This window comes from Halobacillus sp. Cin3, assembly GCF_947311855.1.
Lineage (GTDB): Bacteria > Bacillota > Bacilli > Bacillales > Halobacillaceae > Halobacillus > Halobacillus kuroshimensis.
In genome coordinates this window covers 55,864-111,319 of record NZ_CAMZMV010000002.1, presented here as the reverse complement: position 1 = coordinate 111,319, position 55,456 = coordinate 55,864, and the positions used below count along the sequence as shown (strand labels likewise).

General features: G+C 45.9%; 63 protein-coding genes and 3 riboswitches (2 of these 66 running past the window's edge). Of the genes, 48 read left to right on the top strand and 15 right to left on the bottom strand.

Annotation, left to right across the window (positions count from 1 at the left end):
• From QMA39_RS08720 to QMA39_RS08710, 3 genes are all read right to left on the bottom strand, one after another.
• Positions 1–176 carry the 5' end (the start) of a DUF2812 domain-containing protein gene (locus tag QMA39_RS08720; protein ID WP_206933537.1) on the bottom strand. Its footprint begins 352 nt before the window's first position, so 176 of the gene's 528 nt are visible here — the first part of the coding sequence; the start codon lies at positions 174–176; its stop codon lies off the left edge, out of view.
• Positions 173–514 carry a PadR family transcriptional regulator gene (locus QMA39_RS08715; protein WP_206933538.1) on the bottom strand — a complete coding sequence of 114 codons (342 nt, stop codon included), beginning with the start codon at positions 512–514 and terminating at the stop codon, positions 173–175. The genes QMA39_RS08720 and QMA39_RS08715 overlap by 4 nt, the downstream gene beginning before the upstream one ends.
• Positions 515–685: 171 nt before the next feature.
• A complete protein-coding gene (locus tag QMA39_RS08710) occupies positions 686–1,396 on the bottom strand; it encodes a GntR family transcriptional regulator (protein WP_206933539.1) in 711 nt (236 codons plus the stop codon).
• A gap of 150 nt (positions 1,397–1,546) precedes the next feature.
• Between QMA39_RS08710 and QMA39_RS08705 the strand changes: the two genes are divergently transcribed.
• Together QMA39_RS08705 and QMA39_RS08700 are read left to right on the top strand one after the other, a co-directional pair.
• Positions 1,547–2,899 (top strand): 6-phospho-alpha-glucosidase, encoded by a 1,353-nt coding sequence (locus QMA39_RS08705; RefSeq protein ID WP_027956378.1) that lies wholly within the window; start codon positions 1,547–1,549, stop codon positions 2,897–2,899.
• Positions 2,900–2,974: 75 nt separating this feature from the next.
• Positions 2,975–4,543 (top strand): PTS transporter subunit EIIC, encoded by a 1,569-nt coding sequence (locus tag QMA39_RS08700; protein ID WP_281658432.1) that lies wholly within the window; start codon positions 2,975–2,977, stop codon positions 4,541–4,543.
• Between the two features lie 84 nt (positions 4,544–4,627).
• On the opposite strand, the gene murB is transcribed toward QMA39_RS08700, so the two are convergent.
• Positions 4,628–5,548, bottom strand: coding sequence for a UDP-N-acetylmuramate dehydrogenase (murB, locus tag QMA39_RS08695; RefSeq protein WP_027956380.1), 921 nt, complete (start codon positions 5,546–5,548; stop codon positions 4,628–4,630).
• Positions 5,549–5,795: 247 nt separating this feature from the next.
• Here murB and QMA39_RS08690 point away from each other — a divergent pair, with 247 nt between their 5' ends.
• The 3 genes from QMA39_RS08690 to QMA39_RS08680 all read left to right on the top strand — a co-directional run bounded on the left by QMA39_RS08690 (position 5,796) and on the right by QMA39_RS08680 (position 8,531).
• A complete protein-coding gene (locus QMA39_RS08690) occupies positions 5,796–5,954 on the top strand; it encodes a DUF1540 domain-containing protein (protein ID WP_084163208.1) in 159 nt (52 codons plus the stop codon).
• A 192-nt stretch (positions 5,955–6,146) separates the two neighbouring features.
• Positions 6,147–7,847, top strand: coding sequence for a dihydroxy-acid dehydratase (gene ilvD / locus QMA39_RS08685; protein ID WP_281658431.1), 1,701 nt, complete (start codon positions 6,147–6,149; stop codon positions 7,845–7,847).
• A 111-nt stretch (positions 7,848–7,958) separates the two neighbouring features.
• Positions 7,959–8,531, top strand: coding sequence for a histidine phosphatase family protein (locus QMA39_RS08680; RefSeq protein ID WP_281658430.1), 573 nt, complete (start codon positions 7,959–7,961; stop codon positions 8,529–8,531).
• 77 nt (positions 8,532–8,608) lie between these two features.
• On the opposite strand, the gene QMA39_RS08675 is transcribed toward QMA39_RS08680, so the two are convergent.
• Positions 8,609–9,019, bottom strand: a complete 411-nt coding sequence (locus QMA39_RS08675; protein ID WP_206933545.1) for a VOC family protein — start codon at positions 9,017–9,019, stop codon at positions 8,609–8,611.
• A gap of 337 nt (positions 9,020–9,356) precedes the next feature.
• On the opposite strand from QMA39_RS08675, the gene QMA39_RS08670 reads away from it, so the two are divergent.
• The 3 genes from QMA39_RS08670 (at position 9,357) to hpaB (ending at position 12,400) form a co-directional block, all read left to right on the top strand.
• Positions 9,357–9,473 (top strand): YhfH family protein, encoded by a 117-nt coding sequence (locus tag QMA39_RS08670; RefSeq protein WP_156896523.1) that lies wholly within the window; start codon positions 9,357–9,359, stop codon positions 9,471–9,473.
• An 82-nt stretch (positions 9,474–9,555) separates the two neighbouring features.
• Entirely contained in the window at positions 9,556–10,842 is a 1,287-nt protein-coding gene (aceA, locus tag QMA39_RS08665; RefSeq protein ID WP_281658429.1) for an isocitrate lyase, read from the top strand.
• A gap of 118 nt (positions 10,843–10,960) precedes the next feature.
• Positions 10,961–12,400 carry a 4-hydroxyphenylacetate 3-monooxygenase, oxygenase component gene (gene hpaB / locus QMA39_RS08660; protein WP_281658428.1) on the top strand — a complete coding sequence of 480 codons (1,440 nt, stop codon included), beginning with the start codon at positions 10,961–10,963 and terminating at the stop codon, positions 12,398–12,400.
• Between the two features lie 474 nt (positions 12,401–12,874).
• Here hpaB and QMA39_RS08655 read toward each other — a convergent pair whose 3' ends face one another.
• Positions 12,875–13,012: a hypothetical protein gene (locus tag QMA39_RS08655; protein ID WP_169516223.1), complete on the bottom strand. Its 138-nt coding sequence runs from the start codon at positions 13,010–13,012 to the stop codon at positions 12,875–12,877.
• Between the two features lie 117 nt (positions 13,013–13,129).
• On the opposite strand from QMA39_RS08655, the gene QMA39_RS08650 reads away from it, so the two are divergent.
• The gene (locus tag QMA39_RS08650; RefSeq protein ID WP_035532629.1) at positions 13,130–13,327 is read left to right on the top strand and encodes a YozQ family protein; all 198 of its coding nucleotides are present in this window, start codon (positions 13,130–13,132) and stop codon (positions 13,325–13,327) included.
• Positions 13,328–13,378: 51 nt separating this feature from the next.
• Here QMA39_RS08650 and QMA39_RS08645 read toward each other — a convergent pair whose 3' ends face one another.
• Positions 13,379–13,756: a hypothetical protein gene (locus tag QMA39_RS08645; RefSeq protein ID WP_027956387.1), complete on the bottom strand. Its 378-nt coding sequence runs from the start codon at positions 13,754–13,756 to the stop codon at positions 13,379–13,381.
• A 143-nt stretch (positions 13,757–13,899) separates the two neighbouring features.
• Here QMA39_RS08645 and QMA39_RS08640 point away from each other — a divergent pair, with 143 nt between their 5' ends.
• The gene (locus tag QMA39_RS08640) at positions 13,900–14,493 is read left to right on the top strand and encodes a serine/threonine protein kinase (RefSeq protein WP_281658427.1); all 594 of its coding nucleotides are present in this window, start codon (positions 13,900–13,902) and stop codon (positions 14,491–14,493) included.
• Positions 14,494–14,565: 72 nt separating this feature from the next.
• Positions 14,566–14,805, top strand: a complete 240-nt coding sequence (locus tag QMA39_RS08635; protein ID WP_206933550.1) for a hypothetical protein — start codon at positions 14,566–14,568, stop codon at positions 14,803–14,805.
• An 88-nt stretch (positions 14,806–14,893) separates the two neighbouring features.
• On the opposite strand, the gene QMA39_RS08630 is transcribed toward QMA39_RS08635, so the two are convergent.
• Positions 14,894–15,652, bottom strand: coding sequence for a helix-turn-helix domain-containing protein (locus tag QMA39_RS08630; RefSeq protein WP_281658426.1), 759 nt, complete (start codon positions 15,650–15,652; stop codon positions 14,894–14,896).
• Between the two features lie 132 nt (positions 15,653–15,784).
• Between QMA39_RS08630 and QMA39_RS08625 the strand changes: the two genes are divergently transcribed.
• Positions 15,785–16,948, top strand: a complete 1,164-nt coding sequence (locus tag QMA39_RS08625; protein WP_281658425.1) for an MFS transporter — start codon at positions 15,785–15,787, stop codon at positions 16,946–16,948.
• A gap of 52 nt (positions 16,949–17,000) precedes the next feature.
• On the opposite strand, the gene wrbA is transcribed toward QMA39_RS08625, so the two are convergent.
• Complete coding sequence (gene wrbA / locus QMA39_RS08620; RefSeq protein ID WP_027956392.1) at positions 17,001–17,612, bottom strand: NAD(P)H:quinone oxidoreductase; 612 nt, start codon at positions 17,610–17,612, stop codon at positions 17,001–17,003.
• A gap of 297 nt (positions 17,613–17,909) precedes the next feature.
• Between wrbA and QMA39_RS08615 the strand changes: the two genes are divergently transcribed.
• The 11 genes from QMA39_RS08615 to QMA39_RS08565 all read left to right on the top strand — a co-directional run bounded on the left by QMA39_RS08615 (position 17,910) and on the right by QMA39_RS08565 (position 26,148).
• Entirely contained in the window at positions 17,910–18,092 is a 183-nt protein-coding gene (locus QMA39_RS08615) for a YfhD family protein (RefSeq protein WP_027956393.1), read from the top strand.
• A 151-nt stretch (positions 18,093–18,243) separates the two neighbouring features.
• On the top strand, positions 18,244–19,131 hold the full coding sequence (locus QMA39_RS08610; protein WP_206933556.1) for a glycine betaine ABC transporter substrate-binding protein: 888 nt from the start codon (positions 18,244–18,246) through the stop codon (positions 19,129–19,131).
• A 224-nt stretch (positions 19,132–19,355) separates the two neighbouring features.
• Positions 19,356–20,306 carry a MoxR family ATPase gene (locus QMA39_RS08605; protein WP_206933557.1) on the top strand — a complete coding sequence of 317 codons (951 nt, stop codon included), beginning with the start codon at positions 19,356–19,358 and terminating at the stop codon, positions 20,304–20,306.
• Positions 20,303–21,502, top strand: coding sequence for a DUF58 domain-containing protein (locus tag QMA39_RS08600; RefSeq protein WP_281658424.1), 1,200 nt, complete (start codon positions 20,303–20,305; stop codon positions 21,500–21,502). The genes QMA39_RS08605 and QMA39_RS08600 overlap by 4 nt, the downstream gene beginning before the upstream one ends.
• Positions 21,503–21,506: 4 nt before the next feature.
• The gene (locus QMA39_RS08595; protein WP_281658714.1) at positions 21,507–22,721 is read left to right on the top strand and encodes a DUF4129 domain-containing protein; all 1,215 of its coding nucleotides are present in this window, start codon (positions 21,507–21,509) and stop codon (positions 22,719–22,721) included.
• A 65-nt stretch (positions 22,722–22,786) separates the two neighbouring features.
• Positions 22,787–23,593 carry a VLRF1 family aeRF1-type release factor gene (locus tag QMA39_RS08590; protein ID WP_027956395.1) on the top strand — a complete coding sequence of 269 codons (807 nt, stop codon included), beginning with the start codon at positions 22,787–22,789 and terminating at the stop codon, positions 23,591–23,593.
• 172 nt (positions 23,594–23,765) lie between these two features.
• Positions 23,766–24,071 carry an antibiotic biosynthesis monooxygenase gene (locus QMA39_RS08585; RefSeq protein ID WP_206933560.1) on the top strand — a complete coding sequence of 102 codons (306 nt, stop codon included), beginning with the start codon at positions 23,766–23,768 and terminating at the stop codon, positions 24,069–24,071.
• Entirely contained in the window at positions 24,068–24,436 is a 369-nt protein-coding gene (locus tag QMA39_RS08580; protein ID WP_206933561.1) for a hypothetical protein, read from the top strand. Before QMA39_RS08585 ends, QMA39_RS08580 begins: the two co-directional genes overlap by 4 nt.
• A gap of 5 nt (positions 24,437–24,441) precedes the next feature.
• Positions 24,442–25,101 (top strand): cobalamin-dependent protein, encoded by a 660-nt coding sequence (locus QMA39_RS08575; RefSeq protein ID WP_281658423.1) that lies wholly within the window; start codon positions 24,442–24,444, stop codon positions 25,099–25,101.
• Complete coding sequence (locus QMA39_RS08570; protein ID WP_281658422.1) at positions 25,088–25,852, top strand: STAS domain-containing protein; 765 nt, start codon at positions 25,088–25,090, stop codon at positions 25,850–25,852. Before QMA39_RS08575 ends, QMA39_RS08570 begins: the two co-directional genes overlap by 14 nt.
• Positions 25,853–25,941: 89 nt before the next feature.
• Positions 25,942–26,148, top strand: a complete 207-nt coding sequence (locus tag QMA39_RS08565) for a cation transporter (protein ID WP_027956400.1) — start codon at positions 25,942–25,944, stop codon at positions 26,146–26,148.
• Between the two features lie 160 nt (positions 26,149–26,308).
• Here the strand turns inward: QMA39_RS08565 and QMA39_RS08560 are convergent, their stop codons facing one another.
• Complete coding sequence (locus QMA39_RS08560; protein ID WP_027956401.1) at positions 26,309–26,644, bottom strand: spore coat protein; 336 nt, start codon at positions 26,642–26,644, stop codon at positions 26,309–26,311.
• An 11-nt stretch (positions 26,645–26,655) separates the two neighbouring features.
• On the bottom strand, positions 26,656–26,919 hold the full coding sequence (locus QMA39_RS08555; protein ID WP_281658421.1) for a hypothetical protein: 264 nt from the start codon (positions 26,917–26,919) through the stop codon (positions 26,656–26,658).
• Positions 26,920–27,116: 197 nt separating this feature from the next.
• On the opposite strand from QMA39_RS08555, the gene QMA39_RS08550 reads away from it, so the two are divergent.
• The 8 genes from QMA39_RS08550 to QMA39_RS08515 all read left to right on the top strand — a co-directional run bounded on the left by QMA39_RS08550 (position 27,117) and on the right by QMA39_RS08515 (position 35,534).
• Positions 27,117–28,034: a proline dehydrogenase gene (locus QMA39_RS08550; RefSeq protein ID WP_206933563.1), complete on the top strand. Its 918-nt coding sequence runs from the start codon at positions 27,117–27,119 to the stop codon at positions 28,032–28,034.
• Between the two features lie 225 nt (positions 28,035–28,259).
• Entirely contained in the window at positions 28,260–30,662 is a 2,403-nt protein-coding gene (locus tag QMA39_RS08545; protein ID WP_281658420.1) for a 3-hydroxyacyl-CoA dehydrogenase/enoyl-CoA hydratase family protein, read from the top strand.
• A 30-nt stretch (positions 30,663–30,692) separates the two neighbouring features.
• Positions 30,693–31,868 (top strand): acetyl-CoA C-acetyltransferase, encoded by a 1,176-nt coding sequence (locus tag QMA39_RS08540; RefSeq protein ID WP_281658419.1) that lies wholly within the window; start codon positions 30,693–30,695, stop codon positions 31,866–31,868.
• Between the two features lie 16 nt (positions 31,869–31,884).
• Positions 31,885–33,666 (top strand): acyl-CoA dehydrogenase family protein, encoded by a 1,782-nt coding sequence (locus QMA39_RS08535; protein WP_027956406.1) that lies wholly within the window; start codon positions 31,885–31,887, stop codon positions 33,664–33,666.
• A 246-nt stretch (positions 33,667–33,912) separates the two neighbouring features.
• Positions 33,913–34,272, top strand: a complete 360-nt coding sequence (locus QMA39_RS08530) for an arsenate reductase family protein (RefSeq protein WP_206933568.1) — start codon at positions 33,913–33,915, stop codon at positions 34,270–34,272.
• 84 nt (positions 34,273–34,356) lie between these two features.
• A complete protein-coding gene (gene gcvH, locus QMA39_RS08525) occupies positions 34,357–34,740 on the top strand; it encodes a glycine cleavage system protein GcvH (protein ID WP_027956409.1) in 384 nt (127 codons plus the stop codon).
• A gap of 128 nt (positions 34,741–34,868) precedes the next feature.
• Positions 34,869–35,216, top strand: coding sequence for a topoisomerase (locus QMA39_RS08520; RefSeq protein ID WP_027956410.1), 348 nt, complete (start codon positions 34,869–34,871; stop codon positions 35,214–35,216).
• Positions 35,217–35,225: 9 nt separating this feature from the next.
• Positions 35,226–35,534: a thioredoxin family protein gene (locus tag QMA39_RS08515; RefSeq protein WP_027956411.1), complete on the top strand. Its 309-nt coding sequence runs from the start codon at positions 35,226–35,228 to the stop codon at positions 35,532–35,534.
• Between the two features lie 134 nt (positions 35,535–35,668).
• Here QMA39_RS08515 and QMA39_RS08510 read toward each other — a convergent pair whose 3' ends face one another.
• Complete coding sequence (locus QMA39_RS08510) at positions 35,669–36,088, bottom strand: TlpA disulfide reductase family protein (protein WP_281658418.1); 420 nt, start codon at positions 36,086–36,088, stop codon at positions 35,669–35,671.
• A gap of 99 nt (positions 36,089–36,187) precedes the next feature.
• Positions 36,188–36,290: riboswitch (SAM riboswitch) on the top strand.
• 164 nt (positions 36,291–36,454) lie between these two features.
• A riboswitch (SAM riboswitch) is annotated at positions 36,455–36,568 on the top strand.
• A 78-nt stretch (positions 36,569–36,646) separates the two neighbouring features.
• Here QMA39_RS08510 and QMA39_RS08505 point away from each other — a divergent pair.
• From QMA39_RS08505 to QMA39_RS08430, 16 genes are all read left to right on the top strand, one after another.
• The gene (locus QMA39_RS08505) at positions 36,647–37,672 is read left to right on the top strand and encodes a methionine ABC transporter ATP-binding protein (protein ID WP_027956413.1); all 1,026 of its coding nucleotides are present in this window, start codon (positions 36,647–36,649) and stop codon (positions 37,670–37,672) included.
• Positions 37,665–38,333: a methionine ABC transporter permease gene (locus QMA39_RS08500; RefSeq protein WP_027956414.1), complete on the top strand. Its 669-nt coding sequence runs from the start codon at positions 37,665–37,667 to the stop codon at positions 38,331–38,333. Before QMA39_RS08505 ends, QMA39_RS08500 begins: the two co-directional genes overlap by 8 nt.
• Positions 38,334–38,356: 23 nt before the next feature.
• Complete coding sequence (locus QMA39_RS08495) at positions 38,357–39,214, top strand: MetQ/NlpA family ABC transporter substrate-binding protein (RefSeq protein ID WP_027956415.1); 858 nt, start codon at positions 38,357–38,359, stop codon at positions 39,212–39,214.
• A 66-nt stretch (positions 39,215–39,280) separates the two neighbouring features.
• Entirely contained in the window at positions 39,281–39,646 is a 366-nt protein-coding gene (locus QMA39_RS08490) for a carboxymuconolactone decarboxylase family protein (RefSeq protein ID WP_027956416.1), read from the top strand.
• 226 nt (positions 39,647–39,872) lie between these two features.
• On the top strand, positions 39,873–40,013 hold the full coding sequence (locus tag QMA39_RS08485) for a hypothetical protein (RefSeq protein WP_169516222.1): 141 nt from the start codon (positions 39,873–39,875) through the stop codon (positions 40,011–40,013).
• A 239-nt stretch (positions 40,014–40,252) separates the two neighbouring features.
• On the top strand, positions 40,253–41,032 hold the full coding sequence (sufC, locus tag QMA39_RS08480) for a Fe-S cluster assembly ATPase SufC (RefSeq protein WP_027956417.1): 780 nt from the start codon (positions 40,253–40,255) through the stop codon (positions 41,030–41,032).
• 18 nt (positions 41,033–41,050) lie between these two features.
• Positions 41,051–42,358, top strand: a complete 1,308-nt coding sequence (gene sufD / locus QMA39_RS08475; RefSeq protein WP_281658417.1) for a Fe-S cluster assembly protein SufD — start codon at positions 41,051–41,053, stop codon at positions 42,356–42,358.
• Positions 42,358–43,578 (top strand): cysteine desulfurase, encoded by a 1,221-nt coding sequence (locus tag QMA39_RS08470; protein WP_281658416.1) that lies wholly within the window; start codon positions 42,358–42,360, stop codon positions 43,576–43,578. Before sufD ends, QMA39_RS08470 begins: the two co-directional genes overlap by 1 nt.
• Positions 43,568–44,011, top strand: coding sequence for a Fe-S cluster assembly sulfur transfer protein SufU (sufU, locus tag QMA39_RS08465; protein WP_206933576.1), 444 nt, complete (start codon positions 43,568–43,570; stop codon positions 44,009–44,011). Before QMA39_RS08470 ends, sufU begins: the two co-directional genes overlap by 11 nt.
• Before the next feature lie 33 nt (positions 44,012–44,044).
• Complete coding sequence (gene sufB, locus QMA39_RS08460) at positions 44,045–45,442, top strand: Fe-S cluster assembly protein SufB (RefSeq protein WP_027956421.1); 1,398 nt, start codon at positions 44,045–44,047, stop codon at positions 45,440–45,442.
• A gap of 146 nt (positions 45,443–45,588) precedes the next feature.
• Entirely contained in the window at positions 45,589–46,401 is an 813-nt protein-coding gene (locus QMA39_RS08455; RefSeq protein WP_027956422.1) for a sulfite exporter TauE/SafE family protein, read from the top strand.
• Positions 46,402–46,412: 11 nt separating this feature from the next.
• Positions 46,413–47,798: a bifunctional UDP-sugar hydrolase/5'-nucleotidase gene (locus tag QMA39_RS08450; protein ID WP_281658415.1), complete on the top strand. Its 1,386-nt coding sequence runs from the start codon at positions 46,413–46,415 to the stop codon at positions 47,796–47,798.
• A 165-nt stretch (positions 47,799–47,963) separates the two neighbouring features.
• Positions 47,964–48,740, top strand: a complete 777-nt coding sequence (gene yunB / locus QMA39_RS08445) for a sporulation protein YunB (protein WP_281658414.1) — start codon at positions 47,964–47,966, stop codon at positions 48,738–48,740.
• A gap of 54 nt (positions 48,741–48,794) precedes the next feature.
• A riboswitch (Lysine riboswitch) is annotated at positions 48,795–48,978 on the top strand.
• 134 nt (positions 48,979–49,112) lie between these two features.
• Entirely contained in the window at positions 49,113–50,663 is a 1,551-nt protein-coding gene (locus QMA39_RS08440; RefSeq protein WP_027956425.1) for a Na+/H+ antiporter NhaC family protein, read from the top strand.
• 269 nt (positions 50,664–50,932) lie between these two features.
• On the top strand, positions 50,933–52,459 hold the full coding sequence (locus QMA39_RS08435; protein ID WP_281658413.1) for a sodium-dependent transporter: 1,527 nt from the start codon (positions 50,933–50,935) through the stop codon (positions 52,457–52,459).
• Position 52,460: 1 nt separating this feature from the next.
• Entirely contained in the window at positions 52,461–52,559 is a 99-nt protein-coding gene (locus QMA39_RS08430; RefSeq protein WP_156896525.1) for a MetS family NSS transporter small subunit, read from the top strand.
• A 636-nt stretch (positions 52,560–53,195) separates the two neighbouring features.
• Here QMA39_RS08430 and QMA39_RS08425 read toward each other — a convergent pair.
• Positions 53,196–54,140 (bottom strand): M23 family metallopeptidase, encoded by a 945-nt coding sequence (locus QMA39_RS08425; protein ID WP_206933580.1) that lies wholly within the window; start codon positions 54,138–54,140, stop codon positions 53,196–53,198.
• A gap of 74 nt (positions 54,141–54,214) precedes the next feature.
• On the bottom strand, positions 54,215–54,838 hold the full coding sequence (locus tag QMA39_RS08420; RefSeq protein ID WP_340689471.1) for a YhcN/YlaJ family sporulation lipoprotein: 624 nt from the start codon (positions 54,836–54,838) through the stop codon (positions 54,215–54,217).
• Positions 54,839–54,974: 136 nt separating this feature from the next.
• Between QMA39_RS08420 and QMA39_RS08415 the strand changes: the two genes are divergently transcribed.
• Positions 54,975–55,250, top strand: a complete 276-nt coding sequence (locus QMA39_RS08415) for a YutD family protein (protein ID WP_027956430.1) — start codon at positions 54,975–54,977, stop codon at positions 55,248–55,250.
• Positions 55,251–55,284: 34 nt separating this feature from the next.
• Here the strand turns inward: QMA39_RS08415 and QMA39_RS08410 are convergent, their stop codons facing one another.
• Positions 55,285–55,456: the 3' portion of a hypothetical protein gene (locus QMA39_RS08410; RefSeq protein WP_027956431.1), read on the bottom strand. 119 nt of this gene lie beyond the right edge of the window; only the last 172 of its 291 coding nucleotides appear in the window; its start codon lies beyond the right edge, outside the window — the gene reads right to left on this strand; its stop codon occupies positions 55,285–55,287.

The following is a 55,456-nucleotide window of genomic DNA, read 5'->3' as shown; positions in this document are numbered from 1 at the left end:
TTGTGGCAGTAGTCGACAGCAAAAATAAGGTTCTGCTTCCTGCTTTTTTTCAACCAGAAACCAAAAGGGGCAAACGCATCCAACATCCAGCCCTGTGCTGCGTAGGATTTCAGCTTTTCCATATCTTTTTCCTCTCCTAAAGCAAGCCCTTGTGACATGATATATTTTTTCTTCATCCTGTTTGATCCCCTTTCGTATTCAGTACCTGTCTGGCGTGTTCAATCATCTGCTGCCTTCGTTTGATATCTTTTTCCAGGAGTTTTAATCCTTGATCAGTGGCGATGTATGTCTTCTTCTTTCCGGTGCCGCTTCCATACAGTTCAATACAACCAGCCTCTACCAGTTTCTTAATCGTTGTATACATAGAAGCGGGGCCTATCGTAAACGCACCGTCTGTTAATTTTTCTATATTCTGCATGATTAAATACCCGTGCCTGGCTTCTACGAGTGACAATAAAATGTAGAATGATGTATCCGTTAATTCTCCTGTTTCCAGTGCATCATTTCTTCCCATTTCCACCCTCCTTGTATCATTTAATGATATATCATTAAATATACTATATCGTTTATTGATATATACGTCAATGAGTCCTCCTTAATATTTTGGAGGACTGACAAAGTGAAACCCATAAAAAAGCAAGCAGCCTCCTATGAGGCTGCTTGCCAGGGGACGAGCTGTACCATCTCAAGGTCTGGAGGCTCGTAATGTGAACTTATATTCGTCACTTTTAAAGTGGTTTTCACTGTATTCGAAAACCGTACCATCCATAAAAAGACTATAGGATTGTATTTTTAGGATCGGCATCGATTCTTCCACTGTCAACGCTTCGGCGACATCAGGGGTGGGAAGCACAGGGATCACTTCCTGAAAGCTGTCTTTTATTTTCATTCCAACTTCTTTTTCGATGTAATCGTATTTTGATCCAATCATGATGCCGTAAGAAAGGTTGGGAAAAAGAGATACAGGTAAGTATGTATCCTCCAAAACATAAGGAATGCCATCTACCAGTCTCTGCCTCCTTACATAAAATACTTTTTCCGCTTCCTCTAAATTAAGATACCTGCGTACATGAGGTTCTGGTTCAATTAACTGAAAGTGAATGACTTTATTGACAGGCTCTTTCCCAAGACTCCGCATTTCTTCCGTGAAACTAATCAATTCGAAGATGTTATGTTCAATTTTCTGTTCCTTGACATACGTTCCACTCCCTTGAACTTTTTCAAGGAGTCCTTCTTCTACCAGCCTTTTTACTGCCTGGCGGACCGTTACTCTAGAAGCGTCATAACGCTCGGATAAGTGAAGTTCTGTTGGAATGGCCTCTCCGGCTTCCCATTGACCACTTTCTATTTCTTCTTTAATCTGCTGGGCAATCCTTCGATACAAAGGTGCGGCCATACGTATTCCTCCTGTTCCTTCAATGGTTCTATTATAACGAAAATGAAATGAATTTACGATACAATTGTTGACGCTTTCAATAATATGTATTATATTCATATTAAGTTAACTTTAATACAAATATAATACCTTTAATGGAGGTCGAGTCATATGAAAAAACAGAACCTTGTTGTTGTAGGTGGAGGAAGCACGTATACAATCGGAATGATCATGAGTCTTATTGCTGAAAAAGAACAATTTCCATTGAAAACGATTACTTTTTATGACACGAATGCAGAGCGGCAGGAAAAGATCGCTAAAGCCTCTGAAATTATCCTGCGCGATAAATATCCAGAGCTGGAGAGCTTTCACTATACAACGGACAAAACAGAAGCCCTGAAAAATGCTGATTTTGTTTTTGTCCAGATCCGTACTGGCGGATTGGCTATGCGTGAGAAAGATGAACAGATTCCTCTTCAGTATGGAGCTGTTGGTCAGGAAACATGTGGGCCGGGGGGGATGGCTTATGGACTGCGTTCCATCAGAGACATGATTGAACTCGTGCAGGACATCCGCCACTATTCTCCTGATGCGTGGATTTTAAACTATACGAACCCGGCTGCTATTGTAGCGGAAGCGCTGCGCCGGGAATTCCCGGATGACAAAAAACTCCTGAACATCTGCGACATGCCTGCAGCGATTATGGTTAGTTACGCTGGGATTCTTGGGAAAGATGTCTTTGACTTAGTACCGGAATACTTCGGACTTAACCATTTCGGCTGGTTTACAAGAATTTCTGATAAAGACGGAAATGATCATACAGACACCATTAAGCGTGCCATCACTGAAGATGGTTTCATCCCTGAGGATGCGGAGATTGCAAACGACCCGTCCTGGATTAAAACGTTTAAACAGGTGGAGCAGATGGTCACTGATTTTCCAGAGTTTCTCCCCAACACGTACTTGCAGTATTACCTTTACCCAACCCAGATGGTCGAGAAGGAAGATCCGGCAAACACCCGTGCCCGCCAAGTAATCAATGGTCGTGAAAAACGAGTGCATACACTGGCTGATCAAATCATCGCTGATGGTACAACGGACAATGTGGAATTAGAAGTCGACATTCACGGACGTTATATGATTCGAGTGGCTGCATCCATGGCTTACAATAATGGAGACATCTTTATTGTCATGGTCGAAAACAACGGAACGATCGCCAATCTTCCAGATGATGCGATGGTAGAAGTCCCGGCTATGATTACGAATCGTGGACCGAAGCCATTTGCTGTGGGACATATTTCTACTTTCTACAAAGGGCTCATTGAAGGACAGCTCGGTTATGAGAAGCTCGTCGTAGACGCTTACTATGAGAACAGTTATGAAAAAGCGTTACAAGCTCTGACTTTAAACCGCACCGTAGTCGATGCCCCTCGTGCCCGCCAAATTCTCGATGATATGATCGAATCCAATCAGAGTTACTGGCCGGAGCTTCATCGAAGCAAGCAGCTTGTTACATCCAAATAATAGAGGCGTCCCCGGCCCATTCCGGGGCTGCTTCAGCCATTATAGGAAAGCGTTTCCTTAAAAGGAGGATATGAAGTGAAGAAATACTTTGGCAGCCTGCAGAAGTTTGGAAAGTCCTTGATGGTCCCTGTAGCTCTTCTACCCGCCGCTGGTATATTACTCGGTTTAGGAGCTGCACTTACCGGACCGCTTGCCGATACGCTTACATTTTTACAAAATGATGTGGTACAGCTGATCGGAAGTGGCATGTCGGATATTGGAATAAGTATTTTTAATAACCTTGCTGTTATATTCGCTATTGGAGTAGCCATTGGTTTAACCGGTGGGTCAGGTATTGCAGCTTTGGCAGCTTTATTGGGATACATCATTATGAACAAGACAATTTCCTTTGCGCTTAACATCACACCGGAGATGGTAACGGAGAGCGGTGAATATGGGATGGCCCTTGGAATCCCAACATTGGAAACCGGGGTTCTCGGAGGGATCATCGTAGGTTTACTGGCCGTTTGGATTTATAATAAATTTCATGAATTTGACCCGCCTGAAGTGCTTGGTTTTTTTGCTGGGGACCGTTCAGTAGGGATAGCCATGGTCTTTTCATCCATCTTCCTGGCATTAGCGATGATGATTATATGGCCTCCTATACAAGGGGGAATCAATGCAGTGGCAAACGTCATTGCCAACGGATCCACTAATCCGCTTTATATCGGGCTTTACGGTTTCTTAGAGCGTGCCCTCATTCCAACTGGTCTACACCATATTTGGTATGCGCCTTTCCTTTGGACATCCTTAGGTGGGACAGCAGAAGTAGCAGGAACGGCAGTCTCTGGTGATCAATACATCTTTCTTGCTCAAATTGCAGAAGGGGTGGAAGTAACAGCGGGACGCTTTATGGCAGGGAAATTTCCGGTTATCATGTTTGGACTTTTAGGTGCCGCGCTCGCTATGTACCGCCGGGCAGACAGGAAAAATCAGCCGGTCGTTAAAGGGATGCTGATTGCCGCAGCAGGCACAGCCTTCTTAACCGGAATCACAGAGCCTATTGAATTTACTTTCTTATTTGTAGCGCCCGTGTTATTTGTTTTCCACGCACTGTTAGCAGGGGTTTCTTTTGCGGCAATGTATATGCTTGATGTCCATCTGGGCTGGGCTGGAGGGTCAGGCTTCATTGATTTCATTCTGGTGAATGCCATTCCGGGAACGGGGAATTGGTGGATGAACCTGGCAGCTGGAGCTATATTCTTTGTCATCTATTACTTTACTTTTTCATTCGCCATCAAAAAATGGGATCTGGCCACACCTGGTCGGGGTGGTCAGGAGAATAAGCTTTACACTCGTAAAGACTTCAATGAGCAGAAGCAGGACAAGAAAAAAGGTGGGAAATCCACACAGACGAGAGAAACGGCAGCAGCTATTATGGAAGCCTTAGGCGGTGAAGATAATTTAAAGCATGTAGATGCGTGTTTTACTCGATTAAGGGTGGAAGTGTCAAAAGTTGATCAGATTGATGAAGGTCGATTGAAGGAGCTTGGAGCCGCAGGAGTAGTGAAGGTTGATCAGAATATTCAAGCTATTTTCGGTGGACGTTCAGACTTGTACAAAAATGAAATCAACCGGATCATTAAGGAATCCAATGCTTCTTAACGTATGAAGACACACAGTTTCCCGAGAAGAAAACCGTAAAAGAAAAACGAAAAAGGCTGCGCCGTTGAAGGCGCAGCCTTTTTGTTATTCTTTATCTTCACCGATGATGCGGACCTCACGCTCAAGGTCAACACCGAATTTCTCTTTAACAGTTTTCTGCACATGCTCGATCAGCGAGATGTAGTCAGTAGTCGAGGCATTATCCTTATTCACGATAAATCCGGCGTGTTTCGTGGAAACTTCCGCTCCGCCGATGTTCGTTCCCTGAAGGTTGCTGTCTTGAATCAGTTTCCCTGCGAAATAACCAGGCGGTCGTTTGAATACACTGCCGCAGGATGGATATTCAAGCGGCTGTTTGGATTCTCTTTTAAACGTCAGGTCATCCATAATTTCTTTAATCTCTTCACGGGTGCCAGGGGTCAGGCGGAAACACGCCTCCACAACAATGTCTCCCCGATCAGGGATATTACTGGTACGGTAATCAAGGTCGAGCTCGGAAGCCATGCGTTTTACGAGTCTGCCTTCCTTGTCGACCACATAAGCATGATCAAGAACATCTTTGATTTCTCCGCCATAGGCACCAGCGTTCATATACAACGCGCCCCCGACCGTCCCGGGGATACCACAGGCGAATTCCAGTCCGGCTAACTGCTTTTCAAGTGCAAAACGGGAAGCATCAATGATTCGCGCTCCACTTTGAGCTGTCACCATTTCCTCGTCTGCATCAATGGAGTTCAAGTGTTTTAAATTGATGACAATCCCGCGGATCCCTCCATCCTTAATGATAAGGTTGGATCCATTGCCCAATAGTGTGAAGGGGATTTCATCCTCGTTGGACAGCTTAACGACATTTTGAATTTCCTCGTAAGACGTCGGCGTGATAAAAAAGTCCGCTCTGCCGCCCAGTTTCGTGTAGAGGTGGTCCTTCAATGGTTCATCGACTTTGACGTTTTCCTCTTTGACAAGGTTTAACAGTTTATTATAAATCATTTGTTTTTTTTCCATAAACATCCGTCCTATTTTTTTGGTTTCCTCTAAGCAGTTACGTACATTCCAAGTAGGTTCAGACCGGCTTGTTTGTAACAGTTTATGACACGGACGCCGGTAGAGTGCGTTTTCCATTTTCACAGTCACGTTTATTATTTTATCACAAATTCAGGGGAACATTGAGTAGGAATTTCCTCATGGAGACCTTGGATACAGGATAAAGGCCCGGCATTTGTAAAACCTAAGTCTATAGGAGGTGTAGGAAATGGCACTTGATGTCCGTTGTGAGGTTAAAAACTGTGTTTATAACAAAAATGGCTCGGCCTGTGGTGCTGATGAGATTTTCGTTGTCAGCCATAAGGGAACCAAAGCCACCAACAGTGAAGAAACCGATTGTAAAACATTTAAACCGGCAAATGTGTAACTTCCTATAGAAGAAGGCCTGTGTAGCTGCAGGCCTTTTTTTCTTATTTTTCCCTCCTGGAAAGCGCTTCAATTATGCGGAAGGTTCACTATATTCAGAAAAGTCATTGCCAAGAGGGGCTCTTGTTAGTATCATCATGATAAGTTGTTTCCTAACGACAGAATAGATAAAAAGCAATGAGAGGTGTAAGGGATGTACAAGACTAAAAAAGATTTGAGAATCAGAAGTAAAGTCATCAGTGAGGGTGTCAACCGGGTTCCGAACCGTTCGATGTTGAGAGCAGTCGGGTTTAAGGATGAGGATTTTAAAAAGCCGATGATCGGCATCGCCAGCACATGGAGTGAAGTAACCCCATGTAACGTACATATTGATAAACTGGCTGAACAGGCCAAGGGTGGAGCTTCAGACAATGGCGGAGCCCCTATGATTTTTAATACCATTACAGTTGCTGACGGAATTGCAATGGGGCATGAAGGAATGTTTTATTCCCTTCCAAGCCGTGAAGTCATTGCGGATTCCATCGAAACCGTTACAAATGCGGAGCGTCTGGATGGAATTGTAGCGATCGGAGGCTGTGATAAAACAACACCTGGATGCCTGATTTCACTCGGCCGGCTGAACGTTCCATCGGTCTATGTCTATGGAGGTACCATCCAGCCGGGTAAGCTTGACGGGGAAGATATTGATATTGTCTCCTCTTTTGAAGCGGTTGGTCAGTATCATGAAGGCAGTATCGATGAAGAACAGCTGCACAGAGTGGAATGCCATGCCTGTCCAGGCGCCGGTGCGTGCGGAGGAATGTACACAGCCAATACGATGGCTTCCGCGGTAGAGGCTCTTGGAATGAGCATCCCTGGATCTTCCTCCACGCCTGCCGTTCATGACTATAAGGAAAACGAATGCCGTCAGGCAGGAGAGCTTGTTGTTGAGCTGCTTGAGAAAGAAATCTATCCTCGTGATATCATGACAAAAGAAGCGTTCGAAAATGCGATTACGGTTGTCATGGCCCTTGGAGGTTCGACCAACGCGTTTCTCCACCTTCTGGCTATGGCTCATTCGGCAGGTGTCGATCTTGATCTGGATGACTTTGAGCGCATCCGTCAGGAAGTTCCTCACATTGCCGATATGAAGCCGAGCGGGAAATATGTGATGCAGGACCTGTATGAAAGCGGCGGTGTGCCCGCGGTTATGAAGCTCCTATTGGAAGAAGGACTGCTTCATGGAGACTGCTTGACGGTAACCGGGAAAACAGTAGCGGAAAACCTGGCAGAAGTTCCATCACTGAAAGAAGGCCAGAAAGTTATTGTTCCGTTTGATAAGCCGATCAAGCCGAAAGGTCCTTTAGTCGTTTTGAAAGGGAATCTGGCCCCGGAGGGCGCTGTAGCCAAAATGTCAGGTCAGAAAATCAGCCGGTTTGAAGGTCCTGCTAAAGTGTATAACAGTGAAGAAGAAGCAACCAATGCCATCGTCGGGGATGACGTTCAGGAAGGCGATGTCGTTGTCATCCGTAATGTAGGTCCAAAAGGAGGACCTGGAATGCCGGAGATGCTTTCCATAACGGCTATGATTGTAGGGAAAGGCCTGGGAGGAAAAGTGGCCTTGATTACCGACGGCCGTTTCTCAGGGGGGTCCCACGGGTTCGTCATCGGCCACGTTGCCCCGGAAGCCTTTGTCGGGGGACCGATCGGCCTTCTGGAAACTGGAGATACCATCACTATAGACAGTGATACCCAGCAGATTAATTTTGAAGTCAGTGATGAAGAATACGAACGACGTAAGCAGGCATGGGTAAAACCTGAACCGAAGCATAAAACAGGGGTCCTGGCTAAATACGCCCGCCTTGTATCTTCTTCTGCCAAAGGGGCCGTTACTGACCTCGATTTAGACGAATAACATCTCATCCCACTCTCTCAGAGAGTGGGATTCTTTGATCCATCAGGATGAGGGACTCGGCAGGTATATGGATCAGGGCATCGAAATACATAGAGGTAAGGGGAGTGGAAGATGAAAATAGCATGGATAAGACACGGAAGTACGTCATGGAATAAAGAAAAACGGGCTCAGGGCGGCTCGGATATCCCGTTGGATGACGAAGGGAATGAACAGGCAGCCCTGCTTTCCGCACGGCTTGGGAAAGAGAGCTGGGATGTGTTGTACAGCAGTCCATTGAAGAGAGCTGTGCAGACAGCCCAGGCCGCTGCAGACGAGCTGAATGTCACGATTCATCTGGATGAACGTCTGCAGGAAGTCGGCGGCGGACAAATCGAAGGGACGACAGAATCGGAAAGGATTGAAAAATGGGGGGAGGGGTGGCGTGATCTTGATCTGGGAAGAGAACCGGAAGAAGACGTGCTCAAGCGCTGCCGATCTTTCATAGATGATCTGAGGGCAGAGCATCAGGGGAAGCAGATATTGGTTGTGAGTCATGGCGGCATCATCAGCCAAATGCTGCACGTACTGGATCCGTCCCATGTAAATGAAGAAACTATGAAAAACACGTCCATATCAGAAGTGGTGCTTCGTGACAACCAATGGTCGTGTGAACGTTTCAACTGTACAAGGCACTTGGATATGTAACGAAAAGGGTATTTGTAGACACTCATGGTAAAAAGGGATTGAAACGGCTGACGAGAACGATCTCGTCAGCCGTTTTTTTATTCTTTCGTATAGTTCAAATCCCAAGTAATTCCATAGGAGTCTTTCACTTTGGCGAACGTGGCGCCCCAGAACGTATCCTGCAGTTCCATGATGACCGTCCCTTTGTCTTTCAGTCGGTTGTAAATCGTTTCAATTTCTTCAGGACTGTCCATTTCCAAAGCCATCGATATGTTGCTTCCAACTTCAACCTGCTGATCGAGAAAAGAATCAGAGACCATGAAAAAGAGCGGGCCTTTTTTAAAACGGGCATGCATGAGACGATCATCCATTTCAGGCGGCGTATCAAAATCTGCCTCTCCAAACGTCTGCCGGTCTGTAATCTCACCTTCGAATATTTCTTTGTAATGATTCAATGCTTCTTCTGCCTGACCATTAAAAGTAAAATAGGGGGTAGCTTGATGTTTCATTGTGAACACTCCTTTTCTATTTGAGTCTAAAAACAGTATAGCGGTTCTTTCTTAATAAAACAAGAACATTCGTTCTTGTTTTCTGTAATAGTACAGCTCGTTCGATTAGAAATGGACACCGCTTACAAAGGAAGTATAGCATGACTGCGGATCCCCAAGCAGAAAGTAAACAAATACTTTACAACGCTTTACATTCCTGCATCGAGGTATTTTGCATAGGCTTACGCACAAATATAAAAAATTTTCAAAAAACGGTTGCAATTTCCTGTTGGTCGAAGTAAACTGTACCATAACAGATAAACAAAACAATTTCTGTTATAACAAAGGAGGAAAAATAATGAATCATCCGAAAACTGTTTCTGTCCCATGTCCGCAATGTGGTTCTGAAGTTGAAAACCATCATTACACGTATATGTTGGAATGCGATCACTGTCTGTCTAAAAGGGAAGAATAATTTTTGTCATTTCTGTTATATATCAGATATATAATATAATTTTTATTATGCAACAGAAAGATATTTGAAAGGGGATGGAGAAATGAACGAACGTGTTGAAAAACTGAAAAAAAGCTGGAAAGAGGATGAGCGGTGGAATGGCATTGAAAGACCTTACGAAGCTGAAGAGGTCATTCGATTAAGAGGTTCGATTGACATCACACATACGCTGGCAGATAATGGTGCCCGTAAACTTTGGAGTCTTCTTCATCAGGAAGAGTATGTGCATGCGCTGGGAGCTTTAACAGGGAATCAGGCGATGCAGCAGGTGAAAGCCGGATTAAAGGCTATATACTTAAGTGGATGGCAGGTCGCTGCCGATGCAAACCTTTCGGGGCAGATGTATCCGGATCAGAGCCTGTATCCTGCCAACAGCGTGCCCCAGGTCGTTAAGCGGATCAACCAGGCCCTCCAGAGAGCAGATCAGATTCACTATATGGAAGGCCGCGAGGAGATCGATTGGTTTGCACCAATCGTTGCGGATGCGGAAGCTGGTTTTGGGGGACAACTGAATGTATTTGAATTAATGAAAGGAATGATTGAGGCCGGAGCGGCCGGGGTGCATTTTGAGGATCAGCTTTCCTCAGAGAAAAAATGCGGTCATCTTGGTGGAAAGGTGCTGCTCCCGACGCAGACGGCTGTCCGTAATTTGATTTCCGCCAGGTTTGCAGCTGACGTGATGGGAGTGCCTGCCTTGATCATAGCCAGAACGGATGCCAACGCTGCTGATCTCATTACCAGTGATATTGATGATCATGATGCCCCTTTCTTAACAGGGGAGAGGACATCTGAAGGCTTTTATAAAACAACCGCCGGGCTGGATCAGGCCATTGCCAGAGGGCTTGCGTATGCTCCTTATGCAGATCTGGTCTGGTGTGAAACTTCCGAGCCGGATCTGGAAGAAGCGCGGCGTTTTGCTGAAGCCATTCATGAAAAATTCCCTGGCAAACTGCTCGCCTACAATTGTTCTCCTTCGTTTAACTGGAAGAAGAAGCTGAACGATGAAACCATCGCCTCATTCCAGAGGGAGCTCGCGTCTATGGGGTATAAATTCCAATTTGTCACTCTAGCCGGCTTCCATGCCTTGAACCACAGTATGTTTGAGCTGGCCCGCCAATACAAAACTCATGGAATGGCCGCCTATTCACAATTGCAGCAGGCAGAGTTTGCAAGCGAAACACATGGATACTCAGCTACGCGCCATCAGAGGGAAGTCGGGACAGGGTATTTTGATGAAGTGGCTCAAGTCATTACTGGAGGGACATCCTCCACAACCGCTTTGAAGGGATCGACCGAGACAGAACAGTTTTCCCAGACGATCCGTTCGTAGTTAAACGCCCGCCAATTTAATTGGCGGGTTTTTGTGTGGGACGACGTACAAAATCCGCCTAATGTAATAGGGTATGTTATCAAGCCTTTTCAGCGCTCTAAGAAACGGGAGTGATGACATGCCGGTAATTACAGGAAAAGAATACATCAAACGAATAAATGCCCTGCAGTCCGAAGTGTGGCTGCGCGGAAAACGGGTGGAAGGAAACATTTCAGAGCATGAAGCCTTTGAAGGGGTCATTAAAAGCCAGGCCGCTCTTTATGATTTACAAGGCTCCCCATCCTTGGAAGAACAGATGGTGTATGCGTCAGAAACGACAGGAAACAAAATCGGTCTTTCCTACCTCATTCCAAAAACACGGGCGGATTTAGAGAAACGAAGAACGATGATCCAGCATTGGGCCCGTTTCTCCGGAGGTGTGATGGGGAGAAGTCCTGATTACATGAATACGGTGCTCGCTTCCTTCGCCGCGTCCGTAGACGTGCTGGATAATGAGCCCGGATGTTTTCCTGACCGGCTGTTGTCTTTTTATGAATATGCGCGTGAGAATGATCTGTCCTTTACCCACACCTTTGTCAATCCCCAGACCAACCGCTCCAGTCTCGCCTTTCTGGAAAAAGATGTGACAAACGCAGCTATTGTCGATCATACAGATGAAGGAATCATCATTGACGGGGCAAAGCTTCTGGCTACACAAGGAGGTATCACAGATGAGCTCCTCGTGTTTTCAGCACCCGGTGCACAGGACAGCTCACAGGCCTATGGTTTTTCCATTCCTAGTAATACGGCTGGTGTGTCTTTTGTCTGTCGGGAATCCTTTGCACAAAATGGTTCGCGTTTTGACTATCCGCTGGCCTCTCAATTTGAAGAAATGGACACCATTGTCTTGTTTGACCATGTTGTTGTACCGTGGGAACGTGTCTTCCTCCATGAAAATCTCCGCGCTGCGACCAACCTTTATGTCCATGGCAAGTTTGTTCCTTTTACCCTTCATCAAATTACTTCCAGGCAGATTGTGAAGACAGAGTTCATTCTCGGTCTTGCTCAATCCATCGTAGAGATGATCAATATCAGTGATTATCAGCATGTGCAGAGTAAAGTGGTGGAGATTATGAAAGGTCTGGAGACGATGAAGGCCCTGATGCTGAAGGCCGAGTTGGAAGGTGAAGTAGATGAAACGGGGGTTTTTGTTCCAAATAAAGTCCCTCTTTATATAGCGGTCAATCAATTTCAAGAGCTCTATCCGCGTTTTACAGAAATCATTCAGCTTCTGGGCGCAAGTGGGATGATGACAATCCCTGCTGAAGCAGATTTTCAAGGAGAACGGGGGGTGGATCTTGATCATTATCTCCGGGGAGCCGAAAAAGCAGGGAAGGAACGTGTCGCCTTGTTCCGACTGGCCTGGGATATGACAATGAGCAGCTTTGGGGCTCGGCAGACATTGTATGAACGGTTCTTTTTCGGAGATCCTGTCCGCCTTTCCCAGACCATTTACCGGTTGTACGATGATACGGAAATGGTAAGCTGGATCGAGCAGTGTATAAAAAAAGCTGATTAACAGTCAGCTTTTTTGACTGTAGAAAAAGCCTGAGTTAACCAGTTAGAGTTATCCATTTGTCGTGTGAAGGGTCACTTTCCGCTTATCGGTGGAAGAATGCCGCGGGCATGCCCTCAGCTGACTTGGTCAGGGAGTCCGCCTGCCCAAGTGGATCTTCGGCCCGTGCTGTTCCCGCAGGCATCACCACCGAGCGCTCCTCGTGTACGCAGGTTCGAAGATTCAAAAGAACGACATGGGCTGCGCTATGGCCGCTTGCGTGGAAAAGAAAAAGGGAAAGAACAGGCGCTCATGATGGCTGCCTGCCGGAATATGAAAAAGGTTGTCCTCCATCCAGCAAGGATGAGCTGGGTGCAGGAGAGTCTTTGTCGATGTTAAAGAAATCCCAAGGGGCTTTCGCTCCTGGCGGTAAGAAAGAAAAAAGCTTGTAAAGAAACAGGGGTTTCTCTACAAGCTGAGCTGACTAACAGTCAGCTTTTATCTTTTGGCATTGCTTTTTTTGGCTTTCTGTTCGAGCTGGGAATCCGGCTGCTGATCAGCGGCATCCTCGGTTAACCCCTGCGGATTGACAGAAGTTTTTCCTCTTCCTTTAAATGCATGACCTTTTTTACTCATACTCTCCACCTCCTCCTCTGTAGGTTGTGACAGGTGGAGGGATTTCATCCTGAAAGGTTCTGGATGGAATGTTCCGTTATCGATACGAGCATTCTAAAGGAGAAGGAGGGATGATGAATGAAAGGAAAACGCAAACAAACACCTTCTTATGCAGAGGAGTTTTCTGCTGACGGATTAGCGGTAACGAGAGAGCAGGTGTCGGATACACTTACAGAGGGTACGTACGATGCGAAAATTGCTCAGCAGAACGATGAAGGCCATATGATCACAGACGATGGCATTGAAATCAGGAAGCCGGGAAAAAAGAAAAAGTAGAGACTTTATAAAACAGCAGAAAAAGGGAAGCGTTCCATACGCTTCCCTTTTTTATGCTTTCATAAATCCTGGGTGCAGCTGTTTGAATCGGTCCAGAGCAACTTTGCTCTCATGGAAGGAAAATTCATCTTTACTGACCAGGCTTTGATCTATTTTAAATTCGTAATAATTGATGGCCAGGTCCAGGTCCATTTCGGTAAAGAGCAGACCTTGGTCGTAACACTCATCCATATAAGGGATAGGCAGGGAAAAAGGAGCGTCTTCATTTTTTTGAACTTCAACGAACCATCCCATCTGATCGACGTAAACAGGGAGGCCGGTGACGTGCAGGGTGTCTCCATGTGCAAAGCTCTTCACGTCAGCTGTGCCATCTTCTGAGGTTCCAGGACGATATTCAAAAGGTTCGACAACATATAAAAATTGTTCCATGATCATGCTCCTTTCAAATGAGTAAACTCAGTATAGTTGATAATGATTATCACAGTCAAATAACAAGAGTTATTTTTACGTTAATTTTTATAAAATTTGATATAATTATAAAAACAAAGGTTTTCGCAAAGGAGAATCTTTCTATGAATGTCCAAACCCTTGTGAAGGAAGTTGTGTTCCATGACTCCCAGATTATCAACATCCCTCCATCCTTCGAACTGATCGGAAAGGGAAGGAGTGCTTCTGTTTTCCGCATAAGAGAAACAGGAATCGCTGTGAAAGTGTTTTATCCCGGTTATGAGAAGCTCGCCGAAGTGGAGGCCGGAGTGTATGAGAAGCTGGATAATCATGAATTTTTCCCAGCCTTTTATGGAAAAGGCGACGATTTCATCGTTATGGAATATGTGGAAGGGATCACATTTTATGATTGTCTTGTGAAAGGTATTCCGATTACGGAAGACATGATCAACCGGGTGGATGCAGCTCTTGCTTTCGCCTGTCAAATCGGATTGAATCCTTCAGATACTCATTTGAAGAATATTATGCTGACACCTGATGGGCAGGTCAAAGTTATAGATGTCGTAAGGTTCACACAGGATTTTGAATGTCCACAGTGGCAGGATTTGAAAAAAGCCTACCGTACGCTGTACCGGCGGAAGTTTGCTCCGAAAAAGTATCCGGTTTTCTTCATTGAATTCATTATCCGGCTGTACCGGAGAAAACTGCTGCCGATTTAAATGGAGGAAAGGGTTTTGTCCACCCAGGTTCTGGGAAACGCTCTATAAATACCAGGAAAGGTGGAATGAATCGTGACAGAATATCGATTGAGTGATGTGGAAGTAGGAAAAAACTACAAGGCGAAAGAACTGGACAGTTTTGTTTCAACAACAGACGTCGTCGTTCTATCGAATAACGAATCCCAGCTTTTCACAGAACCTGAGCGGGAATACAAAGTGGTCGATGCCTTTGAAGGCTTCTTTGAACATTCATCCAATGATGGGGAGAAGTATTTCCGTAATAAGAAAACATACATTGTAGAAAAAGTATAAACGAAAAGACTGTCGATTGACCGACAGTCTTTTTTTGCGGACGAATGGCAGCAGCCATCCAATGTGAGCTGCACGTGGCAGAATTTCTTTAATAGCGGAGCTTCATCAATATGGAAGTGATGTCATCATCTTTTTTTAATGTTTCATGGTGTTTTTTAGTAATTTCCAAAAGGGCGACATCGTGATAGAAGAATTCAGTGAAAAATTTCACGAGAGGTTTGGAGAGCGTATGCACCCCCTGGAATTGATCCCTTTCCATTCCAGCAAACAAAACTTCCCTTCCATCGATGATCAGGAGTTTATGCCGTTCTAGTCCTTGGTGTCTCTCGTCCGGGACGAGGGTGTGGGGATCCAGTTCTCCGACAGGAATTTCCCCGACAGATAACAATTCCACATGAATGCCTTCTGCCTGCTTTCTTTCAAGGAGGTCCACAAACGGAGTCAGTTCATCGTTCCAGCCTGTCAGCAGTATTTCATTGGCAGCCTTCTCAATCAAATTTTCCATAAGGACGTGAATGCTGTGGTTATTCTTCAAGGTCCAGACGCGTTCATCAGCGTCAGGAATCTCTGATTTGTGATTTCGCAGCTGTTCAATGTGATCTTCAAATTCAGCCGTCAGTTTTTTGATCGTCATTTCAATAGGAAGGGCTGTGTACAGCTTCTTTTTTTCATGAAAAGATGTTAGAATCAATCCTTTTTCTTCCAGACGCTGCAGGACTTCATACACTTTGGATTTAGGAACATGGGAATATTTAACGACCGTTGCGGCATCCAGCGCTTGATCACTGGAGGACAGGACTTCATAGACTTGACTTTCATACTGGGTAAAACCGAAATTCTGTAACATGGGCTTCCTCTTTTCTTCTTGTTGTCCTCAGGATACACGATGTTCCCTTCACGCGTAAATATTCCCTCTTGTTTTTCTATGTCTATGTAGTTACCATTGTAGTGGTAACCAAAAGAAGAGAGGGTTCATGTGATGAATAAAAAAGTATACCTGCTGGCGCTCGTCGCTTTTGTCGTCGGAACTGTTGAGTTGATTATTGGTGGGATTCTGGACCTGGTCGCGGAAGATCTCAATGTGTCCCTTGGAAAAGCGGGGCTTCTCATTTCTGTTTTTTCTTTAGTCTTTGCCGTGGCGTCCCCCGTCCTCTTAACGGTGACGGCCCGTGTAGAACGTAAAAAATTGATGATGACCACCTTGGTCATATTCTTTATCGGTAACCTGCTTGCCTACTGGAGTCCTACTTATTCCATCATCATGGCAGCAAGAGTCCTGACTGCAGCAACAGGGTCACTTCTAGTAGTGCTGGCTGTAACAATGGCGTCTTCAGTCGTTGACAAGAAGTACAGAGGTCGAGCGATCGGTACCATTTTCATGGGCATCTCCGGGTCGCTCGTGCTCGGTGTTCCCATCGGTCTGACGATAGGAAACGCGTTCGGATGGCGCGCTCCATTTCTACTCATCAGCATCCTGACACTCGTATCTATGGCAGCAGTCATGATTCTACTTGAGAAAGTGGCCCCTAAACCTGTCTTATCCGTGAGAAGACAGCTTCAGACGTTGAAAAATAAGAAAATATGGAGTGCTCAGATGACTTCCTTTTTATTTTTAACCGGTCACTTGACCCTCTATGCTTATTTAACGCCTTATTTGAAAACGGTCATGGGAATGAATGGCACATGGGTCAGTGTGATTTATTTCGTATTTGGAACGGCAGCGGTGATCGGAGGGGGAATCGGAGGTGTGCTCTCTGATAAATTCGGCTCGGAAAAGAGTATCATCGGAATTATCCTTGTGTTTGCAGCGGCTATTTTTACGATTCCCTTCACGACATCTGTACTACCGGTTTTCCTTGTCGTCCTTGTCGTTTGGAGTGCGCTCAGCTGGGCCGTAACCCCTGCGCAGCAGAATTACTTGATTTCATCAGCACCAGAATCAGCAGACATACAGCAGAGTTTAAATAATTCAGCCCTTCATTTCGGAATCGCTTTTGGATCATTGATTGGCGGTTTCGTCATTGAACAGGGGGCGGTTTCTCTTAACCCGACAGTAGGTGGATTCTTTATTCTTGCAGCACTGGTGACGGCTGGCTTCTCTATCACCCGTAAAACCGAATCGAAGAAAGAAAAAGCTGCCTGACAAAAAACAGGACATCTGAATTCAGATGTCCTGTTTTTCTATTCGCCGCTTGTTACTGCTGTCCTTTTTTCATGGTTTGAGCGATTTGAACCGTCCGGGCGGCCTGATGCTTGGCGGCAGCTTCTACATCCTCGACCATGTTCCCTTCCTGATCGACAGAAACACTCGTTCCATATGGGTTCCCGCCGGCACCGAAAATCACCGGATCCGTGTAGCCGGGAGCCGCAATGATTGCTCCCCAGTGCATCATGGATGTGTAGAGGGAAAGAAGAGTCGCTTCCTGACCGCCATGAGGGTTCTGGGCAGAAGTCATGCCGCTGACCACTTTATTAATCGTTCTGCCGTTTGCCCAGAGCCCTCCCTGCATATCGATGAACTGCTTCATTTGAGAAGGAAGGTTTCCGAAGCGCGTCGGCATACTGAAGATGATGACATCGGCCCATTCAATATCTTCAGATGTGGCGGCAGGAATATCCTTGATTTTTTCTACGGTCGCTTTCCATCCTTCATTCGCTTCAATCACGGATTGAGGAGCGAGTTCATCCACCTTCAGCAATTTAACCTCAGCCCCGGCTTCTTCTGCTCCTTTCGCCGCCCATTGAGCCATTGTATAGTTTGTTCCACCCATTGTATAAAAAATTACAGCTGCTTTTACGTTCGACATATGCTCCATCTCCTTTGGTTGATTATTGAATAACTTTTTCATAAATCCCATTTTGTTCACCTTCCTGCTGAATCACTTGTCTTTTTATCTATATTCTCGAATTCGAGATATATCGGTAAAAAAATGTGTGGTCATTTATCTTGAATTCGAGATTAATTATATATCCAGTCTTCCGGGTTGTCAACACAAAAAGAAATGAATTTGGAAAAAGGGAAAAATTTTGGCTGGCATCCTTAAGAATAGGTGCCTTGGAGCGGCACATAATAAGATTGTTCCACATGTGAGGAGGCGATTGAGATGGGCAGAGATGAACATCACAAAGGAAAAGGGAAGCAGAAACGAAAGCTTCCGCAGACTCCTAAAAGTCAAAAACATGCGAACATCGATGTTGAGTTTTCTGAAGAACTGGCTGACAGGGAAGATAAGATTGCTCAAGAACGAGCGAAAGCGGCCGACCGCAGAGCTCACAAACGTATGTAAAAAAAAACAGCCTTCAGGTTTCATCCTGAAGGCTGTTTTTGTATATATTATTTATACAGAATAAATTGTTTGAACTTAATTATGTTTATGGTATAATTCAAAATTGTGAGTGAAATTCATAAGGAATGAATGTACTAAAGGAGGCGTTCGTATGAAACAGTGGAAAAAATGGCTGCCCGTTTTTCTGATGGCCGGTTTGATCGTATTGACGGCCTGTGGAGAATCCACAGAGGAAAGCGGCACAGAAGCAGACAGTGATGATGATAAAGGTACCATACATATTGGAATGAATAACTGGGCTGAGAATGTGGCTGTATCAAACATGTGGAAGCTTATTCTTGAAGATAAAGGATATACGGTGGAACTGGAACAGGTTGAAAAAGGCTTTTTATATGAAGCACTAGCAAGTGGTGACCTCGACATTGGAACAGAAATCTGGCTTCCGAATACAGACCAGCCTTTTTATGAAAAATATGAAGATGAGATCGATTGGCGCGAGACATGGTATGAGGGAACGGAACTTGGTTTGGCTGTCCCGGCTTATATGGAAGATATCAATACTATAGAGGATCTGAAAAGCACAGATCAGTTTTCCGACAATCAGATTGTAGGGATTTCTGCCGGAGCAAGCATTATGAATTTGACGGAGGAAGCCATTAAAGAATACGACTTGGACTATTCCCTGCTTTCTTCTGGAGAGCCGACAATGATTACAGAACTGAAAAATGCCATGGCTGATGAAGAGCCGATTGTAGCGACACTTTGGAAGCCGCACTGGGTCTTTGCAGAAATGGATGTGAAGATTCTGGAAGATACGAAAAATGTTTATGGGGATTCTGAAAATATTTCCTATGCAGCAAGACTTGGGTTGAAAGAGGACCATCCAGAAGTGGTGAAATGGTGGGACAGCTTCAAACTTGATGACAATCAGCTTGGAAGTCTCATGGCTTCCATAAATGAAGCGGATTCTGAGGAAGAAGGTGCCCGTCAATGGTTGGATGAGCATCAGGATCTCGTAAATGAATGGACAGAAGAATAAATAGGAATAGAACTGCCCCCTCGGGCGGATCTCCCGGCTGCCGATTATCCAATCGGCAGCTTTTTTTATAGGAAGCATCAACATCCGACCAGGCCATATTTAAAAAAAAGACAGACGATCGGGGAGAGAAAACAGAACCCATCTCTTTGGCAGAGTCTGGTTCCTGTTAAAAAATTCAGTCAATTCTGATATAATATGACAATATATGGATGGGGGGAGCTGCGATGAAAGAAATAAAAGCTGTTCAAAAAGCACAGCGCTTTTTAGGTGAACGGATAGTGGGAAATGATCAGACGATAGAGTTATTGTTTGCGGCCCTGATTGCTGAAGGGCATGTGCTTCTTGAAAGTGTACCCGGCTCAGGAAAAACACAGTTAGCCAAGCTGTTTGCGCAACTGATGAATGGCAGGTTTTCAAGAGTGCAGTTCACTCCTGACGTCCTGCCGAGTGATGTGACGGGAGTGAGGGTGTACAACCCGAAGACAATGGAATTCGAACTGCATCCAGGACCAGCCGTTACGAATATTCTGCTGGCTGATGAAATTAACCGAGCCTCTCCAAAAACCCAGTCCAGCCTTTTGGAAGTGATGGAAGAAAGGCAGACGACCGTGGATGGACAAACCATTCCGATTGCTCCACCTTTCATTGTAATAGCTACCCAAAACCCTGTGGAGACCGGCCAGGGGACTTTTCCGCTGCCGGAAGCTCAGCTGGATCGTTTCTTGTTTAAAATAGATATGGGTTATCCGTCGGAAGAAGAGGAAAAGCGCATTCTGATGGAATACCAGCAGGGCAGGCCATCCGAGCAAGTTCCGCCCATGCTGTCCCTGGAAGAAATCCTGCACTTACGGAAAGAGGCGGGGAAAGTCCAGCTTGAAGCAGATACGTTGACCTATCTGCTTGATCTCGTCCGAATGACGAGAGAGAAGAAAGAGATTGAACGGGGAGCAAGCACGCGTGCATCCATAGCCTTGATGAAGGCATCCCAGGCCAGGGCTTTACTGAAAGGGAGGAGCTATGTCCTTCCTGATGATATCACCTTTCTTGCACCCTCCGTGCTGGAGCACCGAATCGTCTTATCCATGGAAGGAGCGCTCCGCAGGACAAAAGTGGAAATTCTGCAAGACGTGTTACGCGAAGTTCCCGTGCCTGTCGAAGCCGGTTACCACTCATGAAAGCATGGGTGAAGGAAACAGGAGATGAAACGAGATTTTATGATAGGGCGATGGCTGCGTCTGTTGTCATGATCGTAATATCCGTAGTCGTCGATCGTTTCATCCTTTTTGTGCCTGCCGCTATGCTTCTGCTTCTCGTAGGAATGGGGAAAATCTATGATCGTTATAGTGGAAAAAAACTCTTTTTTCACCATGAGAAAAAAACCATCCGCCTTTTTCCGGGAGAATCCACATCGCTGAAGCTGCAGATCGAAAACGGTTCCCGCTTCCCGATGCTGAATGGGAGACTATCCTTTCACACAGGAAACTCTGTGAAGAACATGGAACGGCAAACCATAGACAAAGAAGACTATCACTATAAACTGCCGCTCACCCTCCATGGAAAAGGGGCTGCCTATCTGAATCTACCATTGGAAGCAGTCCACAGGGGGACGACGAAGGTGAAGCATGTGTCTTTCACCTATCCTCACATCATTACCTTCATTCCCGTTCGATTGACGTATCAAAAGCCGGTTCATACAGAATTTCTCGTTTATCCAGAGCTGGTGCCGATCATGGGAGTGGATGAGTACTTTCACCGAAGGTCCGGAGCCCATCATGCGCCCGAATCCATCGTTGAAGATCCGTCCTCACCTGCCGGGGTAAGGGATTACATATCAGGGGATTCGATTAAACGTATTCACTGGAAAGCATCGGCCAAAGCCCAAACCTTGAAGACGAAAATACTGGAAAAACAGATGAACAAGGAAATGACCATCTTTATCAATCTCACCCAGCACTCGAGGCTTGGACATGCTTATCGGTCCGGCCAATTAGAACGGCTGCTTTCGGCTGCCGGTTCTTTTTGTATGAAGGCGGCCCATTTTGAAGTCCCTTACGAATTGTTCGTGAATGTGAAAAGGCCGCACCAAGCATCCATCTTCAAGCAGGAAAGTGGAGAAGGTGCCCTGCATGTAAAACATTCGCTTGAACTTTTGGCACGGGTGGATAAATCGTTTCCTGTGCAGGAGATGTCTCCGGTCATGTATAAATGGGACCAGCAGACAGAAAAACAGAATACGGTGGTTATTGTCGGGGATGTGGATGGAGAGATGAAGGATATTTTACACGAATGGCAGTGGAAGGGACGGAACATCCTGATTTTGGAAACGGAAAAGGATGCGGCATTTCTTTATGCATGGAAGAGGAGGAGATAATGTGATGCGTCATTTCCGGATGTCTATTGTTTTCGTGTACCAGTTCATGGCTGAATCGGTTGTCTTTTATCTCGTACTTTCCCTCTTCCCTGTGACTGCTTCCCTGCTGTCTTTTATAAGCTATTTCCTTTATATGATCTCGGTTCTTGTGTTGTTTGTCATGATTCGTCCGGAATCCGGCCGCCCGCTTCGATCGCTTTTGTTTACAGGCGGTCTGATAGGGACTGGGTATTTGTCGGGGCTGTCCCTCTTCCTTTTGCTGCTCTGCGGAGCCTTCTTTTTATGGCGACTCTTTCTGCACAATAAAGAAGAGGATTTGGAGAATGAACGTCTCATCTTGATAAGTGCAGCGATGCTTACATTTATCCAATTACTATTGTATAACCGCCCCTTTGCAGCAGGGATTCTGGTCCTTACGTTCGTCATGGTCTGGGTGGGACAGTTTACAGCCGGCTTATTGTGGACAGAAGTGGCTGATAAGAAGGAAAGCGGGCGTGATCTCCTTTTATACAGCGGTTTAATGACTGGAGCTTTTGCAGTCATTTTAGGAGGATATCCTTTGTTCAGTCGAATCTTAACCTTGTTGTTCAAGGGCGTGCTGTATCTGCTTACCGGGGTTTTCACTGGATTCCTCTATCTGCTCGCTTTCTTTGGCTTCGACCTTGAGGACGCTGGTACATTTCAAACAGATCCTTTGGAGCAGCTGAAATGGGGCGAAACGGAGATCCACCAGATGACCAATACAGAAGGTGGAGAAAATGGGAGCCGGTCAGACCAGGTGGCACAGGCCGTGGAATGGTGGGGATATGGTCTAGCTGTCGCATTCCTCCTTCTTGTTATCCTGCTTCTTTATAAAAATTGGAACAATAAAAGGGAAGAGACTCTAAAAAAGGATGCGTGGACATATTCATCATCCGGGATACAGGTGGAAAACAGGTATAAGCAGACCCGGCGAAGGTTCCGCAGATCTTCTTCCTCGGGATATGTAAGGCAACAATTCCGCCGATTCGAGAAGGAAGCAGAAAGGCTTGGCTTCCCCAGGCATACCTATGAATCTGCAGGAGCATGGTTCCAAAGGCTGGATCTCTCCTATCCTGTTCTCGAGGTTTATGAAAAAGCCCGTTACGGAGGGATAGACCTCACCGAGCAGGAGACAAGACAGTTCGCAGACCAGCTGGATGGATTGAAGAAGCAGCTTGCCTGTAGAAAAGAAGTTTAAGCACTCATCTTTCAGGAAACATAGTCAATATAGCTAGTTGAACTATTGAAAGGAGTCGCTGAATTATGGATTTAAACAAAGAATTAGAGAAATTAGAGCATATTCACTTAGAAAAGCCACAAAAAGTATTTACGATGTACTTGAATACAGATCCATCCGACCCTGATCAACAAGGCGGCGAATGGAAAATTCATTTGAAGAATGGACTGAACAACTTTGAATCCTATCTGCAGGAAGATGGGGACTCAGATGAAAAAAGAAACTACTGGGCAGTCAAAGAAAAGGTTGAAACCTTCATAGAAGAAAACGAGCAGCATTTTGCAAAAAGTGTCGTATTGTTTGCTACAGGTGATGATACGGTCTGGTTTGCTGAAAGGTTCCAGATGCCGGTTAAGACTGAATTCTACTGGGAGGAAGCTCCAGTGTTGGATCAGCTGAAGGAAATGCAGCAGAAATTCCCGAAAACGGGTGTCGTCCTGACTCAGAAAAACCAGATTAAACTGCTGGATGCTGAACTGGGAACGTTGAAGGATACACAATTGTTTGAGCTTGACCTGAATACAGAGGATTGGCGCATGCATCAAGGGCCTGACAGAGCCCAGGCGTCCATGGGTTCAGGCGGAGCGAAGAATTCGAAGCAGGATCAGTTTGAAGAGCGCTTCGAAGCCAATCGTTACCGTTGGTATAAGAGCGTAGCTCCAAAAATTGACCGCGCCGCTAAACAATACGGCTGGGAGCGCTTCTACCTCGTTGGTGACAAGGAAGAATTGAAAGACCTTCAGGACCATATGAACAAGGAAGCTGAAGACATGATTAACAAAAACCTTCTGGACCATGAAGAAATGCATGTGCTCGATGAGGTTGTCCAATAATTTCTTACAAAAGCACCGGGGAGACCGGTGCTTTTTCATGTGTCATTTTATACATACCATCCAAACTGAATATGGGCCGGCACAGGCACGTTTAATCTTTCCATTATACAGATTTTCAGAGGCTATGGTAAAATAGTATACAGCGAAAATAAATGAGATTGGGGAAATGAACATGTTTGTTGTAGACTCCACTGTAGTGGTGCCGGAACACAAAGCTGATGATCTCATTCAGATTTATCGGAATCGCTCTCGCCTCGTAGATGAAGCAGAGGGATTTTTATCTTTTCAGCTTCTCCAAAACGATCGGAAGCCGGGAGAGTTGACGGTTCACTTGGAGTGGGAATCTAAACAAGCTTATTTGAATTGGGCAAGAAGTGAGCAGTTCAAGAAAATTCATGAGCTTGAAAAACATTACCCTGACGAAGATTTGAAGGGAATTGTTCCAATAGTGAAGAAGTATGAGGTGGTGGCAACATGAATAACACGGAGCAGGCCCACCTTGTCCGGACCGTAACAGAAGAAATCTATGAAGCCTATCCTTACCTTTGGGAAAAATTCGGCCAAAACGGGAGAGACCGGACCGAAGAAGACAATCATCATCATTTGGACCATCTGGCTGCGGCTTACGAGATGAGAAGTGTAGACTTTTTTATGGACTATACGGACTGGCTCAACAATGTATTGACATCCAGAAACGTGCCGACCGGACTGATTATTGATAATTTTCAGCGGCTCGTTCGACTGCTCGATGGACAGTCTCTTGTGGATGAGGACGAGAAGCGGATGTTCATCGTCTATTTAGAACAGGCTCTCAAACGACTTCATACTCTGAACGAGAGGTGACTATTTTGGATCTGCATCATGAACAACTCGCTCAAGTTTTTTTGAGTGGAGATGAAGAGAAGGCATTGAACTACACGTATCGTCTCCTGGAGAATCATCCAAGAGCCTACGTGTTTGAAAACCTGATCACTCCGGCAATGTACCACGTGGGGAAGCTGTGGGAGAATAATGAAATATCGGTTGCGGATGAGCATCTGGCTACAGCCATATGTGATTTTGTTCTTTCAAAAATCGAGTCTGATCACGAGGTTCCTAAACGCCGGCAGCAGCAAAATTATAAGGTCCTTCTCTTCGGAGTGGAAGAGGAGCAGCATTATATCGGGCTGAAAATGGTCGCCGACACTTTTAAAGAACATGGCTGGCGGGTCCGTTATTTAGGGCCGGATCTTCCAATGGAACATTCCATGTTACAAATTAGAAAATTCCAGCCCGATGTAATAGGAATATCAGCGGCTTTGTCCTACCGTATTCCTGCCATAAAGAAATCCATCGAGGCCTTCACCCAGCTGGAGTGGAAGCCGACCATCATGATCGGCGGCCGTCTTGCTTATAAATTTGACTTGTCGGAGTTTGAATCCGACCAGGTTATGGTGATTAAAAATATCGGACATCTGACGCATTGGTTCAAAGAAGGAAGGGAAGAATCCATCAATGAAACGAGTTGACCATTCTTTTCCTCTGCCCGTTTTTACAATCAACAAAAATTTCATCCTGCAATCTTATTCCAAGGAAGCAGAAGACAGCTTTGTCATCCCGCAGAACTTCCTGGACTTATTTGATGAAGGCAGTCTTTCCAAACTGAAAAAATGGATCCATCCGGAAGTGAAAAAGGTAACACTGGAAGCCCAGCTGAAGCCTTTTGGAAAAGCAAGTAACCCCGTAACGTGTGATCTGCACGTCAAATGGAGTAATGACCTTTATGCAGAAGTTCTGCTCATATTGAAGGATGACCAGATGGAGCGTGTCACAACGATGATGAATCAACTGCGCGCCCGCCTGAATGATACGAACTTTCAACTCCTTGAGGAAAAAGAAAAACTGGAGGAAGCGTTGGAGCTGAACAACCGTCTTTCGGCTCCTTTTATTACTCTTACAGAGGAAACGGCGTTGATCCCTTTGTTTGGTGATTTATCCCTGGATAAAATGGATGTCGTCGAAGAACCGCTGCTTCAAAGGATCAATCAAGGTGGTATTGAACGGGTGCTGCTGGATTTTACTGCCGTTGGAGATATTCCGAAAGACGGAGCCCAGGCTTTGAAAAGTCTGACCGCTTCTTTATTTTTTATGGGAGCCTCCGTTGTCATTACAGGAGTACGGCCTGAACAGGTTCCAAAACTCCAGAATATCCGTTTTCCTATTGAAGTTTCTTATCTTCATTCCCTTCAACAGGCCATTTACAAATACTGTGTGCAGTAAAACGCTGCTTTCTGCTGATTTCCGGTTTATTCCCCTTTTCCAATGTGGAATAGATAAAGTAAACGAGAAAATAGAAAGGGTGTTTTGTAATGGAAATGACGCTTGAAGTGAACGGTATGACATGTGGGCACTGCCAGAAAACGGTTAAAGATACAGTTGAAAATCTTGAAGGTGTGCACGGAGCAGAGGTTCATCTCGACAGTGGTAAGGTCAATGTGGTGTACGACGAAGCCTATGTCGGTAAAAATCTAATTAAAGAATCCATCCATGCCCAAGGGTATGAGGTAGTTGGATAACGATAAAGGTCCTGGCTTTCCAGGCCTATTCAAGCTGTCGAGAAGGTTCTCGACAGCTTTTTTTATGGATTCAGAGCAGGATAGGGAGACGGGATGATGGACGTAAGCCACCTTACTCACGGACTCAACAGTAAGAAAAGCCCGGGGTCCCGGGCTTTTCTTACTGTACTGTATAGGGAAGCTGTGTTTGATAACCGGAAAATTTCTGGTAGGCCTGGTCAAGCTTTTGGTTCTCTTCCTGCTCCAGAGCATACCATCCATGTTTGAACATGAGGTTATACAGGTTTCTCTGACAGTCCTGTGTTTCCTTGAAGATGGTTGCCAGATCCTGATAAATTGCTTGGTTACTCGCCTCATTCAATGCTGTGCTGTACGACGATGTCATGTACTTCTCCGTAGCCAGAAGATCGTTAACGAAATCCCGCTCATTCATCTGCGGTGTCTGTGGTACAGTCGTTTCAGGGTTTTGAATTTTTTGTGGTTGGTTCGGATTCATAACGGACCTCCTCAATTCGGTTTATTGGCTTGTGTGTTCAGGTGCTCCAGGATTTTATTGTAGTGACGCTGGTGCATTTGGCCGGCTTCGTCCAGCGCCGCCTGGATTTCGGGGGTTTGACAATTTTGAGCGAAAAAATGAGCTTTTTTACAAGCATTTAAATTCCAGGAAAGCATGTCTGCAAGGTATAGTTGATCTTTTATGGTCACAACATCAGGGGCCTGAGCCATCGGCTGTGCGCCCTGAATGGACCCGGTTGCTGGGTTCGGCTGCATGGAACTCCCTCCTTTATGTTTTCCCTGTTAGTATGGCTGTTTGAGGATGAAGTATAAACGAAAGATGGGGTTTATTTGTCGAATATGAGATGAAAATATTCACCCTTTTTTAAGAAAAATGATAAAATAGAATCACAAACGTTTACATTTCTGAAAATTATAAATGTTCTACTCACCATCAGTCAGGGGGCTTAATGATGGAAAAGGTGATGCGCAATTTCTTTCTTTTTTTATCGAAAAACCGTTTCTTTACAAAGCTTGCGAAAAAATATGGACTCCGTTTTGGTGCCGGTAAGTTTGTCGCTGGTGTTTCTGTACCTGATGCTGTGAGAACCATCCGGATTTTGAATGACCAGGGTATGGCAGTCACGATTGACCACCTTGGCGAGTTCATTGACAGTGAGGCAGAAGCCAGAGAAGCAGCGGAGGGGTGTATCGCTGCGATTGAAGCCATAGCAGAATATCATTTGGATTCACAACTTTCCCTTAAACTGACGTCCATGGGGCTGGATATTTCCGAATCGCTTGTGATGGAGAACATGAGGAAGATCCTTGGTGCGGCAGAAAAAAATGATGTGTTTGTGACCATTGATATGGAAGATTACGAACGCTGCGGCAGAACTCTGAAGATTTTCAAGCAGTTGAGGGAGGAGTATGACCATATCGGAACCGTCCTCCAGTCGTATTTATACCGGACGGTCGAAGATATAGAATCACTGGATGAGTATTCCCCGAATCTGAGACTTGTGAAAGGAGCCTATAAGGAATCCGCCAAAGTGGCTTTCCCCGATAAGAAAGACGTGGATGACAACTTAAAGAAAATTATCCGGATCCACTTGATGAATGGCCATTATACAGCAGTAGCTACCCATGATGATGAAATGATCGAGTATACAAAGAAATTGGTGGAGGATGAAGGCATATCAAAGGATCAGTTCGAATTTCAAATGCTGTACGGAATTCGAGTGGAACGTCAGAAAGAACTGGTGGAGGAAGGTTATAAAATGCGTGTGTACGTACCTTATGGGAATGATTGGTATGGATACTTCATGCGCCGTCTCGCAGAACGGCCGGCAAACGTCGCTTTCGTGCTAAAAGGAGTATTTGGCAGATGAGGAAGGGCTGTCCCCCACCGTCTTTCCTTTTTTTAATCAAAACCGGCCGAACGCTCATACACTAACATAACGAAATGGACTTGGAAGAATTTTTAAGATTTATGGAGAAAAGGATTGCGAAATGTCTGAATATATTTTATATTAGACGTAGATACCGGTTCAGCACTATATTTTTTTGACCGTAAAATGAATGAGTATTCATTCAAAGAGATAGGGGGAGAAATGATGAATCAAAAAATTAAACGGGCTGCAGTTTTAGGCTCAGGGGTGATGGGGGCTGGCATTGCTGCCCACCTGGCCAACACAGGAATCCCTGTGCTGATGATGGACATCGCACCCCGGGAATTATCCGAACAGGAAAAAAGTAAAGAGTTGACGATCGAACATCCAGCGGTACGAAATCGTATAGCCGCTGAGAATAAGAGAGCGCTTCTAAAGCAGAAGCCGTCCCCGCTGACAAGTAAAAAAAATCTCGATTTGATCGAAACGGGCAACTTTACCGATGATATGAGCCGTCTGGGCGAGGTCGACTGGATCATCGAAGTCGTTGTCGAAAACCTGGATATCAAAAAGAAAGTGCTCGCAGAAGTAGATCAATACCGTAAGCCCGGTTCGATTGTAAGCTCCAATACATCAGGCATTTCCATTGAGGCCATGTCTGCAGACTGCAGCGATGATTTTAAGAAGCATTTTCTCGGGACGCATTTCTTCAACCCGCCGCGTTACTTGAAGCTGCTGGAGGTTATTCCGACAGCTTCGACGGACCCGGGCGTCCTTTCGTTTATGAAGACGTTTGGTGAGGATGTGCTTGGTAAAGGTGTGGTGGAAGCCAAGGATACACCGAACTTTATTGCCAATCGTATCGGTACGTACGGCCTCCTCATCACCGTTCAGAAAATGCTTGAAAAAGGGTACTCGGTCGGAGAAGTGGATTCGGTTACTGGTCCATTGATCGGCCGGCCGAAAAGCGCAACCTTCCGTACGCTTGATGTTGTAGGTCTGGATACCTTTATCCATGTCGCCAACAATGTTTATGAACAGGTGGAAGGTAAAGAGAAGAAAGCCTTTGAAGTTCCTGGATTCATGACAGCGATGCTTGAAAAAGGATGGCTCGGATCAAAAAGCGGTCAAGGATTCTTCCTGAAGAATAAAACAGCAGAAGGCAGCGAGATTCTTCAGTTGAATCCTGAAACACTTGATTATGAGCCGCGTGGAAAATTAAAAACAAAAGCAACAGAAGCAGCCAAACAAGAGAAAGGCCTGCACCGCAAGCTCAAAACCCTTGTTCAGGCAGAAGGAGATCGTGCCGGTGACTTGATCTGGTCCATCATCAAACCGGTGCTTCTGTATTCAGGAGAATTGGCAGGAGAAATAGCTGATGATATTTCTGCTATTGACGATGCCATGAAGTGGGGTTTCGGCTGGGAAGCAGGTCCATTCGAAATATGGGACGCTGTTGGTGTTGAATCCTCCGTTGAACGGATGAAGGCCGAAGGGGAAACGGTTCCTTCATGGGTGGAGCAACTGGTCGATCATAAGAATCCTTCCTTTTATAAACATGAAAATGGAAACGTTTACTACTACCACAATGGGGAGTACAAAGAGAAGGTCTTTAATAAAAAACAAATCAATTTGAAGCGTCTGAAAGAGAAAACAGATGTGATTAAGAAAAATGCGGGTGCGAGCCTCATTGACTTAGGTGATGGAGTCGCTGCTCTCGAATTCCATTCCCGAAGCAATGCGATAGGGCTGGATATTGTACAGATGATGAACTTCGCTGTGGATTACGTAGATGAGAATGACTGGCACGGCCTCGTCGTCGGTAACCAGGCGAAGAACTTCTGTGTTGGTGCCAACCTCGGCATGATGCTGATGGAAGCTCAGGATTACAATTTCTTTGAGATTGAAATGGTCGTAAAGAACTTCCAGGACAGCATGATGAAACTGAAGTATTCTGATAAGCCGGTCGTTGCAGCACCATTTGGAATGACGCTTGGCGGAGGAGCGGAAGTCTGCCTTCCGTCTGCTGCGATTCAAGCTTCTCCAGAGACGTACATGGGTCTTGTGGAAACAGGAGTCGGGCTGATCCCCGGCGGTGGTGGTAACAAGGAGCTGTATATCAAACACCTGCGGAATATCCCTGAGGGTGTGGAGGTTGACCTTCAAAAGGCGGCCGTCAGTGTCTTTGAAAAGATTGCGATGGCTAAAGTATCTACTTCTGGAGAAGAAGCTCTTGAAAACGGATTTTTAGATCAAAGAGATGCAGTAAGTACGAACGGAGATCATCTGCTGCATGATGCTAAGCAGAAGGTTCTTAGTCTGGCCGGTTCTGGATACAAAGCACCAAAGCGGACGAAGGTCCCCGTCACAGGAGAACAAGGGCTGGCTACAATGATTCTTGGGGCGAAGTCTCTCGTTTTAAGCGGATACGCAAGTGAGCATGACATGAAAATTGCTGAAAAGCTGGCCTTTGTACTGGCTGGCGGACGATTGAAACAGGGGACACTCGTTGATGAGCAGTATTTGCTTGACTTGGAGAGAGAGGCGTTCCTCAGCCTGATTGGTGAGCCGAAGTCACAGGCTCGTATGCAGCACATGCTTATGAAAGGAAAACCGCTCCGTAACTAAAAGGAGAGGACATAGAGGAGGGGACATACATTGAAAGAAGCAGTGATTGTAGCGGGAGCAAGAACACCGGTGGGCCGCGCTAAAAAAGGCGCACTCGCTCATACGAGACCGGATGATCTGGCCGCTTTAACGATAAAAGAAACTTTAAAAAGAGCCGGAGGATATGAAGGGAATATTGATGATGTCATTATCGGATGCGCCATGCCTGAAGCTGAGCAGGGGATGAACATGGCCCGCAATATTTCAGGTCTGGCAGGACTGCATCATAAAGTTCCTGCGATTACGATAAACCGATACTGTTCTTCAGGTCTTCAGAGTATCGCCTACGCCGCTGAAAAAATTATGCTCGGACACAGTGACACCGCACTTGCGGGAGGAGCCGAATCGATGAGTCTGATTCCTATGGGTGGGCACGTGATCAAGCCGAATATTGAATTGGTGGAGCAGGCTCCTGAATATTACATGTCCATGGGTCATACAGCTGAAGAGGTAGCCGGCCGCTTCGGAATCTCAAGAGAAGACCAGGATGCTTTTGCTGTTCAGAGTCATGAACGTGCGGCACGGGCGAATCAGGAAGGGAAATTCGAGGACGAAATCGTACCGGTGGAAGTGACAAACCGAGAACTTGGTGCTGATCACAAAGTGAAGGAAACGAAAGCGATGTTTGCAGTCGACGAAGGAGTCCGTCCCGGCACGAGACAGGAAATACTCGCAAAGCTGAAGCCGGCATTTTCTATAAGAGGTTCCGTGACAGCAGGAAACTCTTCACAGATGAGCGACGGCGCTGCATCCGTTCTGGTAATGGATCATGAGAAGGCGAAGTCGGAGGGCCTCCAGCCACTCGTGAAATTCCGATCTTTTGCTGTCGCAGGTGTAGAACCGGAAATTATGGGGGTCGGCCCTATTGAAGCGGTGCCTAAAGCATTGAGAATGGCAGGGTTGTCCATCCAGGATATTGGTTTATTTGAACTGAATGAAGCGTTTGCTTCACAGGCGCTGCGCGTCATCCGTGAGCTGGGTCTGGATCCTGAAAAAGTCAATGTCAATGGAGGAGCGATTGCCCTTGGCCATCCGCTGGGCTGTACGGGGACGAAATTGACGCTGAGTCTTATTCATGAAATGAAGAGAAGAAACGAGCAATTTGGTGTCGTAACGATGTGTATCGGCGGCGGTATGGGTGCTGCCGGGGTATTTGAATTAATCTAATGGGGAGGCACAACCAATGAGTGAATTAAAAGAGATGATTAAAGGTGGCGGATTTATTGTCGAGGATGTAACGGCCGATCAGGTCATTACCCCGGAGGACTTTACGGATGAACATTTGATGATTGCCAAGACGGCTGAAGATTTTGTTCTTGGTGAAGTTGTTCCAAAGATTGAGAACCTGGAAAACCATGAGTTTGAACATTCTGTCGCTCTTTTGAAGAAAGCGGGCGATCTTGGACTGCTCGGCGCCGATGTGCCTGAAGAATATGGCGGCCTCCAGCTGGATAAAATCAGTTCATCCTTAATTACAGAGAAGTTCTCCCGTGCCGGTGGGTTTTCTGTCACTCATGGTGCGCACGTTGGAATCGGGTCTCTTCCTATTGTATTCTTCGGGAACCATGATCAGAAAAATAAATACCTTCCTGTACTCGCTACAGGTGAAAAGATTGCCGCTTATGCCCTGACAGAGCCGGGATCAGGGTCTGATGCTCTTGGAGCTAAAACAACGGCTAAGCTTAATGAAGCGGGCACCCATTATATTTTGAACGGGGAAAAACAGTGGATTACCAACTCTGCTTTTGCTGATGTATTTGTTGTGTATGCCAAGATTGATGGAGACAAATTCACAGCATTTATTGTAGAAAGAGAGTATCCAGGTGTATCCACAGGTCCGGAAGAAAAGAAAATGGGAATTAAGAGTTCTTCCACCCGTACATTGATTCTTGAAGATGCTGAAGTTCCGGTGGAAAACGTCCTTGGGGACATTGGAAAAGGCCATGTCATTGCCTTTAACATACTGAATGTTGGTCGTTACAAGCTGGCCATCGGTGGTGTTGGCGGAGCGAAACGGGCGATTGAACTGTCTGTAAAATACGCCAAAGAAAGAAAACAGTTTAAAACTCCGATTGCACAGTTCCCATTGATCCAGGAGAAAATTGGTTCGGTTGCCGCAAATACGTATGCCAATGAAAGTTCCGTTTACCGGACCGTCGGGCTGTTTGAACAGAGCATGGGCAAACTAACTGATGAAGAGCTGAAAGACGGGGCTGCTGTTGCGAAGGTTATCGCTGAATATGCGATTGAATGCTCCTTGAATAAAGTGTTCGGTACCGAACTGCTCGACTTTGCTTCCGATGAAGCCGTACAAATCCACGGGGGTTACGGTTTCATGGCGGAATACGAAGTGGAAAGAATGTACCGCGATTCCCGGATCAACCGTATTTTTGAAGGAACGAATGAAATCAACCGGATGATTGTCCCGGGTACACTGCTTAAAAAAGCGATGAAAGGGGAACTTCCTCTCCTCCAAAAAGCCCAGACGCTCCAGGAGGAAATCATGATGATGATGCCGGAAGAACCTGGATTGGAGCCATTGGAGCAGGAGAAGTATCTAGTTAAAAATGCTAAGAAAATCGGACTTCTTGCTGCCGGTCTTGCCGCACAGAAGTACGGAGAAAAGCTGGATAAAGAACAGGAAGTGCTCGTCAATATCGCTGATATGGTCGGTGAAATCTATAACATGGAATCAGCCCTCCTTCGAACGGAGAAAGCCATCAATCGTTCTGGTGAAGAGAAGAATAAGCAGAAGCTCCTCTACACGCAGGTGTATGTACAGGAAGCCTTTAACAGAATCGAGGCCCATGCGAAAGAAACGTTGATTGCGTCTGAAACCGGCGACTCTCTGCGTATGATGCTTGGTGCCCTTCGTAAACTGACACGTCATACACCGACGAATGTCATTCCGAAGAAGCGGGAAATTGCCCAGGGGTTAATTGAGTCAGAAAAGTATTACGTATAAATCATTGAAGCCCGCACTTTCAAGTGCGGGCTTTTGGCATGTAGAGAGGAAGGAATCCGGCAGTTTTTTTCTCACGGGGACATCCGAGTTTCCAGGTGAAAGGGTGCTCTTGGAGGCTTTTGAATGAAAAAGAAGAAAGGATGTAAAAGAATGAAAAAGGAATTGGAGGGAAAAGTAATTTTCAATGAAAAGATTGTCTCCATTGTGATAAAATAAGACGTAACAAGTTGGAAGGAGGAGGAGCATATGCCTGTTACCTTCTACTGGTACCCAAACTGTGGTACTTGTAAAAAAGCGAAAAAATGGCTGGATGATGAAGGGGTTCCTTACGAATCTGTACATATTGTTGAACATCCCCCTTCACAGGAAGAGTTGAAGGACCTCACGGCCAGGAGTGAACGACCGGTTAAGAAATTTTTCAACACCAGTGGGAAGAAGTATAGGGAGTTAAACCTGAAGGAAAAGCTGAAAGATGCAGATGAAGAAGAAATGCTGCGCCTGCTCGCTTCGGACGGGATGCTCATCAAACGGCCCATCGTCACGGATGGAACGAAGGTCACTGTTGGTTTCAAAGCCGATGAATTTGAAAACGTCTGGGGCCGGTGAGCAGAACATTGGAAATAAAAGCAGAAGGCTTTTATGTTTATAACTGTCATTAAACTAAAACAAGAACTGTGGAGGTAATCGAATATGAGCTTACCAAAAGATCTACGTTATTCTCAGGAACACGAATGGGTGAAAGAAGAAGGAGAAAAAGTCAGAGTCGGAATCACGGACTTTGCTCAATCTGAACTTGGGGACATCGTGTTTGTAGAGCTTCCTGAAGTGGGAGAAGAACTAAAAACAGACGAGCCTTTCGGAAGTGTGGAATCTGTAAAAACTGTTTCCGAACTGTATGCACCAATCAGCGGTAAAGTTGTGGAAGTGAATGAAGATTTGGAAGACAGCCCTGAATTTGTGAATGAGTCTCCTTATGACAAAGCCTGGATGGTTGTCGTTGAACCAAGCGATTCTTCAGAAGTTGAGCAGCTGATGTCTTCTGAAGAATATGAAGCGATGATTGATGAAGATTAATCAAAACAAGTAAGCCCGTTGTACAGGCAGGACCGATGATTCCTTGTCTGACATGATCGTGCTTGATCTTAATCATGTTCAGACCATGCCCTATGGCATGGTCTGTTTCTATATAGTAGGTGATGAAGATGGATGGAGAACGGATTTTGATTGTTGAAGGGATTACAGATAAGAAGAAATTGAACAAAGTGCTGGATGAGAAAATCGAAATCATCTGTACTCATGGAACGCTCGGTATTGAGCGGATGGAAGAAATGATCTTTGAACATAACCTGGATGAACGATCGGTCTATATCCTTGTGGATGAAGATGATTCCGGTTTTAAACTACGGAAGATGCTGACAGAGGAACTTCCGCACGCTGAACATATTTATATTGATAAAGCCTTTCGGGAAGTAGCGGCAACGCCTGAGCCTGAACTTGCACGTGCATTGTTGAGCCGTCATTTCAGCGTGAAGTCTATGTATTTAATTTAGGAGGAAGCTTTGCAGAATTTAGAACAAAAAGAGGCAGCACAAGCGCTGTCCTCAGATGAAAAAACAATGACATTTATTCACAGTCCTTTTTGTGGGACGTGCCACCTTGCCCGCAAAATGCTGGTAACGTTGGAAGAGATGTATAAAAAACCACTATTCTCAGAAATGAATGCCTCTCTGCATCCTGCATTGATGGAACAATATCGAGTGGAAAGTGTTCCATGCCTCTTGATCACCCATAAAGGAGAAGTTCTTGAAAAGGTCTATGCTTTTCAATCCGTCCCACACATGTATGAAAAGATTATTCCCTATCTATAACCCGCCTTTATTCCCCGGGAAATGACAAGATGAAAAAATGAGATAAAACCCGTTCTGCAATAAAAGAACGGGTTTTATTCATCGGCTGTATGACCAGTTATAAGTGGGTGGGAGGCCTTCCGTTGTTTTGATGATTAAACAATTTCCCCCAGGGACTGGACAATATCCAGAAAGGAAGCTTTATCACCGAACGATTGGTGGACCCTGCCTTCCTGATCTATGATAATTGTGGAAGGGACGCCCTGGCAGCCAAACGTATCGTATAAGCTTCGCCCATCATCAATCAATGTAGGCTGGTTAAGAAATTTCTCAGCATATTCCTTTCCGGCATCAGGGCTGCGTTCACGGCCCGGGACGTTGATCGTAACAAGCTCCACTTTTTCTTTGTCCATCGTTTCAAAGAGCTGCTCTTTTTTAGGTAAGTCTCTCCCGCAGTCAGGACACCAGGATGCCCAGAAAGTCAGGACGATCACTTTTCCGAAATGGTCGCTCAGACGATAGGTGGAGGGCTGATTTATATAAGAAAGTTCAAATTGAGGAGCACGTTCCTTCATGACTTCATCTCCTTGCTGTAAAAATATACCGGCGCAATAATCTTTGACGTCCGTATAGACTCCATGCTAACATAACATATAATTTCACAGCGACATCATAACTTATCCAGAGTGGTGGAGGGACTGGCCCTTTGAAACCCGGCAACCGGCGTAAAAGCACGGTGCTAAATCCTGCAGAGCACAAAGCTTTGATAGATGAGATTCCATGCAGTCTCTTCTATTTTAGAAGAGATTTTTTTGCATATACAGATGTTTTTCTTTTCTGAAAAGTGGCTCATTTATGTTGACACGCTGGTGGCAGAGTGCTAAAATCCACTTTGTGGTTATGAATTGAATTAAAGCACTAATAATTTAATAGATTAAAATCTCTTATCCAGAGTGGCGGAGGGACTGGCCCGACGATGCCCGGCAACCAGCAGGAGTAACCGACCTGTCAAGGTGCCAAATCCTGCAGAGTGTAACAGCTCTGACAGATGAGAGAACAGAAGATACAATGCTATTGAAACGCCATTCTGTTCTCGAACAGAATGGCGTTTTTTGAATGGGAGGGAACACATCATGATTACAATCAAGGATCTTTCTAAAGTTTTTCAAACGAAGGATCGGGAAGTAAAGGCTGTTGATGGTTTAAGCCTTACGATAAATAAAGGGGAAATCTACGGTGTTATTGGTTACAGTGGAGCAGGTAAAAGTACGTTTATCCGGCTGTTGAACCGACTGGAAGATCCAACAGAGGGGAGCATCCACGTAGGCGATCAGGATTTGACGGGCCTCAGTAAGAATAAACTACGCATTGCCCGGCAGGATATCGGAATGATTTTTCAGCACTTCAATCTGCTTTGGTCCAGAACGGTTTATGATAACATCGCTTTTCCTCTGGAAATTGCCGGTGTACCAAAGGAAGAACGGAGCAGAAGGGTGAACGAACTGATCGACTTGGTCGGTTTATCAGGCAGAGGAAACTCTTATCCATCCCAACTGAGTGGTGGTCAGAAACAGCGTGTAGGTATTGCCAGGGCGCTGGCCAACAACCCAAAAGTCCTCCTTTGTGACGAAGCCACATCTGCTCTGGATCCGGAAACGACGGACTCCATCTTGGATCTTCTAGTAGACATCAATGAAAAACTCGGACTGACCATCGTTTTGATTACGCACGAAATGCATGTCATCCGTAAGATCTGTCATCAGGTGGCAGTCATGGAGCAGGGGAGAATTGTTGAAAAGGGAGATGTTCTGGACGTATTCCTTCATCCTGAACAGCCAGTGACGAAGAAATTTGTTGATCAGGTGATGGGTGACCAGGAAAAAGAGCACTCTCTGAAATTGATCAAAGATAAGTATCAGTCAGGCAAAATCGTCCGGCTGCATTTTGTAGGAGAAAGTACCAACCAGGCGCTGATCAGTGAGGTCTCCAGGAAATTCGTCCTGGATGTCAATATTCTTCACGGCAAGATCACGCAGACGCAAAAAGGAGCTTACGGAACGATGTTTGTTCAGTTTGAAGGAGACAATGAGGAAGTGGCCCGGGCGATCGAATATATACGCTCTACTTCTGTTGAAGTGGAGGTGAACCCGGATGCTTAATGATTTTTTTCCAAACGTACGCATGGAGGATATGATTACGGCGACGAATGAAACGTTATACATGACGCTCATTTCCGTGGCCGGGACGTTTATTCTGGGAATCCTTCTGGGGCTGCTGCTTTATCTGTCAGGGCCCGGGGGTCTGTGGCAGAACAAAGTGGTCAATACGATTACGGCTTCTGTCGTAAACATATTCCGTGCCATTCCTTTCATTATTTTGATTCTACTGTTATTCCCATTCACTGATTTCCTGGTCGGGACGATACGTGGACCTAACGCGGCGCTTCCTGCGTTGATTATCGGAGGGGCTCCGTTTTACGCCAGACTCGTTGAGATTGCATTGAAGGAAGTGGAAAAAGGTGTGGTAGAAGCGGCTAAGGCGATGGGGGCTAAATCATCCACTATTATCTTTAAAGTTCTTCTGCCGGAATCGATGCCTGCGCTTATCTCAGGCATTACGGTTACCGCCATTGCGTTGATCGGGTACACCGCTGTAGCAGGTGCGATTGGTTCCGGCGGTCTTGGAGACTTTGCGTATTTCTACGGTTTTCAGCGTAGTAATTTTGATGTGGTCTTCATCTGTACCGTGCTTATCATTATCATTGTGTTTATTTTCCAATTCATCGGTGATTATGCTTCCCGTAAATTGGACAAAAGATAAAAATAAAAAGGGAGAGATTATTCATGAAAAAAATCTGGACATCAGCGATTGCGCTTTTATTCGTTCTCGTTCTTGCCGCCTGCGGTTCTTCTGAAGAAGATTCCTCCAGCGGAGAAGGAAGCAGTGAAGAAGGAAGTAAAGAAATTACAGTAGGAGCGACAAGTGTTCCTCACGCCGAAGTCCTTGAGGAAGCGAAGCCGCTTCTTGAAGAGGAAGGCATCACGTTGAACATCGAGGAGTACCAGGATTACATCCTTCCAAACCAGGATCTTGCTGAAGGACGTATAGATGCAAACTATTTCCAGACGATTCCTTACATGGAACTTCAGGAAAAGGATAATGATGATTATGACTTTGCCAATCTTGGCGGCATTCACATTGAGCCGATCGGTGTGTACTCCCAAAAGTATGAAAACCTTGAGGATATCGAAGATGGTACAGAGTTTGTTATGAGTCGTTCTGTATCCACTCACGGCCGTGTACTGACACTTCTTGAGAAAGAAGGGTTGATCAAACTGGACGAGAGTGTAGAAAAAGTGGATGCCACCGTCAATGATATCGTTGAAAACCCTAAAAATCTTCAGTTTGATACCGGTGTGGACGCTGCCAACCTTCCTGAAGTGTATAAAAAAGAGGAAGAAGTCCTTGTAGCGATCAATACCAACTACGCGATTGAAGCTGATCTTGTACCAAAAGAAGATGCGATCATCCTTGAAGGCACAAACTCTCCTTATGTGAACGTCATCGCTGCTCAAAGCAAAGATGAGGGCAGTGAGGCACTGAACACGCTTGTGGAGGTTCTTCGTTCTGAAGACATCCAAACCTTCATTGAAGAGGAATATGATGGAGCGGTTATCCCGGTCTCCGGAGATTCTGAATAACGGATAAAATAAGTGACTGCGGTTTATACTAACCGCAGTCACTTATTTTTTATGGGAGGTTTTAACATGCAGGATCAGAATATGACGTGGACGCAGACCTATCTACATGATTATAAAGAAGGAATGGGTGTCTTTGCGGAACACATGCCTGAAGTCGCCCGCCAGTTCAGTCAGTTTTCACAGGAGTGTTTCAAGGCCGGGGAACTTTCTCAAAAAGACAAACAGCTGATGGCTCTCGGAATCAGTATTGTTGCCCAGGATGAATACTGTATGATCTACCACACAAAAGGCTGCGTCGATCAAGGGGCTTCCGAAAAGGAGATCTTGGAAGCCTGTGGAGTAGCGGCAGCTTTCGGAGGAGGGGCAGCTCTCAGTCAGGCTGTCACTCTCGTCCAGGACGCCTACAGTGATTTAACGAATAACATTAACTAATTGAATTATTAGAAAATTAAAGAAAAACAAATGTATTAAATGAAAATGCAATTATTAAACGCTTACATCGGCCCGCGGGTCCACACATGAATGAAAATGCGGTTTCAGAAGATTTTATACAGGGTAGAGGTTTGTGGTAACCTAAATTGTGTAAATAATCTGAAAGGGTTGATTCGTTATTAATGACCATCTGCAGTTGAATTACACCGCTGAAATGGAAAAGGCTATGCATCAGGCTCACAATACGAGTTATGCGGAGTACAGCCGGAGACTGGACACCCGGTTGGAAGTAGAACAAAAGCGTCAGCGTGAATTCGAACAAACTCAGAAAATGCATGCCCAGGTGGACCGTCAATTGCATAGATAATGTTTAGGAACGAATCGATCAGGTGGCTTTAGTCACCTGATTTTTTCATGTTATACTATTGGAGGAAAGTGAGATTGAACATGTATCAATGTCCAGTTTTCCCTCTCCTTTTACCAGTGGGAAAAAGTTGATTACAAATAAAAAATGATTTAAGATTATAATGAGAATAAATTGAGAATGAATGTTTGTTTTCAGTCTGACTGGACATTCGATAATAATAGATACTGGAGGTATACATTATGGCAGGATCAACATTAGAAATTAAAGATCTTCACGTAGAGATTGAAGGTCAGGAAATCCTTAAAGGTGTAAACTTAACAATCAACGGCGGTGAATTCCACGCAGTTATGGGACCAAACGGAACAGGTAAGTCCACATTGTCCTCTGCAATTATGGGCCACCCGAAGTATGAAGTAACCAAAGGTGAAATCATCCTTGATGGTGAAAACGTACTGGAAATGGAAGTAGACGAGCGTGCGAAAGCCGGCTTGTTCCTGGCCATGCAGTACCCGAGTGAAATCAGCGGTGTAACCAACTCCGACTTCCTGCGTTCTTCCATTAACGCTCACCGTGAAGAAGGTGATGAAATTTCTCTTATGAAATTCATCAAAGAGATGGACAACACAATGGATACGCTTGAAATGGACAAGAACATGGCTCAGCGTTACTTGAACGAAGGTTTCTCCGGTGGTGAGAAAAAACGTAACGAAATTCTGCAGCTTATGATGATCCAGCCGGCGATTGCCATCCTGGATGAGATTGATTCCGGTCTGGATATCGATGCTCTTAAAGTCGTTTCCAAAGGGATCAACGAAATGCGCAACGACTCCTTCGGCTGCCTGATCATCACTCACTACCAGCGTCTATTGAACTACATCACTCCTGATAAAGTACACGTGATGATGCAGGGTCGTATTGTGAAGTCCGGTGGTCCGGAACTTTCCCAGCGCCTTGAAGAAGAAGGATACGACTGGATCAAGCAGGAGCTTGGCATAGAAGACGAAACGGTCAACGCGTAATAAGATAGGAGGGTAACCATGACAGTAGAAGTCACACTACCATACGACAAAGAGTATGTTACAAACTTTTCCCAGGGTCTTCAGGAACCTGAATGGATGAAGAATCTTCGTCTAAGTGCTCTGGAGAAATCAGAATCTCTTCCACTACCAAAACCAGATAAAACCAATATTTCTAAATGGAACTTCACAGAAATCGATCATCATGTCACGAGTGATAAGATTGAAAATCTGGATGAGCTTCCAGTTGAAATCAAAGACTTTTTAGATCAGGAAAAAGAACAGCAGAACCTTGTGATCCAGCGTAACCATACCGTTGCCTATGCAGCGATTGAACAGCAGCTGAAGGACAAGGGTGTCATCTTCACTGACATGCTGACAGCCATCCGTGAGCACAGTGATCTTGTTGAAAAGTATTTCATGAATGATGCGGTTCACGTGGACGAGCACCGTCTGACAGCGCTGCATGCGGCCCTTGTGAACGGCGGAGTTTTCCTTTATGTTCCGAAAAACGTTCAGATCGAAGAACCGATTCAGGCCATTTTCTGGCAGGAGGATCCTAAAGCCTCTCTCATTAACCACATTCTTGTTGTGGCAGAGGAAAACAGTTCAGTTACGTATGTGGAGAACTATATTTCCCACAATAAAGAAGAGAAGACCTCTTCCAACATTGTTGCAGAGGTGATCGCTAAAGACGGAGCAAAAGTTTCCTTTGGTGCTGTGGATAACTTTGAAGCCGGAACGACTGTTTATGCAAACCGACGTGGCGTAGCCTACCGTGATGCTGTCATTGAATGGGCTCTTGGACAGATGAATGAAGGGGATACTGTCTCTGAAAACATCACCCACCTGATCGGTGACAACTCCCACTCCAATGCGAAAACTGTAGCCATCGGCCGCGGAACGCAGAAGCAGAACTTTACAGCGAATATCACCCATTTCGGAAAAGGATCGGATGGATATATCCTTCAGCACGGAGTTATGAAGGACAAAGCCTCTGCAATCTTTAACGGAATTGGAAAAATCGAACACGGCGCCAGTAAATCCAATGCAGAGCAGGAGTCCCGTGTACTGATGCTAAGCAAGGATGCACGTGGTGACGCGAACCCGATTCTTCTTATTGATGAAGATGACGTTACCGCCGGTCACGCTGCTTCTGTCGGTCGTGTCGATCCGATCCAGCTTTATTATCTAATGAGCCGTGGAATCTCTCGCTTTGAAGCGGAGCGTTTGATTATTCACGGATTCCTGGCACCTGTTGTAAATCAATTGCCTGTAGAGGCGGTAAAACGCCAGCTTAGACAGGTAATTGAAAGGAAAGTCTATTAATGGATGTAAAAGCTGTACGCGAACAGTTCCCAATCCTTCAACAGGAAGTGAATGGGCATCCGCTCGTGTACCTGGATTCCTCCGCGACTTCCCAAAAACCTCTTCAGGTGATTGAGAAGCTTGATGAATACTACCGCGGATACAATTCCAACGTTCACAGAGGTGTTCATACACTGGGAACGAAAGCAACAGACGAATATGAAGGTGCCCGCGAAAAAGTACGCCGCTTCATAAATGCTTCCAGTACACAGGAAGTCATTTTCACACGTGGTACAACGACAGCGATCAATACGGTAGCATCAAGCTACGGACGCGCGAACCTTTCTGAAGGTGACGAAGTCGTCATTACTCAGATGGAGCACCACAGCAACATCATCCCATGGCAGCAGGTCGTCAAAGAGACAGGCGCTGTCCTCAAGTACATTCCGATGCAGCCGGATGGTACGGTTCGTCTGGAAGATGCAGAAGCAACGATTACCGATAAAACGAAAATTGTAGCGATGATGCATGTATCCAACGTACTTGGTACGATCAACCCGGTGAGGGAAGTGGCTGAAATCGCCCACCGTAAAGGTGCAGTCATGCTCGTGGACGGAGCTCAGAGTGTCCCTCATATGAGCATCGACGTCCAGGACCTGGATGCTGACTTTTACGCCTTCAGTGGACACAAAATGTGCGGTCCGACCGGCATTGGTGTTCTCTACGGTAAGAAAGCCTTGTTGAATGATATGGAGCCGGTTGAATTCGGTGGTGAGATGATCGATTTTGTTAACCTGTATGATTCCACGTGGAAAGAGCTTCCGTGGAAATTTGAAGGGGGTACACCGATCATTGCAGGCGCTGTTGGTCTTGGCGCTGCCATCGACTTCCTGACAGACATCGGTCTGGATAACATACGCAGACATGAAGAAAAGCTGGCTGCCTATGCGGTTCAGGAAATGAACAAGATGGACGATATGAAGATTTTCGGTCCTGAACATCGTGCCGGTCTTGTAACGTTCAATCTCGGCGATGTCCACCCTCACGATCTCGCAACCGTGCTTGACGCTGAAGGGGTGGCTGTACGTGCGGGACATCACTGTGCCCAGCCGCTGATGCGCTGGCTGAACGTCTCGGCTACGGCCAGAGCAAGCTTTTATCTCTACAACACAGAAGAAGATATAGACCGACTTGTCGCTGGATTACAAACAACAAAGGAGTATTTTGGCGATGTCTTTTAATAACCTAGATACCCTTTATCGTCAAGTCATTATGGATCATTATAAAAACCCGCGTAACCGTGGCTCCATTGAAGGAAATCCAATGGTTGTAGATATGAACAATCCGACCTGCGGGGACCGGATACAGGTTTACCTGCAAGTGGAGGACGGATTGGTCCAGGAAGCGAAGTTTGACGGAGAAGGCTGTTCCATCAGCCTTTCCTCCGCATCCATGATGACGCAGGCGATTAAAGGCAGACCCGTTGATGAAGCATTAAAAATGTCCGAGCTGTTTTCTGACCTTATGCAGGGGAAAGACATTGATGAAGACGGCCTTGACCTTGGTGACATTGAAGCCCTTCAGGGAGTAGCCAAGTTCCCGGCACGCATCAAATGTGCGACCCTGGCATGGAAAGCCATGGAAAAAGGTGTCGGAGAAGAGAAGCAGGACTAAAGCTTTTGCCAATACCAAAAGGAGGTATGTACCATGGCCAAAAAAGCGCCAGAAGTGGGAGAGTACCAATATGGTTTCCACGAAAAAGACGTATCCATTTTCCGTACACAGAAAGGTTTGACGAAGGAAGTCGTTGAACAAATTTCTAATTATAAAGAAGAGCCGAAGTGGATGCTTGATTTCCGCCTGAAGTCTCTTGAGCAGTTCTATAAAATGCCGATGCCACAGTGGGGCGGCGACCTCCAGGAACTGAATTTTGATGATATTACGTATTACGTAAAACCATCTGAGCGTTCCGAGCGTTCGTGGGATGAAGTTCCGGAAGAAATCAAGAATACGTTCGACCGTCTTGGAATTCCGGAAGCGGAGCAGAAATACCTTGCCGGTGTATCTGCCCAGTATGAATCCGAAGTGGTTTATCACAACATGGAGAAAGACCTGGAAGATATGGGTGTAATCTTTAAGGATACCGATTCAGCTCTTAAAGAAAACGAGGACCTTTTCAAAGAATATTTCGGAAAAGTCATTCCTCCATCCGACAACAAATTCTCAGCGTTGAACTCTGCGGTTTGGTCCGGTGGATCCTTCATCTATGTTCCGAAAAATACGAAGGTGGAAACGCCGCTTCAGGCCTACTTCCGTATTAACTCTGAAAATATGGGACAGTTCGAGCGTACGCTGATCATTGCTGACGAAGGTTCTTCCGTCCACTATGTAGAAGGCTGTACAGCTCCTACGTATTCGTCCAGCTCGCTGCACAGTGCGGTCGTTGAAATTTTCGTTAAGGATAATGCGTACTGCCGTTATACAACGATCCAGAACTGGGCCAACAACGTCTACAACCTTGTTACGAAGCGTGCGGTTGCTGAGTCCAATGCAACGATGGAATGGGTCGACGGTAACCTCGGTTCCAAGTTGACGATGAAATATCCAGCTGTCCTTCTTAAAGGAGAAGGGGCTCGCGGTATGACGTTGTCCATCGCCCTTGCTGGTAAAGGCCAGCACCAGGATGCCGGTGCGAAAATGCACCACCTGGCGCCGAACACGTCTTCGACCATCGTTTCCAAATCCATCTCCAAGCATGGTGGTAAAGTAACCTACCGCGGAATCGTCCAGTTCGGCCGGAAAGCCGAAGGCGCACGTTCCAACGTTGAGTGCGATACGCTCATTATGGATAACGAATCTACGTCAGATACGATTCCATACAACGAAATCATGAACGAGAACATCTCTCTCGAGCACGAAGCGAAAGTTTCCAAAGTGTCTGAAGAGCAGTTGTTCTACTTGATGAGCCGTGGTATTTCTGAAGAGGAAGCAACAGAAATGATCGTGATGGGCTTCATCGAGCCATTCACGAAAGAACTTCCAATGGAATATGCCGTTGAAATGAACCGCCTGATCAAATTTGAAATGGAAGGTTCCATCGGTTAATTGAATACAGAAACCGCACAGATTCTGATCTGTGCGGTTTTTTTGTGGGCAGACACAGAAAGGAGAGGCAGAAGCGGGCAGGATGTTTTATGAATAGAAAACATGATACTATAATATTATCTATAATGAGTTGAGGAAGGTCCCTTATGTTTCTTTTAATGTTTTTGATTGGTGTTGTGACGGCTTTAGTGGGGAGCATCGCCGGCCTCGGCGGCGGTGTTATTTTAGTTCCTGTGCTCCTCTTTTTGGCCGATCATCTTCCATCCTTTGACTGGGTGAGTCCCCAGTCCATCGTTGGAGTTTCACTGGTCGTTATGATTTTCACCGGTATGTCGTCGACGATCTCGTATATCCGGCATAACCGGGTGGATAAAAAAATCGGCTTTATCTTTTTATATGGAAGTATTCCTGGAGGCATCTTCGGTTCCTGGCTGAATCAATTTTTTAAGACAGACGGGTTCTCTTTGTTTTTTGGAATTGTGATGATACTTGTCTCTCTATTGTTTTTTATTCCGAGAAGACCACCAGGCACACCGTTGTTCACAAGCGGGATAAAAAGAGAGAGAACCATAAATGGACAAACGTATACCTATCAAATGCCTCTATGGCTGGGGCTTTCCTTGTCATTTGCTGTTGGCATGCTCTCCGGTCTGCTCGGCATCGGCGGCGGTTCTTTGATGGTGCCTGCGATGATTCTGCTGCTGAATATTCCTCCGCATATCGCGACGGCTACATCGATGTTTATGATTTTCTTTGCCAGCATCACGAGTTCAGCCACCCATATTGCAATGGGGCATGTGGACTGGGCCGTCACGCTCTGGTTTATTCCGGGAGCCTATGCAGGAGGGATGCTTGGAGCTAAAATCAACCGTCACCTGAACGGGAAAGCAGTGGAATGGTTCTTAAGGATTCTGCTGATTATGATAGGGATACGCTTAATCTGGCAAGGGTTAGGGTGAGGAGACTGATGATGAAGGAAAAACTGCACATATACTATACAAGTGATCTTCATAGTCACTTTGAGAATTGGCCCCAGATCGTCGGCTATTTTCGAGAGAAGAAAAAAATCCATGATCAAAAAGGGGAAGACTACTGGTTGTTGGATAACGGCGATCACGTCGACCGTTTTCATCCTATAACCGAAGGATTGATGGGCAAGGGAAACGTTGACCTATTGAATCAGGCTGGTTATTCCGTAGCGACCCTAGGAAATAACGAAGGGATTACACTTGCCAAAGAGGACCTTCATAAACTCTATGACGAAGCGGACTTTCAAGTGGTCTGTGCCAATCTGGAGTGCTTGGAATCTCCTGCACCGGAATGGCTCAAACCGTATCATATCCTCCACTCCAGCCGAGGCACGAAGGTAGCCGTCATTGGTTTGACTGCTCCTTTCCAAGCCTTTTATCAGAAACTTGGATGGGATGTCCATTCACCATATGACTGGCTGGATAAGCTGCTGCCTGAAGTGAAGGAGAAAGCAGACATCGTCATTTTATTATCCCACCTAGGGATCAATGAAGATGAAGAAATCGCACGACGGTACAATGGAATTGATCTCATTATCGGAGGCCACACGCATCACCTTTTTCAAAACGGCGAGCATGTAGAAGGTACGCTGCTGACAGCCGCTGGGAAGCACGGTACCCATCTTGGGGAGGTGCTGTTGGAATGGGACCACAAGGCCGGTGAAATCACGAGGAAGGAAGCTTATGCGGTTCCTACAGAGCAGATGAGAAAAGACGATCAGGTGACCGAATACTTAAGGCAGATCCGTGGGGAGGCTGTCCGCCGTCTGGAAACCCCTGTAGCCTATTTGGAAGAGCCGATGCATATTGCCTGGTTCCAGGACAGTCCGCTTATGTCCAGACTTACAGAGCAGCTCCGCACATGGACTTCATCTGATATAGCCATGTTGAATGCAGGCGTTCTTCTGGACCATCTGCCGGCAGGGGATATTACGTATGAGGACGTTCACCGGATCTGTCCGCATCCGATGAATCCATGCAAGGTGGAGTTAAGAGGAGATGAACTTCTTGAAGTCATCCGTGCTGCTCATACGAAGAAGTTGACAGAAATCCGCCTGAAAGGATTCGGATTCAGAGGAGAAGTCATAGGCAGAATGGTTTTTGCCGGCATTGATATTGAACGACGGCAGGACGAGGACGGAGAAGAGCGTGTGGTTCAAGTGCTGTACAACGGCAGGCCTGTGGAATACGATCAGACGTACACCTTTGCTACAGCGGATACATTTACGTTCGGTCGTTTCTTCCCTGAAATTGCTTATGCAGAAACGAAGCAATATTTTATGCCGGAACTCTTACGTGATTTACTGAAAAAAGAACTGAAACAATAAAGCGTTCACCCCCTTGCCATGAATAAAAGCTGCAAGGGGGTGAATTGATATCAGTTACCTATGCAGCAGGCATATAAAGAAACTCTCTATTTTCTGAAGCAGGGACTATCTTTTGTGATTAGAGAAAGGGCGCTCCTCATATATATAGAAGGGGAGGGTGCCTGTATGCCTAAAAACCGAGTGACCAAACGATCGACCATCGGCAGGCGGATTGTCATCAGCCTGTTGTTTTTCGCCCTTTTCACGGTGCTGAGTCTCTGGTATATCAACAGAGGGGTTACGCCAGCGCTGGTCGAGATTGCTGAAACGAAAGCCCAGCAGCTGGCAAGAGATGCCATTAATGAAGCTGTAAGCAAACAGATTGCAGAGGATCTGCAATTTAATGATTTGGTGAAAATGGAAAAGGATGATCAGGGAAATGTCGTTTATATGGGTTGGAATTCTGTGCTTGTCAACAGAGCTCTGCGGGATACCACCATCAGGGTTCAAAATTTCCTGAAGCGGATGGAACTAGGGGAACTACCGATGGAGGATACGACACTGGAACCCGATCTCGATCCAGACCGTACTCCGGAAGAGCAGGGGGAGCAGCCGGCAACACTCATTGAACTTCCGATTGGGATGGCTACCAACAACAGTCTGCTTGCCAACCTTGGACCCAAGGTACCTGTACAGCTGCGTGTCATCGGAGATGTTCAGTCTGAAGTAGATATTGAAATGACGGAATACGGGATCAATGCCGCCTTGTTTGAATTGACCATCCACTTTGAGGTGAATGTCAGAATCGTCATCCCCTTTTCCACAGAAACGACGGTCGTCACCAACAATATTCCAATCGACCAGGCTACCATTCTCGGGGAAGTGCCGGAATATTTCGGAGGCATGTCCGGAGACGACGGTGGGAATCCTTCGTTCTCCCTTCCGATGGAACCCTTGCAATAATGGCCGGTCACTGGTACAATACCAAAGAACTGAATATGCGTGACCTTATCAGATCGGTGAGGTAGAGGCGCAGGCATCATGAGTAGCTGATGGGAGTTTGACAAGCCGGGATCATTAGTGAAAGGGAGGGCCTGCCGAAGTGTGGCTTAACACGTCAAGTTTTGACACGCTGGTGTATACCTGAAGAAGGCATACACTGTCATGCATGCTTTTGGGTGCATGGGGCGCTACTGATCGAAATGGAGGATAATCAAGTTGTCTGCAGACAGTGATGGATTATTTTCTGTCATTGTTTTTTTATTTTATTCCTCATTTTATACCCACCAGTAGCCTTCCATTCCCGTAACATCAAGATATACGGAGGGGAAACACATGGAAGGAACCATCTTTTCTTTAGTTCCAGCAATACTTATGCTTATCCTTGTCTTAGTCACAAGGCGCGTCATCTTGTCCCTTGGGATAGGGATTATCGTCGGAGCATTCATGCTCACACAAATGGATATTGGAGCAGGCCTGGGCTTGATCTGGTCTATATTTGCCGGTATTTTCGTCAGCGAAGGGGCATTAAACACAGGGAATCTATATCTCTTGTCCTTTTTATTTCTGCTCGGAGTCGCCACAGCCTTTATGACGGCCTCCGGAGGCAGCCGTGCTTTCGGTAAATGGGCCGTTGAAAGGATCCGGACGAGAAAAGGGGCCAAGCTTGTTCCGTCCATTCTAGGTATCATCATTTTTATTGATGACTACTTTAATGCTCTTGCAGTCGGACAGGTCGCACGTCCTGTAACAGATCGCTATAAAGTATCCAGAGCAAAACTGGCCTACTATATTGACTCCACTTCAGCGCCGATTACGGTCATATCACCGATATCCAGCTGGGGAGCTTATATTATCGGGACGATTGGCAGTATTCTTGCGGCCAATGAGATATCGAACTATCAGGCTTTTGAAGCTTTCGTTCTTATGATCCCGGCAAACTTCTATGTATTTGCTGCACTGCTTCTCGTATTTTTGACGATTTATCTTCGTCTGGATATTGGTCCGATGAAAGCGCACGAAAACAGAGCCAAGGATACAGGCGAGCTTCACAACCCGGATAGAGGGGATGTGCCCGGTGACTTGAATAATGAATTCAAGGAGCATGATAACGGGAAGATTTCTCACTTAATCTGGCCGATCGTAACTTTGATCATCGGTACAGTCGGAATGATGGTATATACAGGAATTCAAAGTTCAGAAGGAACCGCGGATATCCTTTCCATCTTTGCTAATACGAACGTAAACATTTCCTTGTTTGCCGGAGGAATCATTAGTGTGGTCACAGCCCTGGTTTTATATGTGGGGCAGCCGTCACCGAAATCCGGTTTGCTGCACGTATTTCTTCAAGGGTTAAAAGCAATGCTGCCGGCGATCTACATTCTGATTGCTGCCTGGATGATCGGCGACATTATCAGCCGCCTGCAGACAGGTGAATATCTTGCCCAGCAGTTCAGCCAGGCGGATATTAACATTTCCTATCTGCCTTTAATAATCTTCCTGTTATCCGGTTTTATGGCCTTGTCTACAGGAACGTCGTGGGGAACCTTTGGAATTATGCTTCCGATTGCAGGTGAGATCGCTGCCGTAACGGACCCATCCTTCCTTCTGCCTGCACTATCCGCCGTGCTTGCGGGTTCTGTATTCGGAGATCACTGCTCACCGATTTCTGATACGACAATTCTTTCGTCCACAGGGGCGGGAGCCAATCACATTGATCACGTATTGACGCAGCTTCCATATGCCATCATTGCGGCGGTGGCTGCTTCAGTCGGCTATGTTGTACTGGGCCTTACAGGGCAGGTTTGGGTGCCGCTGCTGCTGTCCCTTATCATTGTTCTCATCACAGCACTGATCATTCATAAACTGAATCCTGAAAAAGGATAGAAAAAATGATGAGTTGAAAAGAGGAGGAACTTCTATTTATTAGAAGTTCCTCCTCTTTATTCTCCAACACTTTACAAGCTGAAAGGCAGAGGAAGCATCCCTCTGCCTTTTTCATTCCTAAGTCCTAAGACTTCCTAATCTGGTATTTTCTGAAAATTGAAAAATTCTTTTGACAAGCCACTGCGCTGTCGTTATAATTTAAACAGAATTATCAGAAAAATAAAAATTGAGGGACATTATCCGACGTTCCTCTCAGGGAGGTCTTTCACATGGAAAATCGCGCACAATGGGGTACACGTGCCGGATTTATCCTGGCAGCCGTAGGTTCTGCCATTGGTTTGGGGAACATTTGGCGTTTTCCGGCTGTAGCTTATGAAAACGGAGGCGGAGCATTTTTTATTCCTTATTTGTTCGCTCTTCTAACCGCAGGTATTCCACTATTGATCATGGAGTTCACCATCGGTCATAAGTACCGTGGATCTGCACCGTTGTCCTTTTTCCGGATGAGCAGAAAAACAGAGTGGATCGGCTGGTGGGGTGTGCTGGTTGCGTTTGTTATATCCACTTATTATGCGGTCATTATCGGATGGGCAATTTCCTACAGTGTATTTTCTTTCAATCTATCATGGGGTGATGATACCGAAGGCTTTTTATTTAGTGACTATCTGCAATTATCTGTTAATCCCGGCGAGACCGGAAGCCTTGTCCCAGGTGTCCTGATTCCTCTGCTCATTGTATGGGTAATTACACTTGGGGTCCTGTTCAAGGGAGTCAAAAAGGGAATTGAGACAGCGAACAAAATCTTCATTCCTACGCTTGTCGTCCTTTTCATGATTATCGTGATACGTGCCCTTACACTTCCTGGAGCTGCGCAGGGTCTTCAGGCCTTTTTCGAACCGAATTTCTCAGCGATCATGGATAGTTCGGTATGGGTGGCTGCCTATGGGCAGATTTTCTTCAGTCTTTCCATTGCCTTTGCTATTATGATTACTTATTCCAGTTATCTTCCGAAAAAATCGGATATTACTAATAACGCGTTTATTGCTGGTTTCAGTAATTCAGGCTTTGAATTACTTGCTGGTATCGGAGTATTCGCCGCCCTTGGCTTCATGGCCTCCCAGAGTGGAGTTCCTGTAAACGAAGTCGTAAGCGGCGGAGTGGGACTGGCCTTTGTCGTTTTCCCGCAGATCATTAATGAATTTCCTGCTTTGAATGGGTTGTTCGGATTTTTATTCTTCCTCTCCCTTGTACTTGCAGGGCTGTCTTCACTGATTTCCATCTCTGAAACGTATGTCGCAGGGATCAGCGAGAAGTTTGGTATTTCCAGAACGAAAGCTGTAGCCTTTGGAGGCGGAACAGCAGCCGTTATCTCACTGTTGTTTGCTACGCAGGGTGGGTTGTTCTTCCTGGATGCTGCCGACTACTTCATCAACCAGTTTGGTGTCGCCTTCGTCGGGCTTGTCGAAGTCGTAGTCATTGCCTGGTTCCTTCGTAAGCTCAATGATTTTCAGTCGCACGCCAATGAAATATCCGATATCCGTCTCGGAACATGGTGGAAAGTGTCCCTTGGACTTATTACACCACTCGTACTTGGATATATGATGTTCGACCTGTTTAAAACGAACCTGGCGAAAGAGTTCGACACAGACACAGGAAACTACGAAGGATATGCAGATGGGTTCATTCTTTTCGGTGGCTGGTTTGTGGCAGCGTTCGCCCTCATCGTCGGAGTGTTGATGATGTTTAAACGCTGGAACGCCAAAGCTTTCGAAGAGGGAAAAAAGGAGGTAAGCTGACATGACAGCAGGTGCAGTAATTACCATGGTTATCGGAATGGTTGTCATCTGGGGAGGTCTGGCAGCGAGCATTACGAACGCTGTGAAAAAAGCTAAATAATTAAAGGCGCCGCATCAGCGGCGCTTTTTTTTAGTTATAGAAACAGGAAGAACTCCTTCTGTTACGTGGAGGGTGGCCACGTGCCGCTTATCGGTGGATGCTTGCCGCGGGCACGGCCTCAGCTAACTTGGACAGGAAGAACGCCTGCCCAAGTGGATCTTCAGCTCGTGCTGTTCCCGCAGGCGTCACCACCGAACACTTCACGTGACCTCACCGAATAATAAGCTCTAACAATGAGGGTGGTCTGCTATGTAACATAAGTCTTTCTTTAAGATGGTTAGGCAAAAACATGTTTCCATTAAAGTAAAGTTTTACAGCATAGCAGGTATTATATCTCATGAAAGAAAATCCGAATACCTTTCGTACACTTACTTTACCGGTCATCTTCATCTATTGGAATGGGAAGTGCTATATTTTACTAGTCACGGTGGAGACGAGAAGGGGAGCCTTTTTCAGTTCCGAAGGGTGCAGAGACCGTTCCACTCCTGCGGAAAAACGGACGGGTGAGGCCCCGCAGGGCGATTTTCCCGAGGAGACTCGGACGTTCGTCCGCGGAAAGGAATGGTCGGAGCACCAAGAGGTAACTAAACCCCATTTTCTACAAGCAAAAAGGCGCAGCAGCTGCCGCGCCTTTTTTTATTCTGCCATCCGTTCCCATCGTCTTAAAAATGGATAGGGATCGAAGGACCATTCATTCTTCCCATTATCCTGGTACATCCCGTAGTGCAGGTGCGGTGGAAACTTACCGGACGTTCCCGGCGGCCCGTAACCCGAGGCACCAACGGCTCCGATAACATCGCCAGGTTGAACGACATCACCCACTTTAATCTCTTTGGAAAAGTTCTGGAGATGGGCGTAATAGTGATAGATGTTGTAAATATCGCGGATGCCGATACGCCAGCCTCCATACGTATTCCATCCCTTCATTTCGACGACGCCGTACGTCGTGGATTTGACAGGAACTCCGTAGCCGGCAAAGATATCGGTCCCTTCATGAATCCTCCGTCCTCCAAATCCCCGCGCATCTCCCCATGTGCTCCGGTAACTGTAGTTGTACTGTTTAGGAAGAGGGAAATCCCGGTTCGTTAAATGCACCGTTTTGAACTTACGGAAAACTTCAGCGGAATGCATAATCGTCTGAACCGTCAAATCCCGCTTATAGTATTGAAATAATGCAATTTTGATATCATCTTCTGTGGTTCCGAACGATTTTATATACCGGCCGAGCGACCATAGTACGTCCTCATCGTTATGGATGTCTGCTTTTTCATCACCATTGCCGTCTGACCCCCATCCATTGGGAGAGACTGCAGAAGGGAAAGCGTCAGAGGAGCCTGACCAGAACACCGGATCAAATTCGATAGCTGTAACCCGGCCTTCATCAGGATCATCGTGTACCTGACGCTCATACTGGTCGACGGCCGCAAGATATTCCCATGGGATATCGGTAACGGCTGAAGTTTTTTTATAGAGCGCCATCCGCTCTTGGCTTTCCTTTTCATCCGGGGCTGCATGGATTGTGCCTGTGGAAAAGGAGAGCGCGGCAATTAAGATTCCTGTAACGAGTGCTGTACCTTTCATATTCTCACCTACAACAAATTGATACTCTTAGGATGAACAAAGGATCTTCAGGTATGAATGGTAAATTCATGAGGCTAATTTTCCATACCGGTTTCTGCTTCTGTATTCGTATTCGGCCCTACATTCGGCTGATTTGGATTGGTTTCATCCACTTTTCCTTGAGGGGACTGCTTCATTTTTTTAATGATGCTGCTGATGGTACTGTTGTATCCTTCATCATAGACGGTGGAGTTGCTCAGGCTTTGGATATCTCCAAAGGAAGCTGGATTATCGGACACATAGACATGGTAAAAACTCGGGACAAGAGAATAGGCAGTCTTCTGAACCATGTCTGCGGCTGTTTGGCGGTCGGTGTCATCCGCGCGCTTATAGGCAACCAGCACCTCGTTGTCCGTTACAGCTGTTGCTACATCATCAAACTGATCGTATCGTAAAATCATGCGGGAAATCATGTCCGCCATCTGCTCTCTGTTCACTTTAATCTGACGGTTTCTTTCCTCGTCCTGGTCCAGTTGGTTTTTCTCGAAGCGCACATAGCCGACCTGGCCGTCTTTCGGTTCGGTATTGTATCCGTCCATAGCATTTCCGCTGAGTGTATCACCGTCCATTAATTGTTGAGCTTCTTCTTCCTTCGTCTCCTGGCATCCGGCTAGAAGACAGCAGAGGAGAAGAGTGGTAGCAATTTGTTTGAGCTTCATGATAGATCCTCCTTGGCATATGGGTGTATTTTTATGGTGGGCACTTTTATTGGAAACATACCTGTTCATTTTTTCAGGACGTTTCCTTCCTGTTGGAAAAATGTGATACACTAATGGGTAGATAGAGGTGATGGATGTGATTGAAATTTCAGGTAAAACGTTTGATATCCTGGAGAATCACCAGGAGGGCTTTCAACAGGAAGAAGTGGAAGGCCGCTTCAGCGACATATTGAATAAATACGATTTTATCGTAGGGGACTGGGGATATGGTCAGCTCCGTCTGAAGGGATTTTACGATGATCAGAATTCCAAGGCGACCTTCGATACAAAAATCAGCACTTTGGAAGATTACTTATATGAATACTGCAATTTTGGCTGTGCTTATTTTGTTCTTAAGCGGATCCGACAGTAAAACCGGCGTGTTTCCAAAACACACGCCGGTTTTTTTAATGATCTTCCTGAGAGGGTTTTATATCAGCGTTTGATTCGTCGTGCAGGGGGTGGGCTCCATCCTCCTGACGGGGCAGATCCTCATGGAGGGACTTGTATTCGTAATTAAACGCACTGTAATACCTCTGTTTATTTGTCCAGGGGGAACTTTTCTCATTGGAAACAGGC

Bases quoted from the DNA above. Each gene is read 5' to 3' on its own strand.
- QMA39_RS08630 (WP_281658426.1), bottom strand. From the start codon at position 15,652: ATGTTACAGAATTTCGGTTTTACCCAGTATGAAAGTCAAGTCTATGAA.
- QMA39_RS08535 (WP_027956406.1), top strand. From the start codon at position 31,885: ATGAGTGAATTAAAAGAGATGATTAAAGGTGGCGGATTTATTGTCGAG.
- QMA39_RS08565 (WP_027956400.1), top strand. From the start codon at position 25,942: ATGGAAATGACGCTTGAAGTGAACGGTATGACATGTGGGCACTGCCAG.
- QMA39_RS08585 (WP_206933560.1), top strand. From the start codon at position 23,766: ATGTTTGTTGTAGACTCCACTGTAGTGGTGCCGGAACACAAAGCTGAT.
- QMA39_RS08650 (WP_035532629.1), top strand. From the start codon at position 13,130: ATGAAAGGAAAACGCAAACAAACACCTTCTTATGCAGAGGAGTTTTCT.
- QMA39_RS08430 (WP_156896525.1), top strand. From the start codon at position 52,461: ATGACAGCAGGTGCAGTAATTACCATGGTTATCGGAATGGTTGTCATC.
- QMA39_RS08435 (WP_281658413.1), top strand. From the start codon at position 50,933: ATGGAAAATCGCGCACAATGGGGTACACGTGCCGGATTTATCCTGGCA.
- QMA39_RS08485 (WP_169516222.1), top strand. From the start codon at position 39,873: ATGCATCAGGCTCACAATACGAGTTATGCGGAGTACAGCCGGAGACTG.
- QMA39_RS08560 (WP_027956401.1), bottom strand. From the start codon at position 26,644: ATGAATCCGAACCAACCACAAAAAATTCAAAACCCTGAAACGACTGTA.
- QMA39_RS08590 (WP_027956395.1), top strand. From the start codon at position 22,787: ATGGATTTAAACAAAGAATTAGAGAAATTAGAGCATATTCACTTAGAA.
- gcvH (WP_027956409.1), top strand. From the start codon at position 34,357: ATGAGCTTACCAAAAGATCTACGTTATTCTCAGGAACACGAATGGGTG.
- QMA39_RS08675 (WP_206933545.1), bottom strand. From the start codon at position 9,019: ATGAAACATCAAGCTACCCCCTATTTTACTTTTAATGGTCAGGCAGAA.
- QMA39_RS08425 (WP_206933580.1), bottom strand. From the start codon at position 54,140: ATGAAAGGTACAGCACTCGTTACAGGAATCTTAATTGCCGCGCTCTCC.
- QMA39_RS08520 (WP_027956410.1), top strand. From the start codon at position 34,869: ATGGATGGAGAACGGATTTTGATTGTTGAAGGGATTACAGATAAGAAG.
- QMA39_RS08490 (WP_027956416.1), top strand. From the start codon at position 39,281: ATGCAGGATCAGAATATGACGTGGACGCAGACCTATCTACATGATTAT.
- QMA39_RS08645 (WP_027956387.1), bottom strand. From the start codon at position 13,756: ATGGAACAATTTTTATATGTTGTCGAACCTTTTGAATATCGTCCTGGA.
- QMA39_RS08495 (WP_027956415.1), top strand. From the start codon at position 38,357: ATGAAAAAAATCTGGACATCAGCGATTGCGCTTTTATTCGTTCTCGTT.
- QMA39_RS08550 (WP_206933563.1), top strand. From the start codon at position 27,117: ATGGAAAAGGTGATGCGCAATTTCTTTCTTTTTTTATCGAAAAACCGT.
- QMA39_RS08680 (WP_281658430.1), top strand. From the start codon at position 7,959: ATGAAAATAGCATGGATAAGACACGGAAGTACGTCATGGAATAAAGAA.
- QMA39_RS08420 (WP_340689471.1), bottom strand. From the start codon at position 54,838: ATGAAGCTCAAACAAATTGCTACCACTCTTCTCCTCTGCTGTCTTCTA.
- QMA39_RS08605 (WP_206933557.1), top strand. From the start codon at position 19,356: ATGAAAGAAATAAAAGCTGTTCAAAAAGCACAGCGCTTTTTAGGTGAA.
- aceA (WP_281658429.1), top strand. From the start codon at position 9,556: ATGAACGAACGTGTTGAAAAACTGAAAAAAAGCTGGAAAGAGGATGAG.
- QMA39_RS08570 (WP_281658422.1), top strand. From the start codon at position 25,088: ATGAAACGAGTTGACCATTCTTTTCCTCTGCCCGTTTTTACAATCAAC.
- QMA39_RS08615 (WP_027956393.1), top strand. From the start codon at position 17,910: ATGGGCAGAGATGAACATCACAAAGGAAAAGGGAAGCAGAAACGAAAG.
- murB (WP_027956380.1), bottom strand. From the start codon at position 5,548: ATGGAAAAAAAACAAATGATTTATAATAAACTGTTAAACCTTGTCAAA.
- sufU (WP_206933576.1), top strand. From the start codon at position 43,568: ATGTCTTTTAATAACCTAGATACCCTTTATCGTCAAGTCATTATGGAT.
- QMA39_RS08600 (WP_281658424.1), top strand. From the start codon at position 20,303: ATGAAAGCATGGGTGAAGGAAACAGGAGATGAAACGAGATTTTATGAT.
- hpaB (WP_281658428.1), top strand. From the start codon at position 10,961: ATGCCGGTAATTACAGGAAAAGAATACATCAAACGAATAAATGCCCTG.
- QMA39_RS08710 (WP_206933539.1), bottom strand. From the start codon at position 1,396: ATGGCCGCACCTTTGTATCGAAGGATTGCCCAGCAGATTAAAGAAGAA.
- QMA39_RS08670 (WP_156896523.1), top strand. From the start codon at position 9,357: ATGAATCATCCGAAAACTGTTTCTGTCCCATGTCCGCAATGTGGTTCT.
- QMA39_RS08470 (WP_281658416.1), top strand. From the start codon at position 42,358: ATGGATGTAAAAGCTGTACGCGAACAGTTCCCAATCCTTCAACAGGAA.
- QMA39_RS08450 (WP_281658415.1), top strand. From the start codon at position 46,413: ATGAAGGAAAAACTGCACATATACTATACAAGTGATCTTCATAGTCAC.
- QMA39_RS08705 (WP_027956378.1), top strand. From the start codon at position 1,547: ATGAAAAAACAGAACCTTGTTGTTGTAGGTGGAGGAAGCACGTATACA.
- QMA39_RS08580 (WP_206933561.1), top strand. From the start codon at position 24,068: ATGAATAACACGGAGCAGGCCCACCTTGTCCGGACCGTAACAGAAGAA.
- QMA39_RS08455 (WP_027956422.1), top strand. From the start codon at position 45,589: ATGTTTCTTTTAATGTTTTTGATTGGTGTTGTGACGGCTTTAGTGGGG.
- QMA39_RS08545 (WP_281658420.1), top strand. From the start codon at position 28,260: ATGAATCAAAAAATTAAACGGGCTGCAGTTTTAGGCTCAGGGGTGATG.
- yunB (WP_281658414.1), top strand. From the start codon at position 47,964: ATGCCTAAAAACCGAGTGACCAAACGATCGACCATCGGCAGGCGGATT.
- QMA39_RS08500 (WP_027956414.1), top strand. From the start codon at position 37,665: ATGCTTAATGATTTTTTTCCAAACGTACGCATGGAGGATATGATTACG.
- QMA39_RS08625 (WP_281658425.1), top strand. From the start codon at position 15,785: ATGAATAAAAAAGTATACCTGCTGGCGCTCGTCGCTTTTGTCGTCGGA.
- QMA39_RS08440 (WP_027956425.1), top strand. From the start codon at position 49,113: ATGGAAGGAACCATCTTTTCTTTAGTTCCAGCAATACTTATGCTTATC.
- sufB (WP_027956421.1), top strand. From the start codon at position 44,045: ATGGCCAAAAAAGCGCCAGAAGTGGGAGAGTACCAATATGGTTTCCAC.
- QMA39_RS08530 (WP_206933568.1), top strand. From the start codon at position 33,913: ATGCCTGTTACCTTCTACTGGTACCCAAACTGTGGTACTTGTAAAAAA.
- QMA39_RS08595 (WP_281658714.1), top strand. From the start codon at position 21,507: ATGCGTCATTTCCGGATGTCTATTGTTTTCGTGTACCAGTTCATGGCT.
- QMA39_RS08505 (WP_027956413.1), top strand. From the start codon at position 36,647: ATGATTACAATCAAGGATCTTTCTAAAGTTTTTCAAACGAAGGATCGG.
- QMA39_RS08555 (WP_281658421.1), bottom strand. From the start codon at position 26,919: ATGCAGCCGAACCCAGCAACCGGGTCCATTCAGGGCGCACAGCCGATG.
- QMA39_RS08715 (WP_206933538.1), bottom strand. From the start codon at position 514: ATGGGAAGAAATGATGCACTGGAAACAGGAGAATTAACGGATACATCA.
- QMA39_RS08690 (WP_084163208.1), top strand. From the start codon at position 5,796: ATGGCACTTGATGTCCGTTGTGAGGTTAAAAACTGTGTTTATAACAAA.
- wrbA (WP_027956392.1), bottom strand. From the start codon at position 17,612: ATGTCGAACGTAAAAGCAGCTGTAATTTTTTATACAATGGGTGGAACA.
- QMA39_RS08610 (WP_206933556.1), top strand. From the start codon at position 18,244: ATGAAACAGTGGAAAAAATGGCTGCCCGTTTTTCTGATGGCCGGTTTG.
- sufD (WP_281658417.1), top strand. From the start codon at position 41,051: ATGACAGTAGAAGTCACACTACCATACGACAAAGAGTATGTTACAAAC.
- QMA39_RS08655 (WP_169516223.1), bottom strand. From the start codon at position 13,012: ATGAGTAAAAAAGGTCATGCATTTAAAGGAAGAGGAAAAACTTCTGTC.
- sufC (WP_027956417.1), top strand. From the start codon at position 40,253: ATGGCAGGATCAACATTAGAAATTAAAGATCTTCACGTAGAGATTGAA.
- ilvD (WP_281658431.1), top strand. From the start codon at position 6,147: ATGTACAAGACTAAAAAAGATTTGAGAATCAGAAGTAAAGTCATCAGT.
- QMA39_RS08640 (WP_281658427.1), top strand. From the start codon at position 13,900: ATGAATGTCCAAACCCTTGTGAAGGAAGTTGTGTTCCATGACTCCCAG.
- QMA39_RS08510 (WP_281658418.1), bottom strand. From the start codon at position 36,088: ATGAAGGAACGTGCTCCTCAATTTGAACTTTCTTATATAAATCAGCCC.